Raw genomic sequence first — 55250 nt, 5'->3', positions numbered from 1 at the left:
GATAATCCAGGAAACGATCGACAGGCAGCGGCGGGTGGAACTCCACATAAGCGGCGGCGACACCAAGGGCGGTCGCGATGATGAAGGGGTGCAGCACGATCTTCTTCGCGACGCCGCACGCCAGTTGGAGCGGCGGCGCCTTCTCCTTGCCCGACAGCGCCATCATCATCGGCGCGATCGTGAAATGCACGATGTTCTCGAAGCAGAAGATCAGCGCCACGGGGACCGCCGCCTGCTCGCCGAACGCCAGCAAGGCAAGACCCGGCCCCATATAGCCGATGTTGCCGTACGCCGCGGCAAGGGCGGTGACCGTCGCGGGCGCGATGCCGCCGCGGGAGACGAGAACCGACCAGGCGAACATCACCGTGAAGACGACATAGGTGGCGATGAGCGAGCCAAGGATGAAGCTCCATTCCGTCAACCGATCGAACGGCGTCCTGGCGAGCAGTTGGAAGAACAGCGCCGGCAGCGCGACATAGACGATGAAAATGTTCATCCAGCCGAGCGCCTCCAGCGGCTGCCGGGTGATGCGCGCCACCAGGAAACCGACGAAGATCATGCCGAAGAAGGGAAGGACGAGACCGATGACGTCAGACATTTTTCGCTCAGGCGGGAAAACTCCCGCGCGGGCTAGCCCGTTGCTTCGCCCGGGGTCAAGGACTTGGCTATTGAATTGCGGCGGCGCCTGCGCCAAATAGGCCCAGTCGAAAGTTGGAGTCGATTTTTGGCTGCGTGATGTGTAAATTCAAGGTCTTAGGCGCCCTGTGCGCGGCCACGAAAGGCGCCTCGGAACCTGAGTGGTGAATGCGATGAAAACGGCCAAATTCTCGATCGGGCAAGTGGTTCGCCACAGGCTGTTTCCGTTTCGCGGCGTGATCTTCGACGTCGATCCCGAATTCGCCAACACCGACGAATGGTACGAAGCCATTCCGGCCGACGTGCGGCCGCGCAAGGACCAGCCTTTCTACCATCTTCTGGCGGAAAATTCGGAGACCGAGTACATCGCCTATGTGTCCGAGCAGAACCTGCTCGAGGACCGGTCGGGCGAGCCGGTGCGGCATCCGCAGATCGGCGAGATGTTCGACAAGCTGCCGGACGGCCGCTACGAGCCTAAGCGCCAGTCGAAGCATTGAATGTGATGGCTTGAGGTAACAAAAAAGCGGGGCATTTGCCCCGCTTTTTTGCACGAGAAACGCGCTTGCGCGATCAGTTCGCGGTCTTGGCCTTTTCCTGCTCGTCCTTGAGCTTCTTGGCGAAATCCTGGTTGTTCTTGGCGACGAAGTCCTGCAGCTTCTTCTGCCGGTCCTCGATGTCCGACTGCTGCAGCGGCGGGCCGTCATAGGCGCCGCTGAAGCCGGTGAGCGCGATCTTGATGGGGTTCGGCTGGTTCTGGAAGTTGATCGAGGTCAGCGAAATCGCCTGACCCTTCTTGAAAGACGCCACGAGTTGGTCCGTCAGCGGCACTTCGGCGACGCAGCGGTCCGGGAAGCAGATCACATAGTCAAGCTTCTGCGCTTTGCCGCCATCGATCTGCAGGCCGATGCCGGGAGGCACGAGGCGGCCGGTCGGGACGGTGACCTGGAAGACCTTGCGGTTCACCTTGCCCTTGAGCTCGATCAGGCTGACGCCGGTGACGAGCTGGCCATTGCCGGCGGTGACGATGTTCTGCACATTGCAGATGTCGACGTCTGCCTGCTTGGTGCAGGCCTTGAACCAGCCCTGAGGAATCTGCGGCTGCTGTTGGGCCGAGGCAGTGAAAAGCCCGGCGCCCAGAACGCCGACCACGCCTGCGGCCAGCACCGAAAGGCGGTACGCGTTGATCGTCATATGGTGCACTTTCCTCTCAAATGATCCCGGGGACCGGCTTCTTCGTGCCGTGCGGTCCAGCTACCTGTTGCCCAAATGAGGCAACAGGATGACTTCGGAGCGCGTGTTACACTGCCAGCGGCGTCGAATCCAGCCCGGTTTCCGCGATTTCTTGGTGGTTTCGCATCCCCAGGAGCGAGCTAGATCGGCGATGGAGCGGCTGAACCCGATTCCCGTTGGCGCGCCGATTCAATCAGATGGCGAAATGCTCTACGGTGCATGGCGAATCACAAAGCCGCCCGGCAAGGAGACGGTCATGGACCGCGTTCTCGTCCAACTGATCGCCGCGACCTCGTTTCTGGCTCTTTCGCTCCTTCCGGCGCAATCGGAGCCGAAGCACGGCATTGCCATGCAGGGTGAGCCGGCGCTGCCGCCCGATTACAAGCATTTCGACTACGTCAATCCGGACGCGCCGAAAGGGGGAAGCGTCACCTATTGCGTCGTCGGCTCCTTCGACAACCTCAACCCCTTCATCCTGAAGAGCCTGCGTACCACCGCGCGCGGCATGATCGATACCGTCTACGGCAATCTCGTCTTCGAGCCGCTGATGCAGCGCAACTACAACGAGCCTTTCAGCCTCTACGGCCTGCTTGCCGGGAGCGCCGACATGGATCAGGAGCGCAAGTCGATCGAGTTCCACCTCAATCCCAATGCAAAATGGTCGGACGGCCAGCCGGTGACCCCGGAGGACGTGCTGTTCACCTACGACGTTTTCAAGGACAAGGGCCGCCCGCCCTATAGCGACCGCATGAGCATGATCGCCAAGCTGGAGAAGACCGGCGAGCACAGCGTGAAATTCACCTTCAACGACAAGGCCAATCGCGAATTCCCGCTGATCGTCGCGCTGACGCCGATCGTCCCGAAGCACGCCTTCGACAAGGAGACGTTCGACAAGACGACGCTGAAGCCGCTGATCGGCAGCGGCCCCTACATCGTGGACAAGGTGTTGCCCGGGCAACGCATCGTCTTCAAGCGCAATCCGGATTATTGGGGCAAGGACGTCCCTTCCAAGCGCGGCTTCGACAATTTCGACCAGGTCACCATCGAGTATTTTCTCAACGCCAATGCCAAGACGGAGGCGTTCAAGAAAGGCATCTGCGCCCTTGATGACGAGACCGATCCGGTCAAGCGTGAGCGCGACATCGACTTTCCGGCATTCCGAAAGGGCGATGTAAAGGAGGAGTATTTCAACACCGGCATCCCGCCGGTGGTGACCGGCTTCCTGTTCAACACGCGGCTGCCCAAGTTTGCTGATCCCGTGGTCCGCCGCGCGCTTGGCATGCTCTACGACTTCGAATGGGCGAACAAGAACCTGTTCGGCGGCAAGTTCAACCGCACCATGAGCTATTGGCAGAACTCCGAGCTGTCCGCGCTCGGTCACCCGGCCGACGATCGCGAAAGGGCGCTGCTTGCCCCCTACCCCGGCCGTGTGCCTGCCGATGTCATGGACGGCACCTGGCGGCCGCCCGAGACGGACGGTTCGGGCCAGGATCGCAAGGTGCTCAAAGCCGCCTTCGAATTGCTGAAAAGCGCAGGCTTCCGCGTCCAGGACGGCAGGATGCTCGACCCGCAGGGAAACCCTTTCGGCTTCGAAATCCTGACCTCATCGCAGGATGAGGAGCGGCTGGCGGCGATCTACCAGCGCACGCTGGAAAAGATCGGCATCGACGTCGGCATCCGCTCGCTCGACGGCGACCAGATCCAGTCGCGCAAGCAGCGTTACGACTTCGAGGTGCTGATCGGCACCAGCGGCTTCAACAACTCCTTGTCGCCCGGCAGCGAGCAACTCGGCCGCTGGGGATCGGTTGCCGCGAAAACGGAAGGGTCGTTCAATCTCGCTGGCGTCGCCGATCCTGCCGTCGACGCCGCGATCGACGCGATGCTGAACGCCCGCACCAAGGAAGACTATGTCGCTGCCGTCCGTGTCCTCGATCGCCTTCTGATCTCGGGCTACTATATCGTGCCGATGCAATACAACACCCAGCAATGGCTCGCTTACTGGAGTTATCTGGAACATCCGCAAAAGACCCCCATATTCGGTTATCAGCTGCCGACCTGGTGGCGAAAGCCCAACTGACGCAAGCCCAGCCCAATCGAGACCAAACAGGAGACGAGCATGAGCGCCGAGAACTCCATCACTGTCGATGTTGTGTCCGATGTCGTCTGCCCCTGGTGCTTCATCGGCCAGAAGCGGTTGGACAAGGCCATTGCTGCCGCAAGCGATGTCGACGTGCGTGTCAGTTGGCGACCATTCCAGCTCGATCCGACCATCCCGCCTGGAGGCATGGATCGCCGCCAATACATGCTCGGCAAGTTCGGCAGCGAGGAACGCATTCAACAGATCCATGCGCGCATCGAGCCGCTGGGCGAAGCCGAGGGAATCCACTTCGCATTCGGTGCCATCAAGGTCGCGGCCAACACGCTGGACGCGCATCGCGTCATCCGCTGGGCAGGCGCCGCGGGTGAAGATGCCCAGAACCGGCTGGTGCGCCGCCTCTTCCAGCTGAATTTCGAGGAAGGCGCCAATATCGGCGACCATGCCGCGCTGGTGAAGGCCGCCGGCGAGGCCGGCATGGATGCATCGGTGGTCGAGACGCTGCTGCCGACCGACGCCGACGTCGAGGCCGTCCGCAACGAGATCGCCACCGCTTCGCGCATGGGCATCACCGGTGTGCCCTGCTTCCTGCTTGAGGGCAAATACGCGGTGATGGGCGCACAAGATGCCGACACGCTTGCCGACGCGATCCGCCAGGTGGCTCAGGCCAAGGCGCGCGGCGAATTGGAAACCGTCGCGGACTGAGCATCGTCCGGCGCAGCTCGGGCGAAAGGCTACGGTTCTCCTATTTCGCGGTCACCTTGGCCTTGCTCAGGAAGAAGCCGTGCCCATTGCTGCCGGTGCAGATCAGTCCCTTCGTCGACGACTGGCAGGAAAACGGCCCCTGGCTCCAACTGTTGCCATAGCCGAGCTTGGTCACGTCGCTGCAACAACCCTGCTCGCCGGGGTTCTTGATCAGCCTCGCCGGCCCTTCGGGTCCCAAAATCACCGTGACGTAGCTCGGCTCGACGCGCGAGCAGGAAAGCTCCGGCCCGCCATCCCGCGGCTGGTAGGTGCTGGTGCCGCCCTTCGGCGTGTAGATGCAGCCGATATTGCCGGACGGCGTGTTGAATTCGACCTGGCCTTCGGCGCTGGCCGGAATACTTTGACTGCCGGCATGCGCCGCCGACAGACAGATGAAAATGCTGAACAGCGCGAGTGCGGTTGTCCGTGCAGGCATGTCATCCCCCTCGACATAAACCATCGCCGGGCAGATTCGACCCGGCAGGCGGGCGTTGTCAAATCATGTCCAGCCGCCAAAACACGATCTGGTGAATCGCCTCGATCACGGCGCTGAGCTAGGATCGGCAAGGGTTTAGCTGATTTGAGGGGCACCGAATGGCGGTTAGGCGTCGCGCATTGTCGCTGTTGTGCTTGCCTCTCGCCCTTGGGCTCCCGCTGACATTGCAGCGCGTGTCCGCCGAGGAAGCCGTCATGTCGGCGACTTTCGAAGGCAAGCCCTGGACGGCGTCCTTCACCTTGGCCCAGACGATGCAGATGGGCGGCAAGCCGATGCTGAACTTGTCGGGAACAGAACAGGGGTCGCCGACCATGACCTTCAATTCGATGCTCGAGCTCAAGGATCCGAACGACCTTGCCGGCGCCTATCCGCTCAAGACGGGCTCGCCCGCCAACAGCGCCAATTTCAACGTTCTCGATTCCGGCGCCATGGTAGGCCATATCCGTTTCAGCAGCGGCAAGATCGTCATCGACAAATACGACGCAGCCGCAAAGACCATTTCCGGTCATTTCAGCGCCTCGGGAAAAGACGAATCGGGCAAGCCCGAAGAGGTCACCGACGGCAAATTTTCGGGCATTCCGGTCACCGCCCAGTAGCCATTTCGGCTGATCGGCACCCCTTTTCGTTCACAAACCCGTGTTTTTTGCTTCCCTAAGGTAAGCTTTTCGCCTGGTAGCTGAATTGCCCTTAAGACGCTGGAATAAGAGCGGAATTCACCGAGACAAATCCTATCTCGGGATTGGCTTTCTGTTGCCCTCGCGCCACGACGCGTAACCCTGCTCACATTCCTCGCCAGAAAATTAATTGAAAATGATCAATTGGTGTTACCATGTGTAACAAAACTAGAAAGGTTTGGGCGGGATCGTGACTGGGGTCGGTAGACTTACAGTACCGGAGCAAACATCCAGTGAGGCAAGGACCTCGCACCTGACGCCGGTATCGTCGATGCGTACATTCTGGGGGCTGATGCGAGCGTACTGGTTCTCCGACCGGTGGAAGGAAGCCTGGACGCTCACCTTCGTCATCGCCGCCCTCACCGCTCTCTCCAGCAAGGCCGGCGTTTGGTTTGCCGTGGCGTTGGGCGAACTCGGCAATTCGATCGCTTTCCTCCACGATGCCGCCAACACCCATCCGCTGCAGACCATCCTGACCAACGCCGGCATACTGGTACTGCTGGTGATCCTGAAAGATGCCGGCTTCACCGGCGTGCGCAACCTCGTTTCAACGACCCTGCACCGCAAATGGCGCGGTTGGCTGGACAACCAGTTCAACCAAGCCCTGCTAGACGGCAATCATACCCATTTCCATGCCCAGCATGGTTCGGCGGCCAGCGGCATCGTCGCTCCCGACAATATCGACCAGCGCATCCAGGAATCGATCAAGGACATGACCGGCGGAGCCATCGGGCTTGCCATGGGCGTGCTTGGCGTAGCGACGTCGCTTTATTTCATTGGCGAAAACCTGATCGGATCATCGGTCGAGGTCAAAGGCCTAGAATTCCTGGGCGGCTATGGCACCGCGGTGCTGGCTTTCCTTGCCGTCGCTATCTACGTGCCGCTGAACACCTGGATCGCGGTCAAGCTCGGACGCCTGCTCGAGCGGCTCAATGTCCGCATGCAACAGGCGGAGGGCAGCTACCGCAGCGAACTCATTACATTCCTGCGCCGCAGCTTCCACGTTGCCGCCTCGCATGGCGAGGACGTGCAGAAGTCGATGCATGACAGGCTCTATGTCGATATCGACAAGACATGGGGCCGACTGAATATCGTCAACACCAGCTACACCTCGTTCGAGCTGATCTACAATTTCGTCGGCGCCCGTATCGTTGCCTACGCGCCAGGCCTCTTGTCGTTCATCCACAACCGCCTCGACTACAAAGGCTACATCACCGGTTCCGAAATGGTCGCCCAGTTGATCAGCCAGTGCTCGTGGTTCATCCATGTCATGCCAGCGATTGCGACGCTCAGAGCCAACAGCCAGCGCGTGACCGAGCTCGCCAACGCGATCGAGAACGTCCAGCGCCCGCGGGAATTCTACCAGCAGACCGGCCGATCCGACTTCAGCTACGCGAGCCAGAACCCGGTTTTCGGTCTCACCATCCAGAAGCTGGAACTCGCCCATCAAGGCGAGGACGCCACACCTTTCCTCAGCGCTGCGAACCTCCGTTTCCGCCGCGGCGAATGGACCTTCCTCAAGGGCGAGTCCGGCTGCGGCAAGACATCGCTGATCAAGGCGATCAATGGCCTGTGGCCTTATGGCCGCGGCACCATCGTCTTCCCGGAAGGCGTCACCAATTTCTACGCTGCCCAGGAGGTCAAGCTGCAGCAGGTGTCGCTGAAGCAACTCGTCTGCCTGCCGGGTTCAGAGAACGACCATAGCGACACCCAGGTAGCGGCGGCTTTGCACAAGGCCGGTCTCGGCGACTTCATCGAACACCTGGCCGACGAGAGCCGCGAAGGCAAGATCTGGGATCAGGTGCTTTCGGGCGGCCAGAAGCAGAAGCTGGTGGTCGCGCGCATCATCCTGCAGCAGCCCGGGCTTCTCTTCCTCGATGAGGCGACCGGCGCGCTCGACCCCGATGGCAAGATAGCCTTCCACCAGGCGATCAAGGACAATTGTCCGAACGTCACCGTCATCAGCGTCATGCACGAGGCAGTGCCGCCGCGCTCGCTTTCCGGCGAGGAATTCTATCACAGCGTGGTTGCGATCGCCGACAGCGTCGCCACCAAGAAGCCCCTCGCTCCCAGCCTGCCGCGCGAGCTCACCACGATCCTCACCCAGCCGCCGCGGCCGACCGAGGACAAATGGCTGCGCTTCCGCCGGCTGAAGCAGAAATAGCAGTCATACCAAGCCCTTGATCGGCGGCCGTGGCCCGGCTTAGGCCGCCCTCGATCACAGTCTCGCGATCCGGCCTCCCCGCGTCCGTTTTCAGCGCCCTTCGCGATTGACTCGGCAAAATGCGCTCCTATGTTGCGCGCGCTCGCTGATTTCCAACTACAGCGCCACGCGTCCTTCGGACGCGTAAAGGACGCTGTAGAAACTTAGAATTGCGCATGATCCTTTCCGAAAATCGAACCCGATTTTCGGGGTCATGCGCTACCCCGCGAGCAGAAAGGTCAACCCGCCATGCCTGGCGACAGTCACAGTCGAACGCAACCGCCGTCCTCCCTGACGTGACCTGCACGGCTCACGTCCTGCCGGACGGCAAGGAGTGAGCCCATGAACGAATTCGCACCCGTATCGGACGACGAAGCCGTCGCCGTCGCCCGTGTTCTTGCCAACGACCACGTCGCCGACGTCGTCGAAGCCCTCAACCACGATCCTCGCGAGACAGCCATCGAGCTGCTCTGCGCTGTGCCGTTCGAGCGGCTGGTCGAGATTTTCGATCAGCCGGAACTCGAAAGCGCTCCGGAACTCGCGGAAGCACTGCCACGCGCCAAGGCGAGCAAGCTTTTGACCGCCATGTCGGCCGACCGCGCGGCCGACATTCTGCGCGAGCTGGATGAACCGCCCCGCTCGGAGCTGCTCGGCGCGCTTGCCCCGCCGCTGCGCGCCACGCTGCTGTCAATCCTCGGATACCCAGAAGGCAGCGCCGCCTCGATCATGACGACCGAATTCGTCAGCGTGCCTTCCGACTGGACCGTCGGCCGCACGCTCGACTACATCCGCAAGGTCGAGCGCACGCGCGAAACCATCTACGCCATCTACATCGTCGATCCGGAGACGCAGCTCCTGCTGCGTTCGACCGGGTTGCGCCGGTTGATCACCGGCAACCCGGAGGATTTGATCCTGTCGGTGGCGCCTGATCGCATGCCGGTGACCGTGACGCCGCTCACCGATCGCGAGAACCTGGCGCAGACCATCTCGAAATACGACCTCCTGGCGCTGCCTGTCGTCGACCACGGCAGGATCCTCGGCATCGTCACCGTCGACGACATCATCGACACGATGATCGAGGAAACGACCGAGGACGTGCATCGTTTCGGCGGCATGGAGGCGCTGGACGAGCCGTATATGAAGATGGGCTTCCTCGCCATGATCCAGAAGCGCGCCGGCTGGCTCTGCGCGCTGTTCCTCAGCGAGATGCTGACGGCCAACGCCATGCAGAGCTACGAGGGTGAGCTGGAGAAGGCGATCGTGCTGACGCTGTTCATCCCACTGATCATGAGTTCCGGCGGCAATTCCGGCTCGCAGGCGACATCGCTCGTCATCCGCGCGCTGGCGCTGCGCGAGATCGGTCTGCGCGACTGGTGGCGGGTGGCGCTGCGCGAGCTGCCGACCGGGGTGGTGCTCGGCTCGATCCTCGGCGTCGTCGGCATCTGCCGCATCGCGCTCTGGCAGTATTCCGGGTTCTACGACTACGGCCCGCACTGGATGCTGATCGCGGCGACGGTGGGCGCGGCGCTGATCGGCATCGTCACCTTCGGCTCACTGTCGGGATCGATGCTGCCTTTCGCGCTGAAGCGGATCGGCTTCGACCCGGCAAGCGCCTCTGCGCCGTTCGTCGCCACGCTGGTCGACGTCACCGGGCTGGTGATCTACTTCTCGGTGGCGCTGGTGATCCTGCGCGGCACGCTGCTTTAAAAATCTTGGGGTCGCTGGCGTCGCCAGCGGCCCCAAAGCTGCAATCAAACGCGTTCGCCGTTCTTCACGCGGTAGGTCGGCTTGTACATCGTGACCAGTTCCTCGGCCGCGGTCGGATGCACGGCCATGGTGCGGTCGAAATCGTCCTTGGTCAGTCCCGCCTTCAGCGGGATGCCGAGCAGCTGCGCCATCTCGCCGGCATCGGGACCCAGGATATGAGCGCCGAGCACCTTCCTGGACGCGCCGTCGACCACCAGCTTCATCAGCATCTTCTCGTCGCGGCCGGACAGCGTGTGCCGCATCGGACGGAAGGACGCGCGATAGATCTCGACATCGGGGAAGCGCTTGACCGCGTCGTCCTCCGACAGGCCGACGGTTCCAATCTCCGGCTGGGAGAATACAGCGGTCGGGATGGTGTCGTGATCCGACGCGGTCGGATTGCCCTTGAAGGCGGTCTCGATGAAGCACATCGCCTCGTGGATAGCGACCGGCGTCAGTTGCACGCGATGGGTGACGTCGCCGATTGCCCAGATGTTGTCGATGTTGGTGCGCGAATATTGGTCTACCATGATCGCGCCCGTCTTGCCGAGTTCGACGCCGACGCCTTCCAGGCCCATATTCTCGGTGTTGGGAATGCGCCCGATCGCCAGCATGACTTGGTCGACCGTGAGGGTCTGACCGCTTGACAGCAGCACATCTAGCCTGCCTTCAGGCGTCTTGCGCACCCATTCCGAAACCGCGGGGCAAAGAATCTTGATGCCCTTCTTCTCCATGGTCTCATGCAGCGAGCGGCGCAGATCCATGTCGAAGCGGCTGAGGATTTCCTGGCCGCGATAGACCAGCGTGGTGTCAACGCCCAAGCCGTGGAAAATGTTGGCGAACTCGACGGCGATATATCCGCCGCCCTCGATCATGATCGCCTTTGGCAGTTCCTTGAGATCGAAGGCCTCGTTGGAGAAGATGCAGTACTCATGGCCCGAAAGCGCCGGATGCGGCGCCGGCCTGCCGCCGGTGGCGATCAGGATCTGGTCGGCGCTGACGGTGCGGTCTTCGGCAACCAGGTAGACGGAATGCGGGTCGACCAGCACGGCGCGCGAGTGGAAGGTCTCGCCGCCTGAGCCCTCGACATTCCTCTTGTAGATCGCTTCGAGCCGCGCGATCTCCTTGTCCTTGTTGGCGACCAGCGTCTTCCAGTCGAAGCTCGCCTCGGGCACCGTCCAGCCATAGCCGGCGGCATCAGTGAAATGCTCTGGAAATTGCGAGGCATAGACATAGAGCTTCTTCGGCACGCAGCCGCGGATGACGCAGGTGCCGCCGAAGCGGTATTCCTCGGCGATGGCGACGCGCTTGCCGAGGGCCGCCGCCACCCGGGCCGCCCTGACCCCACCGGACCCGCCGCCGATGACGAACAGATCATAGTCATAACCGGCCATCGTGGTGGGCTCCTGGGGATGAGAAAGACGGGTCACAGGTAGGCTGCCAAGCGGCAAAAGAAAAGCCCGGGCAAAGCCGGGCTTTGTGGTCCAGCGGCCGACGGCCGAATTGAAGCCGATCAGTTCGCGGAATTGTCGGCGGGCGCCGAGCCATCGGCCGGAGCGGAATTGTCGGCCGGCGCGGTGGCGTCCGGAGCCGGCGCTGCCGGCGCCGCGGCCTTGGCGGCGGCGGCGAGCGTCTCGCCTACCTGCTGGGCGAGGTCGCGGGCAACGCCGTTCTGCCAGATGTCGGCAGCCTTCACGAGGTCACGCGTCACCGCGGGGCCGCTGTCCAGCAGCTTCTTTCCGGAATCGGAGCTGTAGAAGGCGGCGATGTCGTTGAGCTCCTTCTCGGAAAACACCTTGGCATAGGCAAGCGCTGCTTCCTTTTCGAGGTCGGCGCGCCGCGATGCCATGCCGAGCGCCTTCTCGGTCACGGTCTTGCCGATCAATTCCTGCATGTCGGGGTTCTTCTGGATGAGCTGCGACTCCAGCGCGGCAGCGGCCTGCGGCAGAATGTTGTCGAACGAGTCCGTGGCATGGATCGCAGCGACGGCCGCGCGCGCGGCCTTCAGGTGCGACTCGCTGACATCCTGCGCAAACACCGGCGAGGACAGCGCGAGGACGGCCGAGGCCGCCAGAAACATCGAAAGGCGGCGAACCCGTTTATGCAACATCATGGTCGATAGAACTCCCTGGTTTTCGGGCGACATGGACGGTTTCGATACCGTCGCCGCCGGCGATGATGGCCGTTGACGCCAGCCCGATGAATAGACCGTGCTCGACAACGCCTGGAATGGCGAAGAGAGCATTCGAAAGCGCTCTTGTATCCGGAATGCGGCCAAAAGATGCATCGAGGATAAAGTGGCCGCCGTCTGTAACAAATGGCTGGCTTCCCGTCATCCTCAATGTAACCGGGCCGGAAAGGCCGAGCTTCGCCGCGGCGGCGCGAACCGCGATCTCGGTGGCGCGCAGGCCGAATTGGTTGACCTCGATCGGCAGCGGGAAGCGGCCGAGAGTCCCGACCAGCTTGGACTTGTCGGCGATCACGATCATGCGCCCGGATGCGGCCGCGACGATCTTCTCGCGCAGCAGCGCGCCGCCGCCGCCCTTGATCAAGGTCAGGTCCGGATCGATTTCGTCGGCGCCGTCGATGGTAAGGTCGAGTTCCGGCGTGTCTTCGAGCGTGGACAGCGGCACACCCAGCTCGCGACAGAGCGCCGCGGTGCGCTCGGAAGTCGGCACACCGATGATCTTGAGGCCGGTCGCAACCTTCTCGGCCAGCAGCCGCACGAACTCGTCCGCCGTGGTGCCGGTGCCGATGCCAAGCCGCATGCCGTCGCCGACATGGGCGAGCGCTGCCCGCGCGGCTTCGACCTTCAACTGCCTTGCATCCATGGGGAGCCCTGATTTCGCCGGTTTCGCGCGCCTCCTAGCATTTTTGCCTGTCCCGTCAAAGGCTCCCTCGTCAAAGGCTCTGTGGACCGATCGAGGCTTCTTGCTTGAACCCTGACCAGCCTGTATCGGCTGCAGCAACGAGAATTTCGCAGGACCGCCCATGACCCGCCCGATCATTGTCTTCGACCTCGACGGTACGCTGGTCGACACCGCGCCGGACTTGCTCGACAGCCTCAATCACAGCCTGGCGGCGAGTGATCTGGCCGCCGTCGACGAAGCCGGCTTCAGGCGCTTCGTCGGCCATGGCGGCCGCGTCATGATCGAACGCGCGCATGCCGCGCAGAACAAGGCGCTGATGGCCGAAGAGCACGACCGGCTGCTGAAGCTCTTCCTCGACCATTACACACTGAACATTCCCGGAAAGTCGCGCCCCTACCCCGGCGTAATCGCCGCGCTCGACCGTTTCCAGGCCGCCGGATACCTGATGGCGGTCTGCACCAACAAATACGAAGCCAATTCCGCGACGCTGATCGGCGCGCTTGGCATGTCGGACTATTTTGCCGCGATCTGCGGCCAGGATACGTTTGCCTTCCGCAAGCCCGACCCGCGCCATCTCACCGAGACCATCCGGCTGGCCGGCGGCGATCCGAGCAGCGCCGTGATGGTCGGCGATTCGCAGACCGACATCGACACCGCCAAGGCAGCCGGAATTCCCGTGGTCGCGGTCGATTTCGGCTACACCGACCGTCATGTGAGCGAATTCGAACCAACCCTGGTGATCTCGCATTTCGACACGCTGACGCCGGACCTGGCGGAACGGCTGATCGCGGCGGCGCGCTGAGCCGGCGCCAAATCCCGCCGACGGAAAATCAGAGAAATCAAACCGCGGAATAACCTCGGCACATCGCCTTGACTTCACGCGCCCGCCTACCTTATATCGCGGCTCGCTTCGGCCTTCGGGCCACAGGCGGGCGATTAGCTCAGCGGGAGAGCACACCCTTCACACGGGTGGGGTCGCAGGTTCAATCCCTGCATCGCCCACCATCTAACCTCCCGAAATGGTTAGATGATTTAGCTTCCAAGCAATTTCTTGAGAATGTCTCCGGAGCGCAACTGTCGCGCAGCGATTTTTTGACCTCGGCTCAGTGCAGAATCCGGACTGGATGAACGCCGAGGTTCCAGGTTCTCCCCGCATCGTTTGAGTGGTGGCCGTCGGCGCGAAGCGCGGAGCCGTTAATTCGAAAAAGTGAAGATGCCATGTCGGTTCGGCGGACGGTCAAGCGTCTTCAAAGAGGCACCGGGACCGGTATCTCGACAACGAAGGAATGACCGATGAGCAAGAGGATCTTTGTGAGCCTGCCAGTTACCGACGTGAAGGCGTCCAGGGCTTTCTACGAATCCCTTGGTTTTAAGAACAATCCTGAGTTTCCCGATGAGGCCGCGGCCTGGATGGTATGGAGTGAAGAGATCAACTTCATGCTGCTCAGCCGGGAAAAATGGCAGATGATGACGACGCGCCCGATCCCGCCATCAACGTCGAGCGAGGTGATGTTGGCGCTCTCTCTGGACAGCCGCGACGCCGTCGACGCAATGGCCGCCGCTGCGGCCGCTAACGGCGGCACGGCCGACATCAATCCAGTCGAAGATCATGGGTTCATGTACACTCGCGACCTTGCCGACCCCGATGGTCATGCCGTGGGCGCGATGTGGATGGACGTCTCCGCAATGACATCGGCGTCGTCATGACGCCTTGACGTTGCCGGATCGGCGTCGTCATGACGCCTTGACGTTGCCGGATCGGCGTCGTCATGACGCCTTGACGTTGCCGGACACGAATGCCGCGGGCGCCTAAATCAGCCCCCGTCTCACATTCATGCGCGTTACCGCCGTCACCAGGACTGCGCCGGTCATGAAATAGAGCGTGGCGATGATGTGGCCCTGGTGGAAGTGCAGCCCGGCAAACAAAAGGGCCGTGACCACGGCAAGGAAGGCGATGACGCGAGAGAAGGCATCGGGCATGGGGCGACCTTGTGCAATGTGTTGACTGGCCGCCCTCAATTCGGCCGATCGCTCCATAGATCGGTTTTCGATTTTTCGCAATCAGGCCCATTGGCGTATCTGTGACCACCTTCACATACGTCAGACAGGGTTTGCGCGCAGATATCGTAACGGGGGCGCCAACGGCTTGGCTGACCTGCAGATCCCGAAGACGGCCTCCGGACTGGATGCGGTTTCGCAGGAAGGAATTTGATCACGTAGCCATTTTCAGATTTGCTGTCTGCGCGCTGGGCACCTCCCACCCAAGCGCGCGGACGGCGTTCTCGAAGGATCGGTCCGTAACCGCCAGTGCGCCCGGTCTCCTTACAGTTGCCGGCTTATCCGGTTTCGACGTGTCGGGCATGACATTGGAACATTTGTCAGCCACCCGCCGAACGGAGAGTCACCATAGAAGGAGACGACGCTTTGATCGAGCACGCACTTATCCTACAATTTCCGTCTAACCAGAGGCGGAATCGTATCATGGCTACAAACGGCGCGGACGACAGCAACCTGCCGCGCCTGGCGCGCATTGATCCGCGCCACTTCGACCTGCTGTTCGGCGGCTGCAAGCTGGAGCGCTACGCCGCCGGCCAGCATTTGTTCGTCCAAGAGGATGCCTCCGATCGCATCTATGGTGTGATAAGCGGCACGGTCGAGATCTCGATCTATTCGCCGGGCGGGCAGAAGCTGGTGGCCAATATCGAGCTGTCGCGCAGCCTTGTCGGCGAGATCGGGGCACTGGACGGACGCCCGCGCACGGCCACCGCCAGCTGTCTCACGGCATGCGAGCTGGTTTCGCTGAGCCGGACACAACTCTTTGACCGCATTGAGAAAAACCCGTCTCTCGCGCGAGCGATGATCGAATTGCTGTGCACGCGGCTGCGCTGGGTCAGCGGCGAGTTGGGCGACCAAGCCTTTTTCGGCATCGAGGCCCGGCTGGCGAAGCGGCTGGTGTTCCTGAGCGGGGTCATGGCCGACTCCGCCGGTTGGATTCCGATTTCGCAATCCGAGCTCGGCGAATTCCTCGGCGCGACGCGCGAATCCGTCAACAAGACGCTCAACGACTGGCGCAACCGGCAGATGATCGCCATCAAGCGCGGCGGCCTGCGCATCATCAACGCCGCCGCGCTGAACCATATCGCCGAATCGCAGGACGACGACTGAGCAGGCTCGGCGACTTCGCCCAAGCAGCAGACAGCCTAAGCGCCCCTGATCACAACCGCGAGATCATGTAGCGCAGCGCCGAGCGGCTCGGCATGAAGAAATAGCCGCCGCCTTTCGTGGTGACGAACTTCGGCACATCCTTGAACACGGTGACCTTTTCCCAGGACGGGATCGAGAACCGGCCGCCGCCGCCCCTTGCCCCGATCGTCGGATCCGTCTCCCCGACCAGACCCTGGAACGAGCTCGACGAGACCCAGGTCTGCTGGATGAACTCGTATTGGCGCTCGATATCGGCGTTGAGACACATGAAGAGCAGTCCCTTCTCCGTCTTTCCGCCCTTGTCCTTTTTCTCGTAGGTGCGGCCGACGCGCAGGATGCGATGGCGCTTGCCGATCCTGATCTGCGTCTCGCGGTCCTCGCCGAGCGAATCGCGCGGGTTGGAACGGCGTATGTGGGAGCCGAGTGGACAGGCGTGCCCCTGCGGATCCTCGGCGCCGAGCGCGAAATCATTGTCGACGCCGCGGCCCGGCCGCCCGTTCGGATTGCGCACGAGCGAGCTGCCGTCCTGCCAGCGGCCGAGCATCTTCGCGGCCACCCAGCGTTGATCGACGGTGGGATCGCCGGTCTCATTTGCGGCCTGCGTCGCCGCCCGCCTGCAATAATCGTCGAACAATTCGACATGCTGCTCGAACTGGCGCATGACGAGGAACGTGCCGTTGCGGCCGAAATCGCGCGGCGGAGGCGGTTGCCCGGGTATCTGGCGGTTGCGCCGCACCTGCGACAGGATGCCGGCGCGGTCCAGCGCCGCCTCGACCGACGGCGACGACGGATAGAAGCCATGCTCGTCGCGATAACCGAACAGGAACTCGCCCGGTGCGAGCAGATGCATGGGCGCGGCTCCCTTAGCGGCGCGCGCCGTACCCCGAACGATCGGTTGCGAGATGCCGTCGACGAAGCCGAAATGCTCGACCGCTCGCTTGCCGTCGCGCTTCACCTTCAGCGGCAGTTCGGCGGTCACCGACATCCCGGCGCCTGCCGTCTGTCGCTTCATGGCCGTGATCTCGGCCTTCAGCAAGGCCGGCGTCTCGGCATAGCAGACGATGACGACATCGACGGGCTTGGCGGAAGACCCCCACTGCCATTTGTCGGGCGCGTCAGGGCCGGTGTCGTTGAGGATGCGGCTGCGCTCGGGCGTGCCCATGCCTTCCCGGAAGGCGACCGGGAACGTGTCCAGCGGTTCGTCGTCGACGCCGCCTTCGAGCCCCAGCCGGCGCAGTCCGTTGGGCCCGAACGCCACGGTCATAGCGCGGCCCACGGGTACCCCGTCGCCGAAGCTGGTTTTGCCGATGACGAAGTCGAGCCACGCCTTGCGCTTCGCCGTCGGCAGGCCATCCGGCACCTGGATCGCAAGCATATGCGCGTCGCCGAGCGCGCCGAACGGCCCGAAGAAGATCGACTGGATTTCGCCGGATTCCAGCGCTTCGAGGGGCGAGGACGGAGGCCCCGCCAGGCTCCTCGCATCAGCCGGCAGCGCTTGCGGACGCGGCAGGGAACCGAAAAGGCTCAGCCAGTCGCGCGCCTCGTTGCCGGTAGCCGAGGCGATGCCGCGCCTGATCCTGGAGTTGATGCGGATACGCGTGGTGTTGAGGCGCGGATAGGCGGTGTACCAGAACAGCGTCGGCACCTGCTGGCGCCGCGCCCAGCGCTTGAAGCGATCGCCGTCGCGCGCGCCGTCCAGGAACAGCCAGCGCGTGCGCGGATAGCCGTCGGTGTTGCTCCACACACCGGTCAAGCCGGCCGAGGCCTTGGCGATGAAGTCCTCGAGATAGCTTTCCCAACTGCCTCCGTAATTGGAGAAGAACATCAGCCTGTTGGTGCCGGGCAACAGCACCCAGCGGGCGAAATGAATGGTGTTGATGGTGGCGAGGAAGCCTGGCCTGAACACCTTCTGCGCCGATATCGAGATCAGGTAGAAGGAGAGCCGCAGCGCCAGCCGCCGCAAGATGCCCACCTTCATCGTCGAGATCGCCGTCAGATTGTTCTGCGCGGTGTGGTCCTCATGGGCGAGGATCTTTTCGAGCGCTCCGATCTCGACCGGCGTGCTCGCCGGCTGGTCCTTGTCCTCGAGCCGCCGCAACGCCAGGAAGCAAAACCCGACGAACAGGGCGAGAATGGCCAGCAGACCGAGGACTGAAAGCAGAAGCGAGGTTCCCGCAATCGCGATGTTGGTGAAGGTGACCCCATGCGGGTTTCCGAACACGAGCACATAAGTCATGCGCCAGAAGGCCAGAATGACGATCGCGACGGTGGCGAACATAGCAGGCGTCAGCAGCGTCGTCGTCAGCGCGCGCGACCAGTGGCCGGGCGGTCTTTCCAGCAGGCTTTCGGCGGGCTCGAATGCCCAGCCGAATTGCCCGAGGCACTGGACATGGCGACGCGCCTCGGCAAGCACATCCATCGCATTGCCGGTGCCCGCGCGCGGCTTTTCGACGATCTCACGCACGCTGTCGGCGAGCTTGGCCTCGGCCAGGATCCGCCGCACGGAATGTCCCGGCGTGCCGGAGAAAACCAGCCCGGCGGCGCTGCCGAAAGACGGCGATATCTCGATGTGCTTCCTCTTCAGGAAGTCTTCCAGCGAACCGCCGTCCGGGAGGCCGCAGACATCCCTGAAAATCGGCCTCAGCCGGTGACCGATCGCTTGCGCTATGGCGGCAATGACATCGTCGGTGCTGCCGTCGCCCGAGATTTCCAACACCAGCGCGCCGGTCTCGGCCCCCGATTTTTCGTCCTTGCCGGTGGGAGCGACGGCCAGGCTGGTGAAATGAATGGTGCCAACCTTGTCGAGCGCGGCGCTGATTTCGCCGATCGCCGGATTGCCGAGATCCGCGACGTTGTCGCGCACCGCATCGAGCGGCATCGGTCGGGTGATCGGGCAGACCACGGTCACCATCGACTGCTCGGCGGTGCGGCAAAGCGGCGAGCGCTCGAAATCGACCTTGAGGCTCGCCGGGTAGGCGCCGACACTGACCATCTTGCCAGCCCTGCCCCGCGCGCGGGTCAGCTTCGGCTTGCTGAACAGGGCGCGGATGCATTCCCCGATCTGAATGCGGGCGATTTCCGCGCCGATGCACAGATGGATGCCGTAACCGAAAACCATGTAGTCGCGATGCGGGCGCGAGGTGTCGAACGCGTTCGGCCGCTGCACGATCTCCGGATCGAACATCGCCGAGAGCGTCGCCGGCATGACGACCGTTCCGGCTTTGACCACGCGCTCCCGGCGGGTACCCTTGCCGATGACCGCGTCACGCCTGGTGTAGCGCCAGGGTCCGATCCAGATCGGCTTGAAGCGCATGGCTTCCATGATCGCCCGGTCGAGCTTGCCGGTATCGCCGGCGCCGAGGGCCTCATCCACGGCCTGCCGTGCATCGGTTCGCGACAGGATCACATCCAGGCAATTGCTGCCGGCAAGCACATTGGTCGGCACGAAGCCGGCGACCATGCCGAGCATGATGGAATGAATGTCGGGCAGCGACAGGCGTCCCTGGTCCATCAGCGCGACCAAGCGAGCCAGCGGCCTGTCATCCTTGTTCGCCTTTTCCCGGACCGCGGCGATCGAGCGGTCGATAATTTTGATCAGGCGATCTCCCCCGACCACGGCAAGCTGGCGCGTGGTGGGATTTGCCGTCGGATCGGAAAAGAACAGCGCGCTGAGCGCGATCGACCAGTCGGCGAATTCGGTCTCATCATCGATCTGAAGGCCGAAATAATCGCGGCAGATGCGCACCGGAACGATCTTCATCAAGCCTGCAATGGCATCGAAGCCGGGGCTGGCGCGGGTCATGATCTCGCGCGAATGGCGCTCGGCGATCGGCCTGACGGTTGCTTCGACCTCCGCCGGCGGGAACGCGCTCAGCACGGCCGACTTCATCTGCCGGTATGCGGCGCCGTCCTGCATGCCGAGAATGAAATTCGAGCCCCGGGCCAACTCGGCCATTTCCGGCCCGTAAGGCGTCTCGAACTCGTCGCCGCGCTCCAATATGTCGCGCACATCCGCGCCCTTGGTGACGAGCAGGAAATTGCCGAAGCCGGGATTCGGCCAGAAGCGGCGCAGCAGCGCCAGCAGCCAGCGCGGATCGCCGAGAAGAAAGCCGGCGATGCGCGCGGCAATGCCGCCCTTGGAACGCAGTCGATAGATGTCGAACGGCGGCATTTCGGCGACGGGACGCTGGCTCTTCTGGGCGGCCCGGACCGCGGAGAAGTACTTCAATGTGATCATGCGCGTTCAAGCCCCCCGGCTGTCCACGTCAATGCGATGCCGGCACCATCTGGCCTAGGTTTGCATCGGTCCGGCGTATGTGAATTCGTTCACAGTCATCTGTTGTCGGCCCGGCAATCATGCGGCTGACTTGGCCCGATCGAAATTGGCGATCAGGAAATTGTTCTTGGCCGGGTCAACGAACGGTATCCAGCGTATCCTCTGCTCGGAAAAGTCAGGATGCCGGGTCATGAAAATCGCAAGCTCGCGCTCTGCCTCGTCATGCCTGCCGCTTCTGATCAGGGCGCCTATCTTCAGGAACCTGGCGTAGAAGTAACTTGGCGACAGGTTGAGCGAGCGCTCGGCTGTGGCGATCGCGGCCGGCCAGTCCTCGACGAAGCAATAGGCGGCGGCCAGTTCACCCAGATTGTGGAAGCGATAGAGGTCGAACGGGCTCAACCGCTCGGTATCGAGAAAGAACGGGATCGCGCCGGCCGCGTCGCCAAGCAAAAGTTGCGCGCTGCCCATGGCCGAGCGGGCGAAGGCGAAGCTCGGATTGATGTGGATCGCCTCGGCAAGGTGCTCGGCCGCCAATGCCGGCAGGCCGCGCATGATGTCGGCCGCGCCGAGATAGGCATGCGGGCGTGCGTCGAGGCTGTCCATCAGCAGCGCCTTGCGCGCAAGCTCCTCTACCTTTTCCAGGTCGTCGCTGTCGCCGAAACGCAGCCAGGCCCGCCAGAAATACCACCAGGCCAGTTCGTTGAGCACGGCGCTCGAGTTCGGATCGTCCCGGTAGGCTCTGTCGAAGAAGTCGAGCGCGATGTCGGTGTCGCGGCGTGTGCGCCTGTTCATGTGCCAGCGGCCGCGCCTGACCAATTGCCAAGTCTCAAGGCTCTCCCACGGCACCTGGAACGTACGCGCCTGCTCGGCGCGATCGACCTCCTTGTCGAGGATGGAAACGATCTCGCTGCCGACCTGGTCGCGCAGCCTAAAGATGTCGACGAGATCGCGGTCGAAGCGTTGCGACCAGACCAGGCGCCCGTTCGACGTGTCTGTAAGCGATGCGTTGAGACGGATATGCCTGTCGTGGCGCGCCAGCGTGCCGCTGACGATGTAGCGCGCGCCAAGCGCATTGCCGATGAGCCTTGTGCCCAGGCTGTCGTCGCGAAACTGAAAGCTGGATCCCTTTGCGATGACCGAAAGCCAGCGCGTGTTGGAAAGACCGTAGATGATGTCCTCGGCAATGCCGTCGGCCATATAGCCGACGTCCGGTTCGCTTCCATTGCCCTGGAACGGCAGCACCGCGATTGCCGGTGGCCCCTTGGGGACGGGTTTGTAATGGCCGGGCGCGGCCGGGATAGAAGCGAAGGAGGCCGGCGTGGCAGGCCCGTTGCCGCCGCGGCCCGCGATCAGGACCCGCACCGGCAGAGCGATGTTCTTCAGGCTGAACTCGCCGAGATCGGTAAAGACCGCTGCTGTCTTGTCCTTCACATGGTGCCAGGTCGTCGCCGAGATGGCGACGCCGTCGTGAGGCGCGAGTTCCTGAAGCCGGGCGGCGATGTTCACGTCGTCGCCGTAGAGACGGCCCTCACGGACAATCACATCGCCGGTATTGATACCGGCGCGAAACGGCATGCGCATGTCCTCGGCAACCGCCGCATTCAGCGCTGCGATCCGCGCCTGGAAGTCGAAGGCTGCCCGCAAGGCTTCGATCGGATTGCCGAATTCGGCCATGATGCTGTCGCCGGCATCGCCGAATGTGCGCCCGCCAAATGCGCCGCAACTGCCGGCGATGATGTCGCGCCTCTCCTCGAACGCGGCAACGGCGAGCTCGTCGTCGATGCCCATCAGCCTCGAGAATCCGACGGCGTCGATCGATATGATTGTCGCAAGCTGACGGGTGTAATTCCGTTCAGCCATGATCGAGCCCCCAGTCCCCGCGTCCAGTCCAGAACAGGCGACCTGCGCTCAAAAGAAACGCGTCGCCGTCTGCCGATGGATATCCCCGGCAGGTCCGGCGCGCAGTTGCCACCCTGTTATGACCAGAATTCTATCAGGGTCTTTCCGAAAGCTCTACCAAGAACAGCTAATATGGCGAACGCCCTGCCCAACGCATGGTTTAGTCATTCGTTATACCGGAAGGCACATCCGCATCGTGCCGTAACCCATTGAATCACGCACTCTTTTGTCCTCAGGCAATGTTGGATTTGGCTGCTGCCGGCCGAAGATCGGCCACGTCGAGCCAGGCTTCACAATGCGTTATTTTCACGCTACGGAACCAACATGCCCGCGTGCTGGTTTCTGACGGCACCCAGGCCCATATGAAACTTGGCCAATTACGCGATTTGAGGGCTCTCATGCGCACTGTTGTTTTAGCAACCGGTATCGCGGCCTTCCTTGCCGGCGGATCGGCCCTTGCGGCGGACGACCAGCCACTGCCGCCGCAGAATGCCAAGAAGCTGTCGGAGATCATTGCCAAGGTCGAGCACCGCACCGACTTCCGCTATGTGAAGGAGGTCGATTGGGATAGCGACGGCTACACCATCACCTACTACACCACCGACAAGGCCAAGGTCCAAATCACCTACGACCCGGTGACCGGCGAGCCCAAATAGGTCGCGTCGCCTCCCCGCCTTACGCTCCGCCCCATCTACTGAAGCACATAGGCCCCCGCCCGGTTTCACACACTGTGCCTTGGCGCTGGACACTCCTGTGCCACGCGCAAAGACCCGGCGCGATGGGCCGCCCTTGCATCGTCACAACTTTGGTGGCTGACTGCCCCTCACTGATTGCGGGCACGGGAGTGCATGGGCAATGATCGGCCACGTCCTGAAGCGCATCCTCATGGTGCTCGTCGGCTATCTGGTCGCGGTGCTTGCTGGGTTGATCGCGGTGGTGGTGATCTACGCCATATTGAGCTCGCTGCCCAATGCGCCGGGCTACTTCGGACTTATGGAATTCACCCCCGTCGCCGTGCTGGTCGTGCCGCCGCTCGGCATGTTTGTCTACTTCGTGACGATCATCCTGACGGGTATGCAGACGCTGGTCTTCGCCTTGATCGCGGAGTTCTTTTCGCTGCGCAGCTTCTGGCTGCACATGGTCTTCGGCGCCGCCGCCGCGGCGGCCGGCTTCATGTTGATCTGGCCTGACGCTGCCGATGATCCCGAACGCTGGGCCGACATGGGCATCATAGCGGGCGCCGGCCTCGTGGCCGGCCTGATCTATTGGCTGATTGCCGGGCGCGACGCCGGCTTCCGCCGTCCGCTCATCAAAGCAATTCCAGGAAAAGTGTGAAGCGGTCAGGCCGAGCGGTATCGCCGTAGCCTTCCGCCCGGAATTGCTTGAAGTCAGAGCGCTCAGCTTGACGGCGTGCGCACCGCTTCGGTCGCGTCCAGCGCCTGCATCAGCTTGGAATCACGGTCATAGACGTCGTCGAAATACTCGACCTTGCCGGACATATCAGGCCAGGCGGTGAAATAGGCGACATAGACCGGAATGACGCGCGTGACATTCTCGGTCGAATGGCCGTGCTTCAGCTTCTCGGCAATGTCGTCGACAGAGGTTCCAAGCACTGCGGCGGCCATGCCGCGCGGATCCTGCAGCCGGACGCAGCCATGGCTGAGCGCCCGCATGTCGCGCGCGAAGAAGGACTTCTGCGGCGTGTCATGCATGTAGATGGCGTGCTTGTTGGGGAAGAGTATCTTCAATTCGCCCAGCGCATTGGCCTCGCTCGGCTGCTGGCGCACGCTGAATGGGATCTTAGAGCCATAGGCGCCCCAGTCCACCTCTGACGACGGGATCTGCCTGCCGCGCGAATCCGTCACCTCATAGCCGGCGCGATCGAGATAGCCGGGATCGCTGCGCAGCCTCGGCAGCATCTCGTTGACGATGATCGACTGCGGCACGCCCCAATAGGGATGGAAGTCGACCTGCTTGATGTGATCGTAGAAGAAGGCAGTCTGGTTGGTAACCCGGCCGATGACGACGCGGGTCTTCAGCTTCTCCTCACCACTGTCGATATAGCTGGCGGTGAAGGAGGGCTGGTTGATGAAGACGCGCGGACTGCCGAGATCGGACGGCATCCAGCGCAGCTCCTCGAGCGCCACCTTGACCTTTTCGATCCTGTCGGCCTTCGAAGCGCCGGCCAGCAAAGCCACCGTCCGCGGCCCGATGACGCCGTCGCCCTTCATGCCTTCCCGCTGCTGCACCGCCTTGATCACCGGCACCAACTCGGGGTCGTAAACCACGCTCTTGCCAAGGCGGGCGAGCACCTCGCCATAGTTGCCGCCCATCTCGTCATCAAGATTGCGGGCAATCAGCGTCAGCAACTTGGGCAGTTCCGGGCTGCTCTCACCCGGCTTGAGCAACAGCTTGGGATCGACGACGATCTCGTTTTCCTCGCTGGCCTCGAGCGCTTCCAGTTCGACGCGCAGCGCCTGGTATTCCGGATTCTGCGGATGCCGCGACTCCAGATAGGTGCGGACCTCCTGGGTATGCGCCAGTGTCTTCAGCGCCCCTTCCAGATCGAACGGCTTGGCCGGGAAATCATAGTAGCCGGTCATCCGGTTGGGATCGACACGGCCGCTCTGGGCATCACGGGCGTAGCGCAGCACGCGCGCCGACAGCGCCATCTCGAACCGAACCAGTTCCCTGGTCCGCTCTTCCGGCGTGGCGGAAGTCGCGGCCGCCGGAATGTCGACGGAGTAGTCGGCCGGCGTCAAACCGTAGCTCGCCGCCTCGCCCAGCACCCGCACCGCATCCTGCGCCCTGCTGTTGGGGGCGTTGTCGCTCACCCAAATGAAATCCGGATTGGCCGAGTAATAAGCGATCAGCGCCTTGGCGATGTCGGGCTCGGCGAACAGCTCGTAGTCGCCCAGGCCGGCAACGGCATCGCGGAACGCGGTGCTGGTCACTGACGGCACGAAGGCGGCATCCTGCGCCGTTGCTGGTGGCGGTGCCGGCAACAACGACTTGAAGTCGACGCGAACGAGCTTATCGGCCCTGTAGGTGTTGTAGGTCGGGCTGCTGATTCGGGCGCCGCCGCCACCCGCCCCCGGCGTTGCCGGACCTATCTTGCGAGGCTTCGGTGGCGGCGGAAATTCGCCTTGCGGGTTGTGCCGGATGCCGCCGCCGAACAGCATGTCGAACAGCCCCTGCGCGCTTGCCGGCTGGTGCCCGAAGGCAAGCGCCGCCGCGATCGCGATCGGCAGCACGGCCTTTATGTTCCCGAGGAATTTCATGAATCACTCGCTCCGGTTGTCACCGGTTCCCGTTCCGCGCCGCTAAACGATCTCGCCCACCGCATGGCGGATGTAAGGCGCAACTATACTGATTCATACCGATTTCGTTAAGCTTCCATAAATTTCCAGGGCCATGTTGCAGAACGGTTTCACATCCTTGTGAGACCCGTGCGGCCAGCCTCGGTTCCCGCGATGCTTGCGCCATTGCGCCAGACCTTGGCGGAACCGGCTCGGACGTGACAAACCCGGGCCGTTATGCTCGAAATCCTGGTCGCTTGAGCCGTGGCCTGGAGATGCGCAGTGAAGAAGGGATATCGCGAACTGCTCGATGAGGCGAATGCCGAGATCGAGGTGGTGTCGCCAGAGGAAGCAGCCGGGCTGCTGGAGGATGAGAATACGATCTTCGTCGACCTGCGCGATCCTCGCGAAGTCGAGCGCGACGGCAAGATCCCCGGCGCCAAGCATGTGACGCGCGGCATGCTGGAATTCTGGATCGATCCCGAAAGCCCCTACCACAAGTCGTTCTTCGCCTCGGGAAAGACCTTCGTCTTCTTCTGCGCCGGCGGCTGGCGCTCGGCTTTAGCGACCAAGACGGCGCAGGACATGGGCCTGACCCCGGTCAAACATATCCTCGGCGGCTACACCGCCTGGAAGGCGGCCGGCCTGCCGGTCGAGCCGGGGCAGAAGAAGGCGGACTGATAGGCTGATTAGTGCAGGATCGCTTCCCGCTGCTCGGTCACGAAGCCAACGGCGCGTGCAACGACATTTCTGTCGGCGAGGATGCGGCGGTGGCCGAGCCCATCGGCCCAGTGCAGGTGGACGTGCTCGCCGGCGCCCGCGTAACGCCTGGCATGGTCGGCGTGGACCTCGCGATCGTCCGGTGCGTGGATGATCAGCGTCGGCACCGGCGCCTCGGCCAGTTGGCGGTCGCCGGTGAATTCGCTGAGCGGCCGGCCGGAAAGGTGTTTCACCCTGTCCGCCATCGCAACGCGAGAGCGCGGCCCGACATTGAGCCTGTGGCTGAAATCGTCGAAGATTGCCGGCAGCGAGCTCGGCGCGGCAATCAAGACCAGCTTCTGCACCTTGAGCGGCGGCATGCCCTTGACCGACGCGGCGACGGCATTGGCCGCAACCGCGCCGCCGAAGGAGTGGCCGACCACGGCGGCAAAGGGACCGAACCATTCGCCTGTGACACGCACCGCTTCCACCGCATTCACCATGTTCAGATGGCGGCCGAGCGAATGGCCATGCCCAGGCAGGTCGAGCGAGACGACCTTGTATCCGGCGCCGCGAAACCCTTCGATCAAGGCCCGCATATATTCGGTGCGCGAGCGCCAGCCATGGATGACGAGCACGGTGCCGCGCGGCTCCCTGCCCGGCTCCGGCCGGAATTCGTGCACGGCCACGCAATCCGACCTTGTCTTCAGCCGGTGATGGCGCGCCTCGGCCATGAAGGCTGATGCGCGTTCGACGGCCCGGCGTTCGCCGTCGCTCAACGCCTTGACGCTGGGTGTCCGGCAAAACAATTCGAACGCGGCGCGACCGCTGAGGCGCGGCGCGACATGCTCGGCCGCGCCGAAAACGCCCCGGATGACCTTCATTCCAAATGATGCCATATTGGCAGTCCATCCATTCGTTCAAGCATGAACATAATAGTTCAAACATGAACATTAAGCAAGAGCTGCCCTGGGACAACCCGCGTTTTCGCAACTGGGTCGCGGTGGCGCGCGCCTGCCATGTGCTGGAGCGCACGCTTGCCGTGAAGCTCGCCCCGCTCGACCTGAAGCCGGCGCAGCTCGACGTGCTGATGAACCTCTACCGCCACCCCGGCATGTCGCAGCACGACCTTGCCCGCAAGCTCCTGGTCGGCCGCTCCAACATCACGATGCTGTTGCCGCAACTCGAGGGGCGCGGCCTGCTGCGGCGCGAAGGCGACGAGAAGGACAAGCGCGTGCTGCGGCTGAACCTCACCGAGGCGGGCGAGGCCCTGCTGATGAAGGCGCTGAAAGTTCACATGGCGCTGATCGAGAAGGCGATGAGCCAGTCGACGCCGGAACAGTGCGACATGATCGGCGAGCAGATGCGCAAGATCGCCGACGTCCTGAAGGAAGCCTGACTTTCAGGCTTACCACATCGTCTTTTTGGCTCTTTCAGGCCATTCCTTGTCATAGGCTTCGCCGTCGATGTTCTTGCGGCTGGTGACCCTCGAGGATCTGGCCGGGCGTCGGCAGCGACTTCGGGTCGACATGCCTGGCTGGGTTCCAGAGTTCCGAGCGCACGATGGCTCGGGCACACTGGAAATAGACCGTGGCGACATCGATGACGGTGACCGAGCGGGCCGGCTTGCCGTCGACCATGAAGGAGGCGCATAGCCCGGCATCGGTCGTGATATGGGCGCGGCCGTTGACGCGCAGCGTCGTGCCCGAGCCCGGCACAAGGAAGAGCAGTCCCACGCGCGGATCCCGAATGATGTTCCTCAGCGAATCGGCGCGGTTGTTGCCGCGCCTGTCCGGCATCATCAGCGTCTTGTCGTCGACGAGGCGCACGAAACCGGCGAGATCGCCGCGCGGCGAGCAGTCGAGCCCCTCCGGCCCGCTGGTCGCCAGCGCCACGAAGGGCGAGGCCTCGATGAAGGCGGCATATTCGGGAATCACATGGTCGAGTTCCTTGACGACCGAGGCCTCGCCCGGCAGGCCGTAGAGAGCCTCCAGTTGTTCGACCGATGTGATGCGCGACATTCTTCGTCTCCTGACGTTTTGCCGGCGCTACTCCACGTCCATGACGCCTTGACGACAGCCCGGCTGCCGACATTGGATTGCCACCCGCACAACTAGCGGTCTCGGCTCAGCCCCTTCTCGGCCAGTTCGGCGAGATAGGCGTTCCAGCGCTCATCCTTTTCGTGGCCGAGCGTATGCAGATAGTTCCAGGTGAAGATGCCGGTGTCATGAAAATCGTCGAAGGTGATGCGCACCGCGTAGTTCCCGACCGGCTCGATCTTGAGGATTGCGACATTGCGCTTGCCGGGGACCGTCACCCGCTGTTCCGGCGAATGGCCCTGCACTTCCGCCGATGGCGAAGCCACGCGCAGAAACTCCGCCGGCAATTCGAACGGCTGATGGCCCGGAAAGGTCACGGTCAAGAGCTTGCGGTCTTTCGAGACCCTGAGTTCCTTTGGCGCGGTCATGACTGGTCCTGTCTAGAGACGGATGATTTCTGGTCGAATCGACCTGAAATCTGAATCCGTCTCTAGTCAAAGAGATAGAGCATGATGTCGTCCGAAAAACCGCTTCACACTTTTCGGCATCATGCTCTGGTTGCCCCCTTCCCTACGCCGCTTCGCGCCATGCGGAAAGCCACTTGAGGCCAGCCGACATACGATGTCGGTCGGGGAATGTTACCAAAGACCGAGACCTTCTATCTTGAATGCGGCATTGGATCGTATCACATAGCCATATATAACGATGCCGCTCAGGCCACGGGAAACGCTTGCAATGGATATGATCGACCCCTTCGGTCGCACGATCAGCTATCTGCGCGTATCGGTCACCGACCGCTGCGATTTCCGCTGCACCTATTGCATGGCCGAGGACATGACCTTCCTGCCGAAGAAGGATCTGCTGTCGCTCGAGGAGCTCGACCGACTCTGCACCGTCTTCGTCGAAAAGGGCGTGAAGAAGCTTAGACTGACCGGCGGCGAGCCGCTGGTGCGCAAGAACATCATGCATCTGGTACGCCAGCTCTCGCGGCATCTCCAAAGCGGCGCGCTGGACGAGCTGACGCTGACTACCAACGGCTCGCAGCTTTCGCGCTTCGCCGCCGAGCTCGCCGACTGCGGCGTCAAACGCATCAATGTCTCGCTCGATACGCTCGATGCCGAAAAATTTCACCAGATCACGCGCTGGGGCAATCTCGGCAAGGTGATGGAAGGCATCGATGCCGCTCAGAAGGCGGGGCTGAAGATCAAGCTCAATGCGGTCGCGCTGCGCGACTTCAACGATGCCGAGATCCCGGAGCTGATGCGCTGGGCGCATGGCCGCGGCATGGACCTCACCCTCATCGAGACGATGCCGATGGGCGAGATCGAGGCCGACCGCACCGACCAGTATCTGCCGCTGTCGATGCTGCGCGCCTCGCTGGAGCGCCAGTTCACGCTCGCCGATATCCCCTACAAGACCGGCGGCCCTGCCCGCTACGTCCATGTCGCCGAGACCGGCGGCCGGCTCGGCTTCATAACGCCGATGACGCATAATTTCTGCGAGAGCTGCAACCGCGTGCGGCTGACCTGCACCGGCACGCTCTATATGTGCCTCGGCCAGGAGGACGCCGCGGATCTGAGGGCACCGTTGCGCGCCTCCGAAGGCAACGAATTGCTCGACGCGGCCATCGACGAGGCCATCGGCCGCAAGCCCAAGGGCCATGATTTCATCATCGACCGCCGCACCAGCCGTCCTTCAGTGTCGCGGCATATGAGCGTCACCGGCGGCTGATTTTTTCAACGGCTTGATGCATGATCGCCTTTGGTCAGAGGCCAAAGGGGGGAACATGCAGAATCTTCGGCGCATCGGCTTGTTTTCCGCGCTTCTGTTCTTGGCGACAACGGCGCTGGCCAAGCCGTTCACCTATGTCAACGCGCGCTTCGGCACCGTGTGCACTTTCCCGGACCAGATTTTCACGGAGCGCATGCCGGAGCCGGAAAACGGCGACGGCCTGGAGTGGCACAGCGCCGACGGCGCCAGCGTGGCCTGTTACGGCAGCTACAATGCGCTCGACGACACGCCCAAGAGCCTCGTCGAGAACGAAAAAGCCAGCCCCGAGCCAGGTGACGAAGTCACCTACGGCAAGGCCGGCAAGAATTGGGCGGTGCTGTCGGGTACGAAGGGCGACAAGATCTTCTATCGCCGGTCCGTGTTCGGCAAGGAGGACGTGATCCACAGCGTCTTCATCGAGTATCCGGCAGCGCTCAAGGCGAAATACGACCCGCTGGTCGGCACCATTGCTGCTAGCCTGCACGAAGCGTCCGGGCCACACTCGAAATAAACCCTCCACGCCATCCTCCACCCGATTTACCGCCGGCCTTTTCCGGCCTAGCCTTCGAGCGCGATTTTCGCTCTAGGGGGAGTGCACATGCGCACAATCATGCTTTCACTTGCAATGCTTGGGATTGCTTCCATGCCGGCCGCCGCTCAGTCGATCGGCGGCACCTATACCGTCGCCGGCACCAATTTCGATGGTTCGAAATATGGTGGCGAGGCAACCATCACGCTGACCAGCGACACGACCTGCACGATCCACTGGGAAACCGGCGGCTCGACTTCGGACGGCATCTGCATGCGGAACGACAATGCGTTTTCCGCCGGCTATGCGATGGGCAAGGAAGTCGGTCTCGTCGTCTACAAGATCGAGAAGGACGGCTCTCTGCATGGGCTTTGGACCATCGCCGGCCAGAACGGCAACGGCACCGAAGTGCTGACGCCGAGGTAAGTCTTCGGGACCCTGGCAAATCGTTCTATGGGCCATGCAGAAATTCGTGGCCCATTTCTTTTGGCGTTGCTGTTCGCGGTGACCTGCTACAGGTTTCGATCCAAAATAGAATCCGGAACCGCCTTTGCCTCTCTCGCCAAACCTGCGCGGCGCGCTGTTCATGATCGTGGCCATGGTCGGCTTCACCTTGAATGATGCGATCACCAAATTTTCTTCCGAATCGATGAACATGGCGCAGGTCATGCTGGTGCGCGGCGCCTTCGCGTCCTTCTTCGTGGGCCTGCTTGCCTGGCGGCGCGGCGCGCTGGTCAATCCGGCCGCCATGCTGCAGCCGATGGTGGCCATGCGCGTGGCCGGCGAAGCCGGCGCAACGGTGTCGTTCCTGATCGCGCTTGCGCATCTGCCGATCGGCAATGTCTCGGCTGTCATGCAGGCATTGCCGCTGGCGGTCACCATGGGCGCGGCTTTGGTGTTCGGCGAAAGCGTCGGCTGGCGACGCTGGACCGCCATTGCCGCCGGCTTCGTCGGCGTGCTCATCATCGTGCGGCCGGGTTTCGAAGGGTTCAGCGTCTATTCGCTGGTGGCCTTGGCCAGCGTCGCCTGCTGCGCGGTGCGCGACCTGTCCACCAAGCGCATCCCACACGCGATCCCGACCATGCTGGTGTCGACGGCGACCGCGCTTGCCATGACCGTCCTGGGCGCGCTGCTTTTGTCGCCGATGGGCGGCTGGACGCCGATGAGTGGCCGCTCGACCATGCTTCTGGCGCTCGCGGCGGTGCTGGTGCTCATCGGCTATCAGTTCATCATCATGGCGATGCGCTCGGGCGACATCTCCTTCATCGCGCCGTTCCGCTACACCGCCCTGCTGTGGTCGATCCTGCTCGGCCTCCTCATTTTCGGCGATGTTCCCGACCTGCCCATGATCGCCGGCGCCGCCATCATCATCGGCTCCGGCCTCTATGCGCTCTACCGCGAGCGCGTCGTCGGCAGGCAGCAACCCGCCGCTGAAAGCGCTGGACCCGACATGGCGCCGGACGGCATATAGGCCAATGGACAGAAATGTTGCGGGGATCATTCTGGCGGGAGGCCAGGCGCGTCGAATGGGCGGCGGCGACAAGCCGCTGCTTTCATTGGGCAAAGCCAGGTTGATCGACCATGTCGCCGCGCGATTGAAGCCACAGGTCGCGATGCTCGGGCTCAACGCGAATGGCGATCCGGCGCGATTTGCCGGCATGGGGCTGCCGGTGATCGAGGACACGGTGCTAGGCCATGCCGGACCGCTGGCGGGTATCCTCGCCGGCCTCGAATGGGCGGCCGGGCAGACAAGCTGCCGGTGGCTGATGAGCGCCGCCGGCGACACGCCATTCTTCCCCGACGACCTCGTCGAGCGCCTGGCCGCCGCAACCCGCGACGGGCCGGGCGTGATCGCCGTCGCCAGTTCGGGCGGCAGGTGGCATCCGACCTTCGCGCTCTGGCCAATCGGCCTGCGCGACGCCCTGCGTCATTTCCTGGTCGACGAGGACAGCCGGCGGGTTTCCGCATTCATGGAGCGCCATGGCCATGTCGAGGTCGAATTCCCGATGATCGAGGCGGGCGGCCAAAAGATCGATCCGTTCTTCAACATCAACACGCCCGACGACCTTGCGGTGGCGGAGCGTCTGTTGCAAAGCCTCAGGCCATGAGACGCGTATTCGGCATCACCGGCTGGAAGAATTCCGGCAAGACGACCCTGACGGAAAAGCTGGTCGCCGAGCTGGTCGCGCGCGGCTGGACGGTTTCGACGGTGAAGCATGCCCACCATGACTTCGACATCGACAAGCCGGGAGCCGACAGCTTCCGCCATCGGCAGGCGGGCGCGACCGAGGTCGCCATCATTTCCGGCCGGCGCTGGGCGCTGATGCACGAATTGCGGGGCGAGGACGAACCCACGCTGGACGACATCCTGGCGCGGCTGTCGCCCTCGGACATCGTGCTGGTCGAGGGCTACAAGCGCGAAGCGCACAAGAAGATCGAGGCAAGGCGGCTCGAAGCCAAGGACCGGACGCCACTTTCCGCCAACGATCCCAACATCGTCGCGGTCGCCGCCGACTTTACGGTCGAAGGCGAAAACCTGCCGGTTTTCGACCTCGACGACACCAAATCGATAGCCGACTTTGTCGAGCGCAGCACAGGTCTCGTGGCTCGAACCACGTAACGCAGCGGCACTTCCCGATTGTCGCTTGCCGTTGATTTGCAGTTGCTTTTTTCTCGCAAAGAGTGGGAGTATCCGCCTCAGCGGGCGGTAAAGAAGCTCCGCCCACAAGAGCCGCACGGGACAGCGGCCATGACAATATGAGAGGATTATCATGCGTATTGCACTGCGTATCGCGCTTGCCGCTTCGGCCGCGCTGCTGACACTCGGCGTCGCCCAGGCTCAGGAAAAGACTCTGAGGATCGGCACCGAAGGCGCGTACCCGCCCTTCAACAACCTGACCTCGGACGGCCAGTTGGTCGGCTTCGACATCGATATCGCCAAGGCGCTCTGCGACGAGATGAAGGTGAAGTGCACCTTCGTCGCGCAGGATTGGGACGGCATCATCCCGGCGCTCCAGGCCGGCAAGTTCGACGCCATCGTCGCCTCGATGTCGATTACGCCAGAGCGCCAGGAAAAGGTCGACTTCACCCACAAATACTACAACACCCCGTCGGCCATCGCCGTGCCGAAGGATTCGCCGCTCAAGGGCGTGACCAAGGAAGACCTCGCCGGCAAGAACATCGGCGTCGCCACCACGACCACGCACTACAACTATGCCTCCAAGACCTACACGGACAGCACCATCAAGGGCTATCCGAGCAGCCCCGAGGAGCAGGCGGACCTCGCCAATGGCCGCCTCGACGCGATCGAGGACGACATCGTCGTGTTGCAGCAATGGCTGGATACGCCGGACGGCGCCTGCTGCAAGATCCTCGGCCAACCCTCGCCGCAGCCGGTCGAGATCTTCGGACCGGGCGCCGGCATCGCCGTGCGCAAGGGCGAGACCGATCTGGTCAACAAGCTGAACGAAGCGATCGACACCATCCGCAAGAACGGAAAGTACAAGGAAATCAACGACAAGTACTTCAAGTTCGACGTCTACGGCGCCGAATCCTGATCGTTACGCCAAGGGCGGTGAGGCACTCCTCGCCGCCCTCCTCTTCTCCCGGGATCGCCACGGAGACACGACCCGTCAATGCCGGCCCAAAGCATTTGGACACTTCTCAGCTGGGGACCGGATGGTTGGAGTGACGACATTGCGTCTGGCGTTCTGGTTACCATCGTGCTGGCGCTCGCCACACTGCCCATCGGCCTGACGATCGGATTTTTCGTCGCCTTCGCCAAGCAGCATGAAGAGCCCTCCCTGCGGCTCGCCGCCAACATCTACACCACGGTTTTCCGTGGCCTGCCGGAGCTGGTCACGCTCTTCCTGTTCTTCTTCGGCATGCCGCTTCTGCTGCAATACTTGGTGCGGCTGTTCAATCCGGCCGCGACAATCGACGTCAACAGCTTCATCGCTGGCATGATCGTGCTGTCGCTGATCTTCTCCTCCTATGCCAGCGAGGTCTTCCTTTCCGCGTTCCGCGCCATTCCGAAAGGCCAGTATGAGGGCGGCTACGCCATCGGCCTGTCGAAATGGCAGACGATGCGGCTGATCATCCTGCCGCAGCTGATAAGCATCGCCTTCCCCGGCCTCGAGAATTGCTGGCTAAGCCTGCTGAAGGACACCTCGCTGGTCTCGGTGGTCAATCTCGCCGAGACCTTGCGCCAGTCCGGCGTCGCGGCGCGCGTTACCAAGCATGCCTTCCTGTTCTACAGTGTGGCGGCGTTGATCTTCCTGGCTCTCGCCATCCTGTCGTCGATCGCCACCGGCCACATTCTGCGTCATCTCGGGCGGAGAGCGGTGCGATGAGCGTCAGCCAGGCCATCGTCGTCGACAAGCCGCCCCCTCTGGCCCGCGGCTGGCCACGCGCCCGCATCGTCGGCTACTCACTGGTCGGCGTATGGATTCTCTTCGGTCTCGGCATCGTCGCCTACCTCGTCTACGCCTGGAATCCAGAGTTCTTCGCCCGTTACGCGCCGGCCTATCTGCAGGGCCTGGGAACCACCCTGTCGCTGGTTTCCATCTCGATGGTGCTGGGAGCGATCTTCTCGCTGCCGGTCGCCTATGGCCGCATGTCGAAGAACTGGATCCTGTCCGGGCTTGCCTATTGCTACGTCTATTTCTTCCGCGGCACGCCGCTGCTCGTGCAGACCTATCTCGTCTATTACGGCGTCGGTTCCTTCCGGCCGGAGCTGGAAACGGTAGGATTGTGGTGGTTCTTCCGCGAGGCCTTCTATTGCGGTGTATTTGCCTTCTCGCTCAACACCGCCGCCTACCAGGCCGAAATCCTGCGCGGCGCCATCGAAAGCGTGCCGCGCGGCCAATGGGAGGGTGCTGCCTCGCTCGGCCTGCACAAATTGCAGACGCTGCGCAAGGTCATCCTGCCGCAGGCGATCATCGTTGCCCTCAGGCCCTACGGCAACGAGCTCATCCTGATGATCAAGGCCTCCGCGATCGTCGCCATCATCACGGTCTACGACCTGATGGGCAACGCCAAGCTCGCCTATGCGAAATCCTTCGACATCCAGGCCTATATCTGGGTGGCGATCGTCTATTTGGTGATGGTCGAGATCCTGCGCCACGGCGTCGAATGGATCGAGCGCCGCATCACCATCCACCTGCATCGATAAATCCCTGCGGCTCGGCCGCCTGCACCAGTCGATGCAGCGCTGCGCGCCTTGACGAATTTTTCGCATGGCCTAGACCTTCGGCCACTGGAAACTGTGTTTTGTTGGAAGGCAGGTCTATGGCATCGGTTGCATTTCTCGGTCTTGACGTCATGGGCTATCCCATGGCCGGGCACCTCAGGAACAAGGGCGGCCACGACGTCACCGTCTACAACCGCACCAAGGCAAAGGCCGAGCAGTGGGTAGCCCAGCATGGCGGCAAGCTGGCGCTGACGCCGGCCGAAGCAGCCGAAGGCAAGGACTTCGTCTTCTCCTGCGTCGGCAATGATGACGATCTGCGCTCGGTCACCACCGGCGCCAACGGCGCCTTCGCCGCGATGAAGAAGGGTTCCGTCTTCATCGACAACACCACCGCCTCGGCTGAGGTCGCACGCGAGCTGGATGAAGCCGCGCGCAAGGCAGGCTTCTCCTTTCTCGACGCGCCCGTGTCAGGCGGCCAAGCCGGCGCCGAGAACGGCATCCTGACCGTCATGGTCGGCGGCGAGCAGTCGGCCTTCGACAAAGCCAAGCCGGTCATTGACGCCTACGCCCGTATGGTCGGGCTGATGGGTTCGGCCGGCGCTGGCCAATTGACGAAAATGATCAACCAGATCGCCATTGCCGGCCTCGTCCAGGGCCTGGCCGAAGGTATCCATTTCGGCAAGAAGGCCGGCCTCGACATCGAGAAGGTTGTCGAGGTGATCTCGAAGGGCGCCGCCGGCTCCTGGCAGATGGAGAACCGCCATAAGACGATGAATGCCGGCAAATATGATTTCGGCTTCGCCGTCGACTGGATGCGCAAGGATCTCGGCATCTGCCTGGCCGAGGCCAACCGCAACGGCGCCAAGCTGCCGGTAACGGCGCTTATCGACCAATTCTACAAGGACGTGCAGGACATGGGCGGCAAGCGCTGGGATACCTCCTCGCTGCTTGCACGCCTGGAAAAATAGGCGCCACGATGCCCCTGCCCGACCCGAGCTGGAGCGCCGACGACGTCGTCGCGCACCTGCGCGCGATCGGCACGGAGGCGAATCTGGCGGGCATGGCGCGCTTCGGCATCAACACGGCGAGCGCGCTTGGCATCGGCAATTCCGACTTGCGACCGCTGGCGCGCAAGCTGAAGAAGAACCACGAGCGATCGCTTCTGCTCTGGGAAAGCGGCATCCGGGAGGCGCGGCTGATGGCGGCCTTCACCGGCGAGCCTAAGAAGGTCGACATCAACCAGTGCCGGCGCTGGGCCGCGGATTTCGACAGCTGGGAGATCGTCGACACCGTTGCCGACCTGTTTGCCGAAACGCCATTCTGGCGCGGCCTGATCGACGAATTCGCAGAAGACGAACGCGAATTCGTCCGCCGCACCGCCTTTGCCATGCTCGCCTGGAGCGCGGTCCATCTGAAGAAAGAGCCGGACGCAACCTTCCTTGCCTATCTGCCGCTGATCGAGAAGCATGCCCGCGATCCGCGCAATTTCGTTCGCAAGGTGGTCAACTGGGCGCTGCGGCAGATCGGCAAGCGCTCGATGAGCCTGCACGCCCCTGCCCTTGCGCTGGCGGAAAAACTGGCGGCATCGCCCGACCCGCGTTGGGTCGGCAGAGATGCGGTGAAGGAACTGACGGATGCCAAACAGCTCGCCAGGCTCGCAGCCGCAAGAACCTGATCTTTCCGGCGTCCGCTTTGTCGAGGTGACGCAAGAGACGCGTGGCCCTTTCGAAACGCTGTTCGAGCAGCCGGGCGCGCCGAAATATTGCTGGTGCATGGCCTGGCGCCATTCCAGCCGCGAGCACATCCCGAACGACGAGAAGAAGCGCATGATGATGGCGCTGATCGATGCCGGCACTCCCGTGGGCATCGTCGCCGAGTTGGACGGCAAGCCGGTCGGCTGGTGCTCGGTCGCGCCGCGCGAGACCTACCGGAAACTGTCAAAGCAGCAGGACGACAGCGAGACCGGCATATGGTCGATCGTCTGCTTCTATGTGCCGAGGGCTTTGCGTGGCGGCGGGCTGGCATCCGCCCTGCTCGACGCCGCGATCGACCACGCCTTCGGCAAAGGCGCGCGCGTCATCGAGGCCTATCCCGTCGACGAGGCCGCGCCCAGCTATCGCTTCATGGGCTTTCGCGACATTTCGTCGCGCGGGGCTTCCACGAGATCGGCACCGCCGGGACGCGCCGGCATGTGATGCGGCTGGACCGCTGAGTCTGGATCGGTCACGACGCTTTGACTCGATTCCGCAAATGGACTGACGGATGATGGAGCGACCATGAACAATCGTTTCAAATCATGCGCGGCGCTGACAGCCATGCTCCTGCTCGCCGCCTCGGGAGCCGATGCGGCAGCCGATGTCGTGCATATCCTCTGGAAGGATCTGCGCCCCTCCACGCAGGCGATCGCCGAGGACGCGAACCTGCCGATGATCGCGGCAAAACTGCCCGACCACGGCGAGACTTTGTCGCTCAATCTGCAGGACAAGGCCATACAATTAGCCGGCTATGCGTTGCCGGTCGATCGCGACGGCGACCTCGTCTACCAGTTCCTGCTGGTGCCGTGGACAGGCGCCTGTAGCCACATGCCGACGCCGCCGCCCAACCAGATCGTGCTGGTGACGCCGGCGCATCCCTACAAGATGAAAGAGGCTTACGACCCGGTCGCCGTCACCGGCGTGTTGAAGCCCGGCATGGAAAAGAGCCAGCTCTTCATCCTCGATGGCGTCTCGATCGTTCAGTCGGGCTATACCGTGCGCAAGGCGGACGTGGCGAGCGTGGACAGCGTACCGGATACGGTCACCCTACCGGTCAACTCGCCGTGGAGTTTCCTCAACAAGAAGAAGAATTAAGGCCGATCGGCGCAACCAGTGTCACGCCGCGTTCGCACCCGACTCCTTGTCCAGAACCATGTAGTCGAGCGGGATCTCGGTTGTGTATTTGATCTGCTCCATGGCGAAGGACGAGGACACGTCGCGGATCTCGATCTTGGCGATCAGTCGCTTGTAGAAGGCATCGTAAGCGGCGATATCCGGGACCACTACACGCAGCAGGTAATCGACGTCGCCGCTCATGCGGTAGAACTCAACCACCTCCGGGAATTCCTGGATGACCTCGGAGAAGCGCCGCAGCCATTCATGGCTGTGCGAATTGGTGCGGATCGACACGAAGACGGTGACGCGTACGTTGACCTTCTCATGGTCGAGGATGGCGACGCGCCGCCTGATGACGCCCTCTTCCTCAAGCTTCTGGATACGCCGCCAGCACGGCGTGGTCGACAGGCCGACTTTCTTGGCGACGTCGGCCACCGCAAGCGTGGCGTCCTCCTGCAGGAGGCGGAGAATTTTCTGTCGAGGCGATCCATGGGGAGGCTCCAGGGGAATAGTTTGGCCATAATCCCTTTTATCGGAGCCTTTCACAAGAAAGAAATTCTGCCAAAGGCACCAAAAGCGAGTGATATCTTGCGGAATGCCTAACCAATGCGATAGCGGATTTCCGACCTCAGGAAGGGCAGCAAATCCATTTCAAACCAGGGATTCTTCTTCAGCCAGCCCGTGTTTCGCCACGACGGATGCGGCAGCGGCAACACTTTTGGACTGGCCGGAGCATCCCAGACGGCGCGCCAATTCCTCACTGTATCCGTCAAGGACGCCGCGCGCGTCGTGCCCATATGCCATGCCTGCGCATAGCCGCCGATGGTCAGCACCAGGTCGATCTGCGGCATCAGCGCCATCAGGTCCCGGCGCCAGGCCGGCGCGCATTCGCGGCGCGGCGGCAGGTCCCCGCCCTTGGCGTCCTGGCCGGGAAAGCAGAAACCCATCGGCACGATGGCGAACTTTTCAGTGTCGTAGAACTCTTCGCTGCTGACGCCGAGCCAGCTTCTGAGGCGATCTCCGGAAGCGTCTGTGAAGGGCATGCCCGAGATGTGAACCTTGGTGCCCGGCGCCTGGCTGGCGAGCAGGATGCGGGCGCTCGAGGACGGCCTCAATACCGGGCGCGGCTCGTGCGGCAAGGGCCGGCCAAGCGGCTGGTCGACGCAGATGCGGCAGGCCCGCACCCTCGCGGTGAGGCGCTCCAATGCTTGGCTCATATCGGGCGGATTATCCAATCTTCGTCGCTCAGGCCGTCGCGCTTGGCCGGCTCGTCAGCGCCGCATACCAGCGCAGCACATTCGTGCACTCCTCAGGCACCTTGATGCGGGCCGGCTTCATGAAATCGATAGCGATCATTCCGGTGATATCGGCAACCGAATAGGCATCGCCGGCGGCGAATTCGCGCTGCGCCAGTTCGTGATCGAGCAGGTGCAGGAAATCGATCGCCTTCGGCTTGTTGGCCTCGCCCCATTCCGGGATCTGCGGCACTTCCCATTCCTTCATAGCCGGATGGATATGCCGGAACGCGGCCGCGACGCTGACCATGAGATTTAGTTCCAGGCGTCTTTGCCACATCTCGACTTTTGCCTTGCCGAGCGCACCCGTGCCGAACAGCGCGGGCTCGGGGTGCAACTCCTCGAAATAACGGCAGATGGCGATCGATTCGGTGATGACGGTACCGTCGTCGAGCTCGAGCACCGGCAGGCGCCGCAGCGGATTGCGCTGCGCCACCTCTTCGCCGCGATGCTCCAGCGCAGCCATGTCGACGGGCACAAGCGGCACTGTCAGCCCCTTCTCGGCAAGAAAGACACGCACACGTCGGGGATTGGGCGCGCGGCCGCCGTCGAACAGCTTCATTCCATCCTCCAGTTTCTCCACCGGATCATAGGGCTCGGATACGCCCGTCACCAGAAGCGAAAGAACTCGCGCAACGCGTCGCTCAACGAGGCAAGCGTGCCGTGCTTTCTCTCGACCGGCGCGTCATGATGGCTGTCGCGCCAGTCCCGCGGCTCCTCGAAGGCGCCTGCCCAGATGCCGACCTTGGCCCCTCTTGCCACCGCTTCCTCGGTTTCGAAGTCGCCGAAGGCAACCGCCCATCCGGCCCGCACCTGGGCCTGGTTCAGGTCGGTGTCGCCTGCCCTGCAGTCGCCGAGCAGCCTGCCGTAACGGTCGCGCTGCCAGCCGCTGCAGGAAACCGGCCTGCCGGCGATCAGCCGTACCAGCGATTGCCGCGCCAGCTTGCCGCAGGGATAGTCGGCGCCGGCCTTCTGGCAGGTTTGCTGGTACTCGGGAGCATCGATGCCGCGCATGCGGATGCGCTCGGTCCCGAGCGTGATCGAATCGCCGTCATTGACGATCGCCGTGCCTTGCTCCTTGCGAGTCTCGAAGCGATCGAGCCGCGCCGCCACCAGGATCAGCAACCCGAGCAAGAGGAAGGCCAGCCCATAGTCCAGCAGCTTGCGCCACAGGCTGCGCGGCGGGCTCGCCGCATAGCGCCGGCGCGGTCCTCGCGGCCCGAAACGGCTCATATGGCAAACAGTCTCTTAATCATTCGAACGTAGCTTAACGAACTGAAAGTCGCTGCGCGCAGAAATTGAAGTCCGTATGCCTTTGCTACGCTCGAACACAGCGGATAAATTCATTGTGGACCGCCGTAAACCGCACCGCAACAGCGATGTGGCGCGCGCGGTGCGCAAGACGCGCGACCGCCTTTCGCAACAGGCCGGCAGCCTCGACTTCGATCGCGAACTCCTGAAACTGCATGCGCGCGCCATGGTGGTCAGCGCGGTCGCCATCCCGCTGCTGGTGCTGGCGGTGGCGGCTCTCGGCCGGCTGGCGGGCCTGGACAACCAGATCACCATCTGGGCTCTGGCTATGCTGCTTTGCTACGCGATCGTCGCGTTCATGTCGCGGCGCGTCGAGCGAACCGAGGCCGCCGAACTCGACCCGGCGCAGACGCGCCGCGACTTCCTGATCGGCCATTTCCTGTGTGGCCTTGGCTGGGCGTGGTTCGCATGGATCGGCTGCGACACATGCCAGATCGACCAGTTCCATGTCGCCAAGGCCATGGTGCTGCTGATCGCGATGGCGACGACTGCAGTCTTGGCCTCCTCACTTGGCGGCGCGCTGTTCGCGACCTTCGCCATTCCTGTTGCCGTTTATGTCTACACCATTATGCATCTGTGGACGCCGATCGAAGCCACGATGGCGGCATTGCTCATCGCAGCACTTCCGTTCTTCGGCTATGTGGCGCGCCACCTCAATCAGGCCTCGTTGATGGTGCTGTCCTTCCGCTCGGAGAAGGACGCGCTCATTGCCGAGGTGGAGACGGCGAAATCAATGTCGGACGAAGCAAGGCGGCGCGCCGAGGACGCCAACCTTGCGAAATCGCGCTTTCTCGCCTCAATGAGCCACGAGCTCAGGACGCCGCTCAACGCCATTCTTGGCTTCTCCGAAGTGATGGCCAATGAAGTGCTGGGTCCGATGAACAATCCGACCTACCGCGACTATGCCCATGATGTGCACGAGTCCGGCCAGCATTTGCTCGACCTGATCAACGAGATCCTCGACCTGTCGCGCATCGAGGCCGGCCGCTACCAGCTCAACGAGGAGCCGGTGATGCTGGTGACCATCGTCGAGGACTGCTGCCACATGATGGAATTGCGGGCCCGCAACAAGGACATCCGCATCGTCCAGGAGTTCGAGGAGACCTTGCCGCGCCTTTTTGCCGACGAGCGCGCGGTGCGTCAGATCACGCTCAACCTCCTGTCCAATTCGATCAAGTTCACCCCGTCCGGCGGCGAAGTGCGCGTGCGCGTCGGCTGGACCGCCGGCGGCGGCCAGTACGTTTCGGTCAAGGACAATGGTCCGGGCATACCGGAAGAAGAAATCCCGGTGGTGCTTTCCGCTTTCGGCCAGGGCTCCATCGCCATCAAGAGCGCAGAACAGGGAACCGGCCTCGGCCTGCCGATCGTGCAGGGCCTGCTCGCGATGCATGGCGGCACGTTCGAGCTTCATTCGAAGTTGCGTGAAGGCACGGAGGCGATTGCCATTTTCCCGCTGAGTCGGGTGATGGAGGAACTGCCTGCCCTGCCAACCAAGACGGTCGCCACGCGCGGCCGCCGCTGACGTCATCCGCGGCGTTATAGCCGGACAGCCATCGCCATGCCCGAGCTGGTCAGCGCCGCGGCTTTGACGATGCCGGCAGCGAGAGCAGCCCCTACCCCTTCGCCATGGCTGATGCCGAAATCGAGCAGCGGCCGCAGTCCGAGCCTTTCGGCAGCCTTGGCATGGCCAGGCTCGGGCGACAGACCGGCAAGCAGACAATGATCGAGCGTGCCGGGACTGGCCGCTTGCAGAACAGCGGCCGCGGCAGTCGCCACGAATCCGTCGAGCAAGACGGGAATCTTCTCCATGCGGGCCGCAAGAATAGCGCCGCAGATCGCCGCGAACTCGCGGCCGCCGACCCGTCGCAGGGCCTCCAGCGGATCGCCGAGGCCGGAACCATGGAACGCCAGCGCCCGGTCCACGACCTCGGCCTTTCGCGCCATCGTCGCCGCATCGGCGCCAGACCCCGGCCCGACCCAATCCACTCCATTGCCGCCGAACAACGCAGCGCAGAGCGCAGCCGCAATGGTCGAATTGCCAACCCCAAGATCACCTAGGCACAACAGGTCGGCACCGCCGGCGACCGCCTCCATGCCGAAGGCCATGGTCGCGGCGCAGCCGCGTTCGTCGAGCGCTGCCTCCTCGGTGATGTCGCCTGTGGGGATATCCAATGCCAGGTCGAAGACATTCAGGCCGAGATCGTTGGCGATGCAGACCTGGTTGATCGCGGACCCGCCGGCGGCGCAGAGCTCGACCTCATTGGCGGTCGCCGCCACCCGCCGCGGCGAAATGCCATGCCGGACGACGCCGTGATTGGCGGCGAAGATCGCCACCAGCGGCCGGTTGATTGCCGGCGGCGCCCGCCCGCTCCAGGCGGCAATCCAGGCCGCGATGTCCTCGATCCTGCCCAGCGATTCGTTCGGCTTGTCCGCCTTGGCAAACAGCGCGCGGACACGCGCGGCCGCCGCGTCATCGGCAGGGGGCAGCGCCGTCAGGAGGCTTCGGAAATCATCGAAAGGCTTGGCAGGCATTTGCGTCGGTCGCGGTCCGTTGCGGAAATCGCAAGCGGCATAGCCGCCTTCTGCAGCCGGCACAACCGCCTGACGATGCCGCGAACGCGTTGCCTTGCGGCGCATTGCGGAGGGCTTGCATTGCTCCGGCGGTTGCACCATGTGGAATGAACGCAAGAGAACACTATGACCGCCATCGAATCCCCCTGCATCCTGGTCTGTTCGATCGATATGAAAACCGGGTTCTGCTTCGGTTGCGGACGCACGCGCGACGAGATTTCCGACTGGCTCAGGATGACTCCTGACGTTCGCCGGGCGGTGATGGCCGAACTGCCGGCGCGGCTCGAAACGGTGGAGCGCCGGCCGCGCCGCGAAACCCGGCGTGCCCGCATGGCGCGCGAACGCGGCGTTCTGTGAGAAGAAACCGATGAACCGGCTGTTCTGGATCGTCATGGCGGTGATCGGCGTCGGGCTGGTGCTGCTGATGCTCAACAACTCGGCCGGCCACACTTTCGGCATGAACAACAATGATTTCGGCCGGCTGATCTGGGTCGGCGTGCTGGTCATGGTGATCGGCGCGAGCCTGCTCCGCTCGGGCCGGCCGCTTGGCGACATGGCACGCAATATCGGCGTCTGGGCCGCACTGATCCTCGTGCTGATCGCCGGCTATCAGTATCGCTACGAGCTGCAGGACGTCGCGAGCCGCGTGACGGCCGGTCTCGTCCCGGGCAGCCCGCTGGCGCTCGGCGTGGAGAACGGCCGCCCGACCGTCACGCTCGACAAGGCCGGCAATGGCCACTTCGAGGCCCGCATCCTGGTCAACGGCGCGCCGGTGCGCGCCGTCGTCGACACCGGCGCGACCAGCACGGTGCTGACATCGGAAGATGCCCAGGCCGCGGGCTTCAACCCGGCGGCGCTCAGCTACAGCGTCGACGTCTCCACCGCCAACGGCATGGCGCGCGCAGCCACCGTCAGAACCGACGAACTGGCGATCGGCGGCATCGTGCGCAAGGATATGACGGTGATGGTCGCCGCGCCCGGCATGCTGGAACAAAGCCTGCTCGGCATGAACTTCATCGGTTCGTTGTCGGGTTTCGACGTGCGCGGCGACCGCATGATCCTGCGGGATTAATCGGATCGAGTCAGGCCGCCTCGGCTTCCGCCGCGAAATCGATTGCCGCGAAAGCGGTCTTCAGCACCTCCGGCCCGGCTCCAGGTTTGTTCGCATCCGTGGAAAGTATCTGCCGGAAGCGGCGCGCGCCGGGCAGGCCGTGGAACAGTCCGACCATATGGCGGGTGATGTGGCCGAGCCGCCCGCCGCGCTCGATATGGCGCGCGGCGTAACCGGCCATGGCGTCGATCAGGCCCGGATAGTCGAAGGCGGGTGCAACTTCGCCGTAGAACGCGGTATCGACGCCGGTCATGATGCCCGGCGTATGGTAGGCGGCGCGGCCGAGCATCACGCCGTCGACATGGCCGAGATGCGCCGACGCCTCGGCAAGCGATTGAATGCCGCCGTTGATGCCGATGAATTCGTTCGGCTTTCTGGCCTTCAGCCTATAGACGCGCGGATAGTCGAGCGGCGGGATGTCGCGATTCTCCTTGGGGCTCAGCCCTTCCAGCCAGGCCTTTCGGGCATGCACCCAGAGCGCGTCGGCGCCGGCCGCGAGCACGCCGTCGGCAAGCGTGTCGAGCGCAGGCTCCGGGTCCTGGTCGTCGACGCCGATGCGGCATTTGACCGTGACGGGGATTTTCACCGAAGCCTTCATCGCCGCGACGCAGTCGGCGACCAGGGCCGGCGTCTTCATCAGGCAGGCGCCGAATGTTCCCGACTGAACACGATCTGACGGGCAGCCGACATTGAGGTTGATCTCGTCATAGCCGAAGGCCTCGCCGATCCGCGCCGCCTCGGCGAGCTTTGCCGGATCCGATCCGCCGAGCTGCAGCGCCACCGGATGCTCGACATCGTCGAAACCGAGCAACCGTTCACGCGCGCCGTGGATGACCGCGTCCGCCACAACCATCTCGGTGTAGAGCAACGCGCGGTGCGTCAACTGACGGTGGAAGAACCGGCAATGCCGATCCGTCCAGTCCATCATGGGCGCAACGGCCACCCTATGATCTTGATTTTTCAGCACTTTTATTTAACATCAATTTGTTGGAACCTGCCGAGTGCACACAAACTTACGCCAGAATACGACCCTTTTCGCCAAGTTTCGATCTCTCAGTGCACACGAAAAATGGCCTATACGAAGCTCTCATCCGGTTCCTGGTGCGTGCAGGTTCGTCGCAAAGGTCGCTGCGTCAGCGAGACGTTCTTGCGCCGAGACGACGCACGACGATGGGCGACCGAAACCGAACGCTAAGTCGACCGCGGCGAGACGCCGACCAAGTCTCGTGTAGCACGCCTTAAAACTTTCGGCGAACTCATCGACCTCCATATCGACGACATGTGCGATGTAGGCAAGTCCCCATGCCGCTCCAAGGCCGCCGCCCTCGATATACTCCAACGACACCTGGGGAATGCAACATCGCGGCTGTCGATCGCTAGCGGCTCATCCGTTTTGGTCGTGAGCGGGCCGCCCAAGGTGAAACGCGACATGGAGGAAGGCTATGGCGGACGACAAATCCAAGAGAGGCAAACAGGACAGAGCTCGGGTTTCGGCAAGCGAGCCGTATGAAGTCAATTACTTTGCCCGGAAGCGTGGCATCACTAAGGACCAAGCCCTGAAAATCATCAAAGACACCAAGGGCAATCGGGACAAAGCGAACGCTGTCGCTGAGAAAATCTCTGGCAAGTAGAGCCTCGGCACGGGGACGCTGGACACGACCCGCTCTACGGCGTTTTGATTGCACTTCCTTGGGCAGGGGCAACTCATGTTTCGGATCATCGTCACCATGGCGGTCGCCGGCATTTTGATGGCGTCGGTCCCGGCGTCGATCATCAGGCGTCCGGATCCTTCAACCATATTCTTGGTCGACCATACCGGTCGAGGGCTGCTGGTGGTTTGTACATGGCCGCTTTACAGGCGGATTTGGTAGCGCTACCGTTTCGAAGTCGCGTGACCCCGGGGGGAGGAAATCTGGGGCAGACGTCGCCGACGCCAGTGGTGGATCGCCGCACCGGCATCCGTTTCAAGCCACGCCTGATAAAAACGGCTCCCCGCGACAAGTCGCAGGGACCATCGGGAGGAATTCGATGGCGTCTGTCGCGATTGGCGATGTCTACAAATCGTTCGGGGCCACCGAGGTCCTGCATGCCGTCAGCGTCGATATAGATGACGGCGAGTTCGTTACGTTGGTCGGACCGTCCGGCTGCGGGAAATCGACGCTTCTGCGGATGATTGCCGGCCTGGAAAAGATTTCGCGCGGCCATATCTCGATCGGCAGCCGGATCGTCAATGACGTTGCTCCGAAGGAACGCGACGTGGCCATGGTCTTTCAGAATTACGCGCTCTATCCGCATATGACGGTTGCGGAGAACATGGCGTTCTCGCTCATGCTCAAAGGTGTTCCGAAGGCGGATAGCGATAAAGGTGTTAAGCGGGCAGCCGAAATCCTCGGGCTGGTTCCGCTGCTGTCGCGCTATCCGCGGCAGCTCTCAGGCGGCCAACGTCAACGCGTCGCCATGGGCCGCGCCATCGTTCGCAATCCGCAGGTGTTCCTGTTTGATGAACCGCTCAGCAACCTCGATGCCAAGCTCAGAGTGCAGATGCGCGCCGAGATCAAGGAGTTGCACCAGCGGCTGAAGACCACGACGGTGTATGTCACGCATGACCAGATCGAGGCCATGACCATGGCAGATAAGATCGTGGTCATGCACGACGGCATGGTCGAACAGATCGGGCCGCCGCTAGATCTATACGACCGGCCGAACAACCTGTTCGTGGCAAGCTTCATTGGTTCTCCCGCCATGAACATGCTCAAGGGAACAATCCTGACTGAAGGCACGCCGCGGTTCCAGGGCGAAGGAGGGATTTCGGTGACTTTGCCCGCGCCGTTCTCCATCGGCAATGGCGAGCCCGTCGTGCTGGGGATACGGCCCGAACATTTGCGGCTGGCCGACAATGGCATTCCAGTCACCGTGGTGGTGATCGAGCCTACCGGTTCTGAAGTACAGATCATCGGCCGGACGGCGGGAGGTGAGGATATCGTTGCCAATTTCCGGGAACGTCATTCCTTCACGCCTGGAGAAACCATCCAACTGTCGGTCGAGCCTGATCACGTTCATCTCTTTCACGGCGAAACCGGCAAGCGCATCGATAAGCCCTCGCAGCGGTAGGCGACACGCAACGAAGAGACAGGAGGAAACGAGCATGAAATTCACCAGACGCGACGTGATCCGCACGACCGCCGGCGCCGCCGCCGGCATGTTAGGGGGCCAGTTCGTTGGCTCTCCGGCCTTTGCCCAGGAGGCTTTGAAGTACAAACCGGAGGATGGCGCAAAGCTGAGGCTCCTGCGCTGGTCGCCTTTCGTGCAGGGTGACGAGGACCAGTGGTTGAAGAACACCAAACGGTTCACCGAAATGACGGGGGTAGAGGTCCGTGTCGACAAGGAGAGCTGGGAAGACATTCGCCCCAAGGCTGCGGTCGCAGCGAATGTCGGCTCAGGTCCGGACCTGATGTTCGTCTGGTTCGACGATCCGCACCAGTACCCTGACAAGCTTCTCAACGTGACGGAACTGGGCGATTATCTCGGGAAGAAATATGGCGGCTGGTACGATGGGCCGAAACAGTATGCGACGCGCGAGGGCAAGTTCATTGGCCTGCCTCTGGCCACCATCGGCAACGCCATCGTCTACCGCGAAAGTTGGGTGAAGGAGGCCGGTTTCTCGGAGTTTCCGAAGGACACAGCCGGCTTCCTCGAACTCTGCAAGGCGCTCAAGGCCAAAGGTCATCCTGCCGGCTTCACGCATGGCCACGGAGTCGGCGACGGCAACAACTATGCGCATTGGCTGCTGTGGAGCCATGGCGGCCAGATGGTCGACGAGCAAGGCAAGGTCACGATCAACAGCCCCGAGACGCTCAAGGCGATTCAGTATGCACAGGAGCTTTACAAGACCTTCATTCCCGGCACCGAGAGCTGGCTCGACGTCAACAACAACCGCGCCTTCCTGGCCGGCGAAGTGAGCGTCATCGCCAACGGGATTTCCGTCTACAACACGGCCAAGGTCAACAAGGACAATGATCCGAAGCTGACCGAGATCGCCAAGGACATGCGCACGACCAACATGCCGATCGGTCCGGTCGGGAAATCCGTCGAGCTGTTCCAGGTGACCACAGCCGTCATTTTCAACTACACGCCCTACCCCAACGCGGCGAAGGCCTATCTGCAGTTCATGTTCGAGGATCCGCAAATGTCGGATTGGATCACCTCCTCGGCGGGCTACTGCTGCCAGACGCTCAAATCCTTCGCCAACAATCCGGTTTGGAAGGCCGATCCGAACAACGCGGCCTACGCGAAGGCCTCGGAGACGCTACGTCCCAACGGCTATGCGGGGCCGCTTGGCTACGCCTCGGCCGCCACCATGGCCGACTATGTTCTTGTCGACATGTTCGCCAAAGCCGTGACCGGGCAGGCCGCGCCGCAGGAAGCGATGGAAGAGGCGGAAAAGCGCGCCAACCGCTACTATCGCGTATGACCACAGCTGAGCCGGGCGGTCGACCGTGCTGCCCGGCTCGGTTTCGGACGGCGGCTTGCGCCGCCATGCACCCGACCTCATGAGGAGCCGACCATGGCCGTGACGTCAGCTGCGGTTCGGCCGCGCCAATCAATCCTGTCGCGTCTGTCGGAAAGCCGAAATACCCTCGGCTTCGGCTTCATGTTGCCAGCGGCTGCGCTGTTGCTGGTCTTCCTGACTTACCCGCTTGGGCTCGGCGTCTGGCTTGGTTTCACTGACGCCCGCATTGGCCGCCCAGGCATCTTCATCGGCATTGAGAATTATGAGTACCTGTGGAGCGACAGCGTCTTCTGGCTCTCAGTCTTCAACACGCTGCTCTACACGGTCAGCGCTTCGATCCTGAAATTCATGCTCGGGCTCTGGCTGGCGCTCATCCTCAACGAGAACCTGCCCTTCAAGTCGTTCTTTCGCGCGGTGGTGCTGCTGCCCTGGGTGGTGCCGACGGTGCTTTCGGCCATCGCCTTCTGGTGGATCTACGATTCGCAGTTCTCGATCCTGTCATGGGCGCTGCAGCAGATGGGACTTTTCGACCATCGCATCAACTTCCTCGGCGACCCAACCAATGCGCGCGCCTCGGTGATCGCGGCCAATGTCTGGCGCGGCATTCCATTCGTCGCCATCACTCTGCTCGCCGGCCTGCAGACCATCCCGCAATCGCTCTACGAGGCCGCCACCCTCGACGGGGCCAGCCGTTGGCAGTTGTTCCGCTACGTGACCCTGCCGCTGCTGACGCCGATCATTGCCATCACCATGACCTTCTCGGTGCTCTTCACCTTCACCGATTTCCAACTGATCTATGTGCTCACTCGTGGCGGCCCGGTGAACGCCACGCATCTGATGGCGACATTATCTTTCCAACGCGGCATTGCTGGGGGCCAACTCGGAGAGGGCGCGGCGATCGCCGTAGCCATGATCCCCTTCCTGCTGGCGGCGATCCTGTTCAGCTATTTCGGCTTGCAACGGCGCAGATGGCAGCAAGGCGGCGGAGACTGAACATGGCCGCGATCAAGCAAGCCGGGCGCGTTGATACCGACGAAGGGGGCATGGGCTACCTGCAAAGTGTGCCCCGCCGGGTGGTGACGATCTACCTGCCGCTGCTGGTGTTCATGATCGTACTCCTGTTCCCCTTCTACTGGATGACGGTCACAGCCATTAAGCCGAATGCCGAGATGACCGACTACGTGTACTACAACCCATTCTGGGTTGTTCATCCGACATTGCAGCACATACGTTATCTGTTGTTTGAGACCTCTTATCCTGGTTGGCTGCTCAACACTCTCATCATCTCGACGGCCGCCACTTTCCTGTCGCTGTTGGCAGCGGTGCTGGCGGCCTATGCCATCGAACGCCTGCGATTCTCGGGCGCGCGGCAGGTCGGCCTGGCAGTGTTCCTGGCCTATCTTGTGCCGCCTTCGATTCTATTCATCCCGCTGTCCCTGATGGTGTTCAATCTCGGCCTCTATGACACACCGTTCGCGCTGATCCTCACCTACCCCACCTTCCTCATTCCTTTCTGCACCTGGCTGCTGATGGGCTATTTTCGGTCGATCCCGTTCGAATTGGAAGAATGCGCTCTGATCGATGGCGCTAGCCGTTTGCAGATCCTCACCAAGATCGTGCTGCCGCTGTCAGTACCTGGTCTGATATCTGCGGGCATCTTCGCCTTCACGCTATCGTGGAACGAGTTCATTTATGCGTTGACCTTCATTCAATCGTCGGAAAAGAAGACGGTACCGGTTGGCGTGCTCACCGAGCTGGTCCGCTCCGACGTCTACGAATGGGGCGCGCTTATGGCAGGGGCGCTGATTGGGTCGCTGCCGGTGGTGATCCTCTATTCATTCTTTGTCGAGCACTACGTCTCCTCGATGACCGGCGCGGTAAAGGAATAACGCGGCGCGATCGCATCTGCTGTGTCCTCTCCCACGACTTGCCGAGAAGTGGCCGCGGCCGCGAGATAGAGGCGGCTGCGACTGAAGCTGCCGGGGTCTCGGGCGCGGAGAGTTCGCTGTCCGTGCGGGTTCTCCAGCCCACAGCAGGAGCTTGCGGACAAGGCGATCGTCTCGCTCAACGCGCTGGCCCGCTTAGAGAACGGCAAGGTCGATTCCCGGGTCAGCAGGATGCCTGCCATCGAAGCAGCTCTGACCAAGGCCGGCGTCGAGTTCTTGCCCGCCGGTCAAAGGCGAGGGCGTCCGCCTCCTCGATCCTCAGGCCTGAGCCCCCTGCCCCGCCTGCTGACCAATCCGAATGACGTCCACCAGCACCGAACGAATCTGCAGCCATGGAAATTCAGAATGCTTAAGCCTAGCGAACCAGGCGCAGCCGTTGAGACCCGTCAACCGACCGCGAGCCACGATCGCCGGCTGCATGCCATCCGCTGCGGCTGAGAAGCGCTCGTGTTTGGGCTGCTGGCAGGTTCAGAATGTGTCGACACGTCGGCCTGCCGGAGTCCGGCCTACCCCTTCCTGCAAACGGCTAACTCGCAAACGCACACTAAAGAACGGCTCGACGGCGAGTTATGTCACCCTTATACACAGGTCGCGGGCACATTTCTGCTTACGATCGTGAAATGTCGTGATAATTGGAGATATCGGGACCTCTGGGCAATGGAGTGGGTTCTCTAGAGTTCCAGCATGAGGAGGACAATCCGTATGACCACCCAGGTTGTACACGGCGCATTTGGACCAAAGCAGGTGAAGCAGCTCAAGGAAATTTATGAGCGAGCGCAGGCTGTGACCGCCCAGTATCCTGAATCCCACGTCGCTAACAAAGCCGCCAAGAAGTTGATCGATGCGTTTGAGACAGTGACCCGTAGCCATGAGGCGGTCTGCCGTTGGCTGAGCGAGACTGAACCCCAGGGACACGCCTGAGGTTCCAATCGTCAATTCTAGGAGCATCTGTCCGCCTGCCAGACAATGCTGGCAGGCGGATTTTCTGCTGTGCCGCTCACCGCAAAAGCGATAGGGGAGCCATTGGGGCGGGCGAATGGCTCCCCTACCCTGTCTTCGCTTTATCCGCAGACAGACCGGCGTAAGCCCGGGCAGACGCTGGCAAACAGATGTTCTTCTTTGGCAATGTATGACGTCAACGAAGCCTTTGGAGTAAGAAGCCGCCGTGGATTAACGGTCCTGCTTCCGCCTATCGGATGAGGTTGGCGGCGCTGCTTTGCCTGAAATCATTTGCGTGCACGACTCCAGGAACCCGGCCCAATGGTTTCGGCCCGTATGCCTGCCCATCAGCGGGACCCTTGAGAGCCAAAAAAATTTACAGAAAATTAACTTAGATTAGCTCTCGCTAGTAAAGCATCAACTACTGAATTCTAGGTGGTGTAGGGGAGAAGCGATGAGGGTCCAAGCTGGGGGGGCCTGGCTGGACTCTCAGATTGGTAGAAACTTTCAAAAAATCTAGGATTTGAGGGGGCTGTCGGCCGCCATGAGGCGGTCGTGTTGGGCAAAAGTTGGGGTGCTAGTATGAGTTCTGTGATCGGCCTACATAATCTTGCTTCGCCAAATCAATCAGAAATCTCGTCGAGCAGCGCAAAGAGCAACGAACAACTAGACAAGGAATGCCTACTTATTCTTGACGGAAGGGCGTTAGACCGGGAATGTCTAGCATCGGCTCTGGAGGACCATGAGCTTGGCATGGCTGTTGTCGCCATGGACAGGATCGAAGAATGGCGAATAAAGAAGGAAGCATACCCTCCTTTAGCCGCTATCCTATTTAATCTTGGCGGACGCAAAGTTACCGATCAAAGCATAGCTGAAGAGGTCCGAATGATCTCTTCAGAGTTCAGTTCTGTTCCAGTGATTCTGCTGGCTGACACGGAAGATCTTACACAGATACTGACCGCCCTTGAAAGCGGCGCACGCGGATACATTCCGACTTCTGTTGGCATTGACGTCTGTGTCGAAGCCGTCAACCTTGCGGCGGCTGGCGGCATCTTCGTACCGGCCAGTAGCGTGCTGTCCATGCGGCATCTGATCGATTCAGGCAGCCGCGACACACGTCCGCTGACGACTATGTTCACGCACCGGCAAGCTGAAGTGGCTCAGGCGCTTCGGCGCGGCAAGGCGAACAAGATCATAGCCTACGAACTGAACTTGCGCGAAAGCACCGTGAAAGTCCACATCCGCAATATCATGAAGAAACTGAAGGCGACCAACAGGACTGAGGTTGCCTACAAGGTGAACGACCTTTTCGGGGAAGGTGCCCTCGCGGAAGAATGACAGGTGGTTTCAGACGGCCCGCCAGAGTTCACTTCTGCGGGTCGTCTTTGTTAGCCTCGTTCCGCGATCGGCTGTTCCGCAGCCGCTGCAAATGGCGTGATCGTTATAAAACGCCGGTATTGGGCTCCAACATCCACCATAAGTGCTAAATCGGCAGCCATTTGGTGATCGCGAAATTTTGGACCGGACATGTAGACTTTCCAACAGCTGGAGTGTGGTACATGTCTGAGCAGAGCCCTTGTTTTCGCAAATCTGTCCGTTTGCAAGGTCGCGCGCGCCAACTGATCCCAGGTGGCTGCCATACATACGCGAAGGGCGATGATCAGTATCCCATTCTCGCCCCGGGTTTCATTGAGCGTGGACTTGGATGTCATGTCTGGGACGTCGATGGCAACGAATACATCGAATATGGCATGGGCAATCGTTCCGTTGGATTGGGGCATGCCTACCCGACAGTCCTGAGAGCGGTTGAGGCAGCGTTGAGTGGTGGCTCCAATTTCACGCGACCGGCTAGGATCGAAGTCGACTGCGCCGAGACGTTTCTGGAGCTTGTCGACGCGCAGATGGTAAAATTCTGCAAGGATGGCTCGGATGCGACGTCCGGCGCCGTGCGCTTGGCCCGCGCTTATACAGGGCGCGACCTCGTGGCCTGCTGCGCCGACCATCCATTCTTTTCGACGGACGATTGGTTCATCGGCACGACACCGATGAGTGCCGGTATTCCGGAGGTGGTCCGAAATCTCACCGTCACCTTCCGCTACAACAACATCGCCAGCGTAAAAGATCTGTTCGACAAATATCCGGGCAAGCTGGCCGCGCTGATCCTCGAGCCATCCCGCGGAGACGACCCGGCAGACGGCTTCCTGCATGAAGTGCAACGTCTCTGCAGGGAAAACGGCGCGCCGCAATCCAGAGGTCGGAGCCTACAACCAGACATTCTGAGAGGAACTGAAGCATGGCACACCGGATCGTAAGTTTCGTCATGAGCGGAGGTGTCGGGTCGCGGCTATGGCCGCTCTCGCGCGAAGACAATCCCAAGCAGTTCCACGATCTGTCGGGGGATGGCTCCATGCTGGCGAAGACGGTTCGGCGCCTCAAAGCATGGCCAAATAGCGAAACGCCGATCTATCTGATAGCGTCCGAACGTCATGCCGAACGCGTTATCTCTGACATAAGTCCGCTCGGACTGAACGGTGGAAGGCCGATCTTCGAACCCCTGGGCCGCAATACTGCGGCGGCGGTCGCAATAGCGACACTGCAGACGATTTCCGAACACGGCAAGGATGCACTCGTGCTCGTGGTCCCATCCGACCATCAGATATCGACCGAGACGCAATTTTGGGAAACCGTCGAAGCCGGCATGCCTGCCGCAGACGCTGGTAGCATTGTCGTCTTCGGGATCAAGCCCACTCATCCGGAAACTGGATATGGGTACATCGAGGTTGCAGCCAATGGCGATGGCGCGGCCGCGGTTTCGCGCTTTGTCGAAAAGCCGGACGTCGAGACGGCGCAAAAATATCTGTCGTCGGGAAGGTTCTACTGGAACGCGGGCATCTTCCTGTTTCGCGCCGACACGATGCAGAAAGCCTTGATCGAATTGCAGCCGGAAATCTGGGATACCGCGGAACGCGCCTTCAGGTCCGCCACGACCGATATTTCGGGCCTCTACTTGCCCCAACGCTTCTACTCGGCGGTCCCCTCCACGTCGATTGACTATGCCGTCATGGAACATGCGCAGGGCATCGCGATGGTGACGGCT

55 protein-coding genes, 1 tRNA gene and 3 pseudogenes (2 of these 59 cut by a window edge) are annotated in these 55250 nt (G+C 62.2%); 39 read left to right on the top strand and 20 right to left on the bottom strand.

Features of this window, described 5'->3' with window-relative positions; translation table 11 throughout:
* Positions 1-598, bottom strand: the 5' portion of a protein-coding gene (locus EJ072_RS31185; RefSeq protein ID WP_126082729.1) for an AEC family transporter. The gene continues 365 nt to the left of window position 1, outside the view; only the first 598 of its 963 coding nucleotides appear in the window; its start codon is at positions 596-598; its stop codon lies off the left edge, out of view.
* Between the two features lie 211 nt (positions 599-809).
* Here EJ072_RS31185 and hspQ point away from each other — a divergent pair, with 211 nt between their 5' ends.
* Positions 810-1133: a heat shock protein HspQ gene (hspQ, locus tag EJ072_RS31180; RefSeq protein WP_042642369.1), complete on the top strand. Its 324-nt coding sequence runs from the start codon at positions 810-812 to the stop codon at positions 1131-1133.
* Positions 1134-1206: 73 nt separating this feature from the next.
* Here hspQ and EJ072_RS31175 read toward each other — a convergent pair whose 3' ends face one another.
* Complete coding sequence (locus EJ072_RS31175; protein WP_126082728.1) at positions 1207-1827, bottom strand: invasion associated locus B family protein; 621 nt, start codon at positions 1825-1827, stop codon at positions 1207-1209.
* 295 nt (positions 1828-2122) lie between these two features.
* Between EJ072_RS31175 and EJ072_RS31170 the strand changes: the two genes are divergently transcribed.
* Entirely contained in the window at positions 2123-3943 is a 1821-nt protein-coding gene (locus EJ072_RS31170) for an extracellular solute-binding protein (RefSeq protein ID WP_126082727.1), read from the top strand.
* 39 nt (positions 3944-3982) lie between these two features.
* On the top strand, positions 3983-4666 hold the full coding sequence (locus tag EJ072_RS31165) for a DsbA family protein (protein WP_126082726.1): 684 nt from the start codon (positions 3983-3985) through the stop codon (positions 4664-4666).
* A 40-nt stretch (positions 4667-4706) separates the two neighbouring features.
* Here the strand turns inward: EJ072_RS31165 and EJ072_RS31160 are convergent, their stop codons facing one another.
* Positions 4707-5141, bottom strand: a complete 435-nt coding sequence (locus tag EJ072_RS31160; protein WP_126082725.1) for a hypothetical protein — start codon at positions 5139-5141, stop codon at positions 4707-4709.
* A gap of 254 nt (positions 5142-5395) precedes the next feature.
* Between EJ072_RS31160 and EJ072_RS31155 the strand changes: the two genes are divergently transcribed.
* From EJ072_RS31155 to mgtE, 3 genes are all read left to right on the top strand, one after another.
* The gene (locus EJ072_RS31155; protein ID WP_126082724.1) at positions 5396-5797 is read left to right on the top strand and encodes a DUF6252 family protein; all 402 of its coding nucleotides are present in this window, start codon (positions 5396-5398) and stop codon (positions 5795-5797) included.
* Positions 5798-6146: 349 nt separating this feature from the next.
* Positions 6147-8039, top strand: a complete 1893-nt coding sequence (locus EJ072_RS31150) for an ABC transporter ATP-binding protein/permease (protein WP_189343132.1) — start codon at positions 6147-6149, stop codon at positions 8037-8039.
* A gap of 381 nt (positions 8040-8420) precedes the next feature.
* Entirely contained in the window at positions 8421-9785 is a 1365-nt protein-coding gene (gene mgtE, locus EJ072_RS31145; protein WP_126082723.1) for a magnesium transporter, read from the top strand.
* Between the two features lie 44 nt (positions 9786-9829).
* Here mgtE and gor read toward each other — a convergent pair whose 3' ends face one another.
* The 3 genes from gor to rpiA all read right to left on the bottom strand — a co-directional run bounded on the left by gor (position 9830) and on the right by rpiA (position 12655).
* Entirely contained in the window at positions 9830-11218 is a 1389-nt protein-coding gene (gene gor, locus EJ072_RS31140) for a glutathione-disulfide reductase (RefSeq protein ID WP_126082722.1), read from the bottom strand.
* 119 nt (positions 11219-11337) lie between these two features.
* Positions 11338-11937: a DUF2059 domain-containing protein gene (locus EJ072_RS31135; protein ID WP_126060949.1), complete on the bottom strand. Its 600-nt coding sequence runs from the start codon at positions 11935-11937 to the stop codon at positions 11338-11340.
* On the bottom strand, positions 11924-12655 hold the full coding sequence (gene rpiA, locus EJ072_RS31130) for a ribose-5-phosphate isomerase RpiA (protein ID WP_126082721.1): 732 nt from the start codon (positions 12653-12655) through the stop codon (positions 11924-11926). Before rpiA ends, EJ072_RS31135 begins: the two co-directional genes overlap by 14 nt.
* A gap of 160 nt (positions 12656-12815) precedes the next feature.
* Here rpiA and EJ072_RS31125 point away from each other — a divergent pair, with 160 nt between their 5' ends.
* The 3 genes from EJ072_RS31125 (at position 12816) to EJ072_RS31115 (ending at position 14401) form a co-directional block, all read left to right on the top strand.
* On the top strand, positions 12816-13496 hold the full coding sequence (locus EJ072_RS31125; protein ID WP_126082720.1) for a phosphoglycolate phosphatase: 681 nt from the start codon (positions 12816-12818) through the stop codon (positions 13494-13496).
* Positions 13497-13624: 128 nt separating this feature from the next.
* Positions 13625-13699: transfer RNA gene (locus tag EJ072_RS31120), tRNA-Val, on the top strand.
* A gap of 288 nt (positions 13700-13987) precedes the next feature.
* The gene (locus tag EJ072_RS31115) at positions 13988-14401 is read left to right on the top strand and encodes a VOC family protein (protein WP_126082719.1); all 414 of its coding nucleotides are present in this window, start codon (positions 13988-13990) and stop codon (positions 14399-14401) included.
* A 102-nt stretch (positions 14402-14503) separates the two neighbouring features.
* Here EJ072_RS31115 and EJ072_RS36190 read toward each other — a convergent pair whose 3' ends face one another.
* Entirely contained in the window at positions 14504-14674 is a 171-nt protein-coding gene (locus EJ072_RS36190; RefSeq protein WP_167449170.1) for a hypothetical protein, read from the bottom strand.
* Between the two features lie 501 nt (positions 14675-15175).
* Here EJ072_RS36190 and EJ072_RS31110 point away from each other — a divergent pair.
* On the top strand, positions 15176-15859 hold the full coding sequence (locus EJ072_RS31110) for a Crp/Fnr family transcriptional regulator (protein WP_126064666.1): 684 nt from the start codon (positions 15176-15178) through the stop codon (positions 15857-15859).
* Between the two features lie 49 nt (positions 15860-15908).
* On the opposite strand, the gene EJ072_RS31105 is transcribed toward EJ072_RS31110, so the two are convergent.
* The gene (locus EJ072_RS31105; protein ID WP_126082718.1) at positions 15909-20135 is read right to left on the bottom strand and encodes a cytochrome P450; all 4227 of its coding nucleotides are present in this window, start codon (positions 20133-20135) and stop codon (positions 15909-15911) included.
* A 117-nt stretch (positions 20136-20252) separates the two neighbouring features.
* The gene (locus EJ072_RS31100) at positions 20253-22034 is read right to left on the bottom strand and encodes an adenylate/guanylate cyclase domain-containing protein (protein ID WP_126082717.1); all 1782 of its coding nucleotides are present in this window, start codon (positions 22032-22034) and stop codon (positions 20253-20255) included.
* A 437-nt stretch (positions 22035-22471) separates the two neighbouring features.
* Here EJ072_RS31100 and EJ072_RS31095 point away from each other — a divergent pair, with 437 nt between their 5' ends.
* Both EJ072_RS31095 and EJ072_RS31090 read left to right on the top strand, forming a co-directional pair.
* Positions 22472-22729 carry a PepSY domain-containing protein gene (locus tag EJ072_RS31095; protein ID WP_126060940.1) on the top strand — a complete coding sequence of 86 codons (258 nt, stop codon included), beginning with the start codon at positions 22472-22474 and terminating at the stop codon, positions 22727-22729.
* A 199-nt stretch (positions 22730-22928) separates the two neighbouring features.
* Entirely contained in the window at positions 22929-23408 is a 480-nt protein-coding gene (locus EJ072_RS31090; protein WP_126082716.1) for a hypothetical protein, read from the top strand.
* A gap of 62 nt (positions 23409-23470) precedes the next feature.
* Here EJ072_RS31090 and EJ072_RS31085 read toward each other — a convergent pair whose 3' ends face one another.
* On the bottom strand, positions 23471-25354 hold the full coding sequence (locus tag EJ072_RS31085; protein WP_126082715.1) for a murein L,D-transpeptidase: 1884 nt from the start codon (positions 25352-25354) through the stop codon (positions 23471-23473).
* A 300-nt stretch (positions 25355-25654) separates the two neighbouring features.
* Here EJ072_RS31085 and EJ072_RS31080 point away from each other — a divergent pair, with 300 nt between their 5' ends.
* Positions 25655-26053: a rhodanese-like domain-containing protein gene (locus EJ072_RS31080; protein ID WP_126082714.1), complete on the top strand. Its 399-nt coding sequence runs from the start codon at positions 25655-25657 to the stop codon at positions 26051-26053.
* A gap of 8 nt (positions 26054-26061) precedes the next feature.
* On the opposite strand, the gene EJ072_RS31075 is transcribed toward EJ072_RS31080, so the two are convergent.
* Positions 26062-26970: an alpha/beta fold hydrolase gene (locus EJ072_RS31075; RefSeq protein WP_126082713.1), complete on the bottom strand. Its 909-nt coding sequence runs from the start codon at positions 26968-26970 to the stop codon at positions 26062-26064.
* 47 nt (positions 26971-27017) lie between these two features.
* Between EJ072_RS31075 and EJ072_RS31070 the strand changes: the two genes are divergently transcribed.
* Positions 27018-27470, top strand: coding sequence for a MarR family transcriptional regulator (locus tag EJ072_RS31070; RefSeq protein WP_042642392.1), 453 nt, complete (start codon positions 27018-27020; stop codon positions 27468-27470).
* A gap of 9 nt (positions 27471-27479) precedes the next feature.
* Here EJ072_RS31070 and EJ072_RS31065 read toward each other — a convergent pair.
* Both EJ072_RS31065 and EJ072_RS31060 read right to left on the bottom strand, forming a co-directional pair.
* Positions 27480-28092: pseudogene (locus tag EJ072_RS31065) on the bottom strand (pyridoxamine 5'-phosphate oxidase family protein).
* Between the two features lie 92 nt (positions 28093-28184).
* On the bottom strand, positions 28185-28538 hold the full coding sequence (locus EJ072_RS31060) for a DUF971 domain-containing protein (RefSeq protein ID WP_040982795.1): 354 nt from the start codon (positions 28536-28538) through the stop codon (positions 28185-28187).
* Between the two features lie 307 nt (positions 28539-28845).
* On the opposite strand from EJ072_RS31060, the gene moaA reads away from it, so the two are divergent.
* From moaA to EJ072_RS30995, 13 genes are all read left to right on the top strand, one after another.
* Positions 28846-29841, top strand: coding sequence for a GTP 3',8-cyclase MoaA (gene moaA, locus EJ072_RS31055; protein WP_126082712.1), 996 nt, complete (start codon positions 28846-28848; stop codon positions 29839-29841).
* A 55-nt stretch (positions 29842-29896) separates the two neighbouring features.
* Positions 29897-30391 (top strand): hypothetical protein, encoded by a 495-nt coding sequence (locus EJ072_RS31050; RefSeq protein ID WP_126082711.1) that lies wholly within the window; start codon positions 29897-29899, stop codon positions 30389-30391.
* Positions 30392-30478: 87 nt separating this feature from the next.
* Positions 30479-30835, top strand: coding sequence for a hypothetical protein (locus tag EJ072_RS31045; protein WP_126082710.1), 357 nt, complete (start codon positions 30479-30481; stop codon positions 30833-30835).
* Between the two features lie 124 nt (positions 30836-30959).
* Positions 30960-31880, top strand: a complete 921-nt coding sequence (locus EJ072_RS31040; protein ID WP_126082709.1) for a DMT family transporter — start codon at positions 30960-30962, stop codon at positions 31878-31880.
* 4 nt (positions 31881-31884) lie between these two features.
* Complete coding sequence (gene mobA / locus EJ072_RS31035) at positions 31885-32517, top strand: molybdenum cofactor guanylyltransferase MobA (RefSeq protein WP_126082708.1); 633 nt, start codon at positions 31885-31887, stop codon at positions 32515-32517.
* Entirely contained in the window at positions 32514-33029 is a 516-nt protein-coding gene (gene mobB / locus EJ072_RS31030) for a molybdopterin-guanine dinucleotide biosynthesis protein B (RefSeq protein ID WP_126082707.1), read from the top strand. Before mobA ends, mobB begins: the two co-directional genes overlap by 4 nt.
* Positions 33030-33180: 151 nt before the next feature.
* Positions 33181-33966: an ABC transporter substrate-binding protein gene (locus EJ072_RS31025; RefSeq protein WP_095818023.1), complete on the top strand. Its 786-nt coding sequence runs from the start codon at positions 33181-33183 to the stop codon at positions 33964-33966.
* A gap of 78 nt (positions 33967-34044) precedes the next feature.
* Positions 34045-34761, top strand: coding sequence for an ABC transporter permease (locus EJ072_RS31020; protein WP_126082706.1), 717 nt, complete (start codon positions 34045-34047; stop codon positions 34759-34761).
* The gene (locus EJ072_RS31015; RefSeq protein ID WP_126082705.1) at positions 34758-35582 is read left to right on the top strand and encodes an ABC transporter permease; all 825 of its coding nucleotides are present in this window, start codon (positions 34758-34760) and stop codon (positions 35580-35582) included. The genes EJ072_RS31020 and EJ072_RS31015 overlap by 4 nt, the downstream gene beginning before the upstream one ends.
* 116 nt (positions 35583-35698) lie before the next feature.
* On the top strand, positions 35699-36568 hold the full coding sequence (locus EJ072_RS31010; RefSeq protein WP_126082704.1) for an NAD(P)-dependent oxidoreductase: 870 nt from the start codon (positions 35699-35701) through the stop codon (positions 36566-36568).
* Positions 36569-36576: 8 nt separating this feature from the next.
* On the top strand, positions 36577-37275 hold the full coding sequence (locus tag EJ072_RS31005) for a DNA alkylation repair protein (RefSeq protein WP_126082703.1): 699 nt from the start codon (positions 36577-36579) through the stop codon (positions 37273-37275).
* Positions 37235-37795, top strand: a complete 561-nt coding sequence (locus tag EJ072_RS31000; protein WP_245467052.1) for a GNAT family N-acetyltransferase — start codon at positions 37235-37237, stop codon at positions 37793-37795. Before EJ072_RS31005 ends, EJ072_RS31000 begins: the two co-directional genes overlap by 41 nt.
* Before the next feature lie 81 nt (positions 37796-37876).
* Positions 37877-38449 carry a DUF3299 domain-containing protein gene (locus tag EJ072_RS30995; RefSeq protein ID WP_126082702.1) on the top strand — a complete coding sequence of 191 codons (573 nt, stop codon included), beginning with the start codon at positions 37877-37879 and terminating at the stop codon, positions 38447-38449.
* A gap of 21 nt (positions 38450-38470) precedes the next feature.
* Here the strand turns inward: EJ072_RS30995 and EJ072_RS30990 are convergent.
* From EJ072_RS30990 to EJ072_RS30975, 4 genes and pseudogenes are all read right to left on the bottom strand, one after another.
* Positions 38471-38961, bottom strand: a pseudogene (locus EJ072_RS30990) (Lrp/AsnC family transcriptional regulator).
* 108 nt (positions 38962-39069) lie between these two features.
* Positions 39070-39687, bottom strand: coding sequence for a uracil-DNA glycosylase family protein (locus EJ072_RS30985; RefSeq protein WP_126082701.1), 618 nt, complete (start codon positions 39685-39687; stop codon positions 39070-39072).
* A 28-nt stretch (positions 39688-39715) separates the two neighbouring features.
* Positions 39716-40327: a glutathione S-transferase gene (locus tag EJ072_RS30980; protein ID WP_126082700.1), complete on the bottom strand. Its 612-nt coding sequence runs from the start codon at positions 40325-40327 to the stop codon at positions 39716-39718.
* Positions 40328-40374: 47 nt separating this feature from the next.
* Positions 40375-40998: a thermonuclease family protein gene (locus tag EJ072_RS30975; protein ID WP_126082699.1), complete on the bottom strand. Its 624-nt coding sequence runs from the start codon at positions 40996-40998 to the stop codon at positions 40375-40377.
* Between the two features lie 76 nt (positions 40999-41074).
* Here EJ072_RS30975 and EJ072_RS30970 point away from each other — a divergent pair, with 76 nt between their 5' ends.
* Positions 41075-42598: a HAMP domain-containing sensor histidine kinase gene (locus tag EJ072_RS30970; protein ID WP_126082698.1), complete on the top strand. Its 1524-nt coding sequence runs from the start codon at positions 41075-41077 to the stop codon at positions 42596-42598.
* 14 nt (positions 42599-42612) lie between these two features.
* Here EJ072_RS30970 and EJ072_RS30965 read toward each other — a convergent pair whose 3' ends face one another.
* Positions 42613-43608, bottom strand: a complete 996-nt coding sequence (locus EJ072_RS30965) for a nicotinate-nucleotide--dimethylbenzimidazole phosphoribosyltransferase (protein ID WP_126082697.1) — start codon at positions 43606-43608, stop codon at positions 42613-42615.
* 165 nt (positions 43609-43773) lie between these two features.
* Between EJ072_RS30965 and EJ072_RS30960 the strand changes: the two genes are divergently transcribed.
* Both EJ072_RS30960 and EJ072_RS30955 read left to right on the top strand, forming a co-directional pair.
* On the top strand, positions 43774-44004 hold the full coding sequence (locus EJ072_RS30960) for a DUF1289 domain-containing protein (RefSeq protein ID WP_126082696.1): 231 nt from the start codon (positions 43774-43776) through the stop codon (positions 44002-44004).
* A gap of 10 nt (positions 44005-44014) precedes the next feature.
* Positions 44015-44719, top strand: a complete 705-nt coding sequence (locus tag EJ072_RS30955) for a TIGR02281 family clan AA aspartic protease (RefSeq protein ID WP_126082695.1) — start codon at positions 44015-44017, stop codon at positions 44717-44719.
* 10 nt (positions 44720-44729) lie between these two features.
* On the opposite strand, the gene dusA is transcribed toward EJ072_RS30955, so the two are convergent.
* Positions 44730-45725 carry a tRNA dihydrouridine(20/20a) synthase DusA gene (gene dusA, locus EJ072_RS30950; RefSeq protein ID WP_189343131.1) on the bottom strand — a complete coding sequence of 332 codons (996 nt, stop codon included), beginning with the start codon at positions 45723-45725 and terminating at the stop codon, positions 44730-44732.
* A gap of 475 nt (positions 45726-46200) precedes the next feature.
* Between dusA and EJ072_RS30940 the strand changes: the two genes are divergently transcribed.
* From EJ072_RS30940 to EJ072_RS30920, 5 genes are all read left to right on the top strand, one after another.
* On the top strand, positions 46201-46389 hold the full coding sequence (locus EJ072_RS30940; protein ID WP_126082694.1) for a DUF3606 domain-containing protein: 189 nt from the start codon (positions 46201-46203) through the stop codon (positions 46387-46389).
* 397 nt (positions 46390-46786) lie between these two features.
* Complete coding sequence (gene ugpC, locus EJ072_RS30935) at positions 46787-47869, top strand: sn-glycerol-3-phosphate ABC transporter ATP-binding protein UgpC (RefSeq protein ID WP_126082693.1); 1083 nt, start codon at positions 46787-46789, stop codon at positions 47867-47869.
* Positions 47870-47903: 34 nt separating this feature from the next.
* Positions 47904-49229 carry an ABC transporter substrate-binding protein gene (locus tag EJ072_RS30930; RefSeq protein WP_126082692.1) on the top strand — a complete coding sequence of 442 codons (1326 nt, stop codon included), beginning with the start codon at positions 47904-47906 and terminating at the stop codon, positions 49227-49229.
* A gap of 93 nt (positions 49230-49322) precedes the next feature.
* Positions 49323-50261: a sugar ABC transporter permease gene (locus tag EJ072_RS30925; protein WP_126082691.1), complete on the top strand. Its 939-nt coding sequence runs from the start codon at positions 49323-49325 to the stop codon at positions 50259-50261.
* Positions 50262-50263: 2 nt separating this feature from the next.
* The gene (locus EJ072_RS30920; protein ID WP_126082690.1) at positions 50264-51157 is read left to right on the top strand and encodes a carbohydrate ABC transporter permease; all 894 of its coding nucleotides are present in this window, start codon (positions 50264-50266) and stop codon (positions 51155-51157) included.
* Here the strand turns inward: EJ072_RS30920 and EJ072_RS36185 are convergent.
* Positions 51121-51396: a hypothetical protein gene (locus EJ072_RS36185; protein ID WP_189343130.1), complete on the bottom strand. Its 276-nt coding sequence runs from the start codon at positions 51394-51396 to the stop codon at positions 51121-51123. The genes EJ072_RS30920 and EJ072_RS36185 overlap by 37 nt on opposite strands.
* Before the next feature lie 520 nt (positions 51397-51916).
* Between EJ072_RS36185 and EJ072_RS30910 the strand changes: the two genes are divergently transcribed.
* From EJ072_RS30910 to EJ072_RS30895, 4 genes and pseudogenes are all read left to right on the top strand, one after another.
* Entirely contained in the window at positions 51917-52135 is a 219-nt protein-coding gene (locus EJ072_RS30910) for a hypothetical protein (RefSeq protein WP_126082689.1), read from the top strand.
* A gap of 600 nt (positions 52136-52735) precedes the next feature.
* Positions 52736-53491 carry a response regulator transcription factor gene (locus EJ072_RS30905; RefSeq protein WP_126082688.1) on the top strand — a complete coding sequence of 252 codons (756 nt, stop codon included), beginning with the start codon at positions 52736-52738 and terminating at the stop codon, positions 53489-53491.
* Positions 53492-53712: 221 nt separating this feature from the next.
* Positions 53713-54393 (top strand): annotated as a pseudogene (locus EJ072_RS30900) (aminotransferase class III-fold pyridoxal phosphate-dependent enzyme); the annotation flags it as partial.
* Positions 54394-54446: 53 nt separating this feature from the next.
* Positions 54447-55250 carry the beginning of a mannose-1-phosphate guanylyltransferase/mannose-6-phosphate isomerase gene (locus tag EJ072_RS30895; protein WP_126082687.1) on the top strand. The gene runs 1497 nt beyond the window's last position, so the window shows 804 of its 2301 coding nt (coding positions 1-804); it begins with the start codon at positions 54447-54449; its stop codon lies beyond the right edge, outside the window.

Source organism: Mesorhizobium sp. M2A.F.Ca.ET.046.03.2.1 (assembly GCF_003952425.1).
Classification (GTDB): domain Bacteria; phylum Pseudomonadota; class Alphaproteobacteria; order Rhizobiales; family Rhizobiaceae; genus Mesorhizobium.
The sequence above is the reverse complement of the archived record's forward strand: the minus strand, read 5'-3'. Positions and strand labels throughout refer to the sequence as shown.

What these genes read in the sequence shown, in the direction of transcription:
- moaA (WP_126082712.1), top strand. Translation starts at nt 28,846, where the DNA reads ATGGATATGATCGACCCCTTCGGTCGCACGATCAGCTATCTGCGCGTA.
- EJ072_RS31155 (WP_126082724.1), top strand. Translation starts at nt 5,396, where the DNA reads ATGTCGGCGACTTTCGAAGGCAAGCCCTGGACGGCGTCCTTCACCTTG.
- EJ072_RS31105 (WP_126082718.1), bottom strand. Translation starts at nt 20,135, where the DNA reads ATGATCACATTGAAGTACTTCTCCGCGGTCCGGGCCGCCCAGAAGAGC.
- EJ072_RS30985 (WP_126082701.1), bottom strand. Translation starts at nt 39,687, where the DNA reads ATGAGCCAAGCATTGGAGCGCCTCACCGCGAGGGTGCGGGCCTGCCGC.
- EJ072_RS31125 (WP_126082720.1), top strand. Translation starts at nt 12,816, where the DNA reads ATGACCCGCCCGATCATTGTCTTCGACCTCGACGGTACGCTGGTCGAC.
- EJ072_RS31160 (WP_126082725.1), bottom strand. Translation starts at nt 5,141, where the DNA reads ATGCCTGCACGGACAACCGCACTCGCGCTGTTCAGCATTTTCATCTGT.
- EJ072_RS31020 (WP_126082706.1), top strand. Translation starts at nt 34,045, where the DNA reads ATGCCGGCCCAAAGCATTTGGACACTTCTCAGCTGGGGACCGGATGGT.
- gor (WP_126082722.1), bottom strand. Translation starts at nt 11,218, where the DNA reads ATGGCCGGTTATGACTATGATCTGTTCGTCATCGGCGGCGGGTCCGGT.
- ugpC (WP_126082693.1), top strand. Translation starts at nt 46,787, where the DNA reads ATGGCGTCTGTCGCGATTGGCGATGTCTACAAATCGTTCGGGGCCACC.
- EJ072_RS31025 (WP_095818023.1), top strand. Translation starts at nt 33,181, where the DNA reads ATGCGTATTGCACTGCGTATCGCGCTTGCCGCTTCGGCCGCGCTGCTG.
- EJ072_RS31090 (WP_126082716.1), top strand. Translation starts at nt 22,929, where the DNA reads ATGATCGGCCACGTCCTGAAGCGCATCCTCATGGTGCTCGTCGGCTAT.
- EJ072_RS31060 (WP_040982795.1), bottom strand. Translation starts at nt 28,538, where the DNA reads ATGACCGCGCCAAAGGAACTCAGGGTCTCGAAAGACCGCAAGCTCTTG.
- EJ072_RS31165 (WP_126082726.1), top strand. Translation starts at nt 3,983, where the DNA reads ATGAGCGCCGAGAACTCCATCACTGTCGATGTTGTGTCCGATGTCGTC.
- EJ072_RS31015 (WP_126082705.1), top strand. Translation starts at nt 34,758, where the DNA reads ATGAGCGTCAGCCAGGCCATCGTCGTCGACAAGCCGCCCCCTCTGGCC.
- EJ072_RS31170 (WP_126082727.1), top strand. Translation starts at nt 2,123, where the DNA reads ATGGACCGCGTTCTCGTCCAACTGATCGCCGCGACCTCGTTTCTGGCT.
- EJ072_RS30995 (WP_126082702.1), top strand. Translation starts at nt 37,877, where the DNA reads ATGAACAATCGTTTCAAATCATGCGCGGCGCTGACAGCCATGCTCCTG.
- EJ072_RS30960 (WP_126082696.1), top strand. Translation starts at nt 43,774, where the DNA reads ATGACCGCCATCGAATCCCCCTGCATCCTGGTCTGTTCGATCGATATG.
- EJ072_RS36185 (WP_189343130.1), bottom strand. Translation starts at nt 51,396, where the DNA reads ATGGCAGGCATCCTGCTGACCCGGGAATCGACCTTGCCGTTCTCTAAG.
- EJ072_RS31100 (WP_126082717.1), bottom strand. Translation starts at nt 22,034, where the DNA reads ATGGCTGAACGGAATTACACCCGTCAGCTTGCGACAATCATATCGATC.
- EJ072_RS31175 (WP_126082728.1), bottom strand. Translation starts at nt 1,827, where the DNA reads ATGACGATCAACGCGTACCGCCTTTCGGTGCTGGCCGCAGGCGTGGTC.
- EJ072_RS31095 (WP_126060940.1), top strand. Translation starts at nt 22,472, where the DNA reads ATGCGCACTGTTGTTTTAGCAACCGGTATCGCGGCCTTCCTTGCCGGC.
- EJ072_RS31050 (WP_126082711.1), top strand. Translation starts at nt 29,897, where the DNA reads ATGCAGAATCTTCGGCGCATCGGCTTGTTTTCCGCGCTTCTGTTCTTG.
- rpiA (WP_126082721.1), bottom strand. Translation starts at nt 12,655, where the DNA reads ATGGATGCAAGGCAGTTGAAGGTCGAAGCCGCGCGGGCAGCGCTCGCC.
- EJ072_RS31135 (WP_126060949.1), bottom strand. Translation starts at nt 11,937, where the DNA reads ATGATGTTGCATAAACGGGTTCGCCGCCTTTCGATGTTTCTGGCGGCC.
- EJ072_RS30910 (WP_126082689.1), top strand. Translation starts at nt 51,917, where the DNA reads ATGACCACCCAGGTTGTACACGGCGCATTTGGACCAAAGCAGGTGAAG.
- EJ072_RS31075 (WP_126082713.1), bottom strand. Translation starts at nt 26,970, where the DNA reads ATGGCATCATTTGGAATGAAGGTCATCCGGGGCGTTTTCGGCGCGGCC.
- EJ072_RS36190 (WP_167449170.1), bottom strand. Translation starts at nt 14,674, where the DNA reads ATGCCCGATGCCTTCTCTCGCGTCATCGCCTTCCTTGCCGTGGTCACG.
- EJ072_RS30955 (WP_126082695.1), top strand. Translation starts at nt 44,015, where the DNA reads ATGAACCGGCTGTTCTGGATCGTCATGGCGGTGATCGGCGTCGGGCTG.
- mobB (WP_126082707.1), top strand. Translation starts at nt 32,514, where the DNA reads ATGAGACGCGTATTCGGCATCACCGGCTGGAAGAATTCCGGCAAGACG.
- EJ072_RS31085 (WP_126082715.1), bottom strand. Translation starts at nt 25,354, where the DNA reads ATGAAATTCCTCGGGAACATAAAGGCCGTGCTGCCGATCGCGATCGCG.
- EJ072_RS31010 (WP_126082704.1), top strand. Translation starts at nt 35,699, where the DNA reads ATGGCATCGGTTGCATTTCTCGGTCTTGACGTCATGGGCTATCCCATG.
- EJ072_RS30975 (WP_126082699.1), bottom strand. Translation starts at nt 40,998, where the DNA reads ATGAGCCGTTTCGGGCCGCGAGGACCGCGCCGGCGCTATGCGGCGAGC.
- EJ072_RS31115 (WP_126082719.1), top strand. Translation starts at nt 13,988, where the DNA reads ATGAGCAAGAGGATCTTTGTGAGCCTGCCAGTTACCGACGTGAAGGCG.
- EJ072_RS30965 (WP_126082697.1), bottom strand. Translation starts at nt 43,608, where the DNA reads ATGCCTGCCAAGCCTTTCGATGATTTCCGAAGCCTCCTGACGGCGCTG.
- EJ072_RS31045 (WP_126082710.1), top strand. Translation starts at nt 30,479, where the DNA reads ATGCGCACAATCATGCTTTCACTTGCAATGCTTGGGATTGCTTCCATG.
- EJ072_RS30970 (WP_126082698.1), top strand. Translation starts at nt 41,075, where the DNA reads ATGCCTTTGCTACGCTCGAACACAGCGGATAAATTCATTGTGGACCGC.
- EJ072_RS31000 (WP_245467052.1), top strand. Translation starts at nt 37,235, where the DNA reads ATGCCAAACAGCTCGCCAGGCTCGCAGCCGCAAGAACCTGATCTTTCC.
- EJ072_RS30930 (WP_126082692.1), top strand. Translation starts at nt 47,904, where the DNA reads ATGAAATTCACCAGACGCGACGTGATCCGCACGACCGCCGGCGCCGCC.
- mgtE (WP_126082723.1), top strand. Translation starts at nt 8,421, where the DNA reads ATGAACGAATTCGCACCCGTATCGGACGACGAAGCCGTCGCCGTCGCC.
- EJ072_RS31070 (WP_042642392.1), top strand. Translation starts at nt 27,018, where the DNA reads ATGAACATTAAGCAAGAGCTGCCCTGGGACAACCCGCGTTTTCGCAAC.
- EJ072_RS30905 (WP_126082688.1), top strand. Translation starts at nt 52,736, where the DNA reads ATGAGTTCTGTGATCGGCCTACATAATCTTGCTTCGCCAAATCAATCA.
- EJ072_RS30920 (WP_126082690.1), top strand. Translation starts at nt 50,264, where the DNA reads ATGGCCGCGATCAAGCAAGCCGGGCGCGTTGATACCGACGAAGGGGGC.
- EJ072_RS30980 (WP_126082700.1), bottom strand. Translation starts at nt 40,327, where the DNA reads ATGAAGCTGTTCGACGGCGGCCGCGCGCCCAATCCCCGACGTGTGCGT.
- hspQ (WP_042642369.1), top strand. Translation starts at nt 810, where the DNA reads ATGAAAACGGCCAAATTCTCGATCGGGCAAGTGGTTCGCCACAGGCTG.
- mobA (WP_126082708.1), top strand. Translation starts at nt 31,885, where the DNA reads ATGGACAGAAATGTTGCGGGGATCATTCTGGCGGGAGGCCAGGCGCGT.
- EJ072_RS31150 (WP_189343132.1), top strand. Translation starts at nt 6,147, where the DNA reads ATGCGTACATTCTGGGGGCTGATGCGAGCGTACTGGTTCTCCGACCGG.
- EJ072_RS31005 (WP_126082703.1), top strand. Translation starts at nt 36,577, where the DNA reads ATGCCCCTGCCCGACCCGAGCTGGAGCGCCGACGACGTCGTCGCGCAC.
- EJ072_RS31110 (WP_126064666.1), top strand. Translation starts at nt 15,176, where the DNA reads ATGGCTACAAACGGCGCGGACGACAGCAACCTGCCGCGCCTGGCGCGC.
- EJ072_RS30940 (WP_126082694.1), top strand. Translation starts at nt 46,201, where the DNA reads ATGGCGGACGACAAATCCAAGAGAGGCAAACAGGACAGAGCTCGGGTT.
- EJ072_RS30925 (WP_126082691.1), top strand. Translation starts at nt 49,323, where the DNA reads ATGGCCGTGACGTCAGCTGCGGTTCGGCCGCGCCAATCAATCCTGTCG.